General features: G+C 58.8%; 47 protein-coding genes and 2 pseudogenes (1 of these 49 running past the window's edge). 25 read left to right on the top strand and 24 right to left on the bottom strand.

Annotated elements, in window-relative coordinates; all coding sequences use genetic code 11:
- Window positions 1-22: 22 nt before the first annotated feature.
- Window positions 23-883 carry a MurR/RpiR family transcriptional regulator gene (locus tag AC0L3H_RS00760; protein WP_473584135.1) on the bottom strand — a complete coding sequence of 287 codons (861 nt, stop codon included), beginning with the start codon at window positions 881-883 and terminating at the stop codon, window positions 23-25.
- Window positions 884-1,094: 211 nt separating this feature from the next.
- Here AC0L3H_RS00760 and AC0L3H_RS00755 point away from each other — a divergent pair, with 211 nt between their 5' ends.
- From AC0L3H_RS00755 to AC0L3H_RS00725, 7 genes are all read left to right on the top strand, one after another.
- Window positions 1,095-1,277, top strand: coding sequence for a hypothetical protein (locus AC0L3H_RS00755; RefSeq protein ID WP_135901656.1), 183 nt, complete (start codon window positions 1,095-1,097; stop codon window positions 1,275-1,277).
- A gap of 119 nt (window positions 1,278-1,396) precedes the next feature.
- Window positions 1,397-2,398, top strand: coding sequence for a SctD/MshK family protein (locus AC0L3H_RS00750; RefSeq protein WP_473584134.1), 1,002 nt, complete (start codon window positions 1,397-1,399; stop codon window positions 2,396-2,398).
- Window positions 2,399-2,457: 59 nt separating this feature from the next.
- Window positions 2,458-2,835: a hypothetical protein gene (locus tag AC0L3H_RS00745; protein ID WP_473584133.1), complete on the top strand. Its 378-nt coding sequence runs from the start codon at window positions 2,458-2,460 to the stop codon at window positions 2,833-2,835.
- 17 nt (window positions 2,836-2,852) lie between these two features.
- Window positions 2,853-3,164 (top strand): tetratricopeptide repeat protein, encoded by a 312-nt coding sequence (locus tag AC0L3H_RS00740; protein WP_023799520.1) that lies wholly within the window; start codon window positions 2,853-2,855, stop codon window positions 3,162-3,164.
- Window positions 3,161-5,320: a type III secretion system export apparatus subunit SctV gene (gene sctV / locus AC0L3H_RS00735; RefSeq protein ID WP_473584132.1), complete on the top strand. Its 2,160-nt coding sequence runs from the start codon at window positions 3,161-3,163 to the stop codon at window positions 5,318-5,320. Before AC0L3H_RS00740 ends, sctV begins: the two co-directional genes overlap by 4 nt.
- A 57-nt stretch (window positions 5,321-5,377) precedes the next feature.
- On the top strand, window positions 5,378-6,727 hold the full coding sequence (locus AC0L3H_RS00730; RefSeq protein ID WP_473584131.1) for a type II and III secretion system protein family protein: 1,350 nt from the start codon (window positions 5,378-5,380) through the stop codon (window positions 6,725-6,727).
- A 13-nt stretch (window positions 6,728-6,740) separates the two neighbouring features.
- Window positions 6,741-7,190 (top strand): hypothetical protein, encoded by a 450-nt coding sequence (locus AC0L3H_RS00725; RefSeq protein WP_473491421.1) that lies wholly within the window; start codon window positions 6,741-6,743, stop codon window positions 7,188-7,190.
- A 224-nt stretch (window positions 7,191-7,414) separates the two neighbouring features.
- On the opposite strand, the gene AC0L3H_RS00720 is transcribed toward AC0L3H_RS00725, so the two are convergent.
- The gene (locus AC0L3H_RS00720; protein WP_091590139.1) at window positions 7,415-8,218 is read right to left on the bottom strand and encodes a tetratricopeptide repeat protein; all 804 of its coding nucleotides are present in this window, start codon (window positions 8,216-8,218) and stop codon (window positions 7,415-7,417) included.
- Window positions 8,219-8,302: 84 nt separating this feature from the next.
- On the opposite strand from AC0L3H_RS00720, the gene AC0L3H_RS00715 reads away from it, so the two are divergent.
- Window positions 8,303-9,343, top strand: coding sequence for an EscU/YscU/HrcU family type III secretion system export apparatus switch protein (locus tag AC0L3H_RS00715; RefSeq protein WP_091590137.1), 1,041 nt, complete (start codon window positions 8,303-8,305; stop codon window positions 9,341-9,343).
- A gap of 65 nt (window positions 9,344-9,408) precedes the next feature.
- On the opposite strand, the pseudogene AC0L3H_RS00710 reads toward AC0L3H_RS00715, so the two are convergent.
- Together AC0L3H_RS00710 and AC0L3H_RS00705 are read right to left on the bottom strand one after the other, a co-directional pair.
- Window positions 9,409-10,710 (bottom strand): annotated as a pseudogene (locus AC0L3H_RS00710) (SGNH/GDSL hydrolase family protein).
- A 427-nt stretch (window positions 10,711-11,137) separates the two neighbouring features.
- Window positions 11,138-12,859 carry a hypothetical protein gene (locus AC0L3H_RS00705; RefSeq protein ID WP_473584130.1) on the bottom strand — a complete coding sequence of 574 codons (1,722 nt, stop codon included), beginning with the start codon at window positions 12,857-12,859 and terminating at the stop codon, window positions 11,138-11,140.
- Window positions 12,860-13,305: 446 nt separating this feature from the next.
- Here AC0L3H_RS00705 and AC0L3H_RS00700 point away from each other — a divergent pair, with 446 nt between their 5' ends.
- Both AC0L3H_RS00700 and AC0L3H_RS00695 read left to right on the top strand, forming a co-directional pair.
- Entirely contained in the window at window positions 13,306-13,554 is a 249-nt protein-coding gene (locus AC0L3H_RS00700; protein ID WP_473491417.1) for a hypothetical protein, read from the top strand.
- The gene (locus AC0L3H_RS00695) at window positions 13,551-15,701 is read left to right on the top strand and encodes a GDSL-type esterase/lipase family protein (protein WP_473584129.1); all 2,151 of its coding nucleotides are present in this window, start codon (window positions 13,551-13,553) and stop codon (window positions 15,699-15,701) included. Before AC0L3H_RS00700 ends, AC0L3H_RS00695 begins: the two co-directional genes overlap by 4 nt.
- 92 nt (window positions 15,702-15,793) lie before the next feature.
- On the opposite strand, the gene AC0L3H_RS00690 is transcribed toward AC0L3H_RS00695, so the two are convergent.
- The 3 genes from AC0L3H_RS00690 to AC0L3H_RS00680 all read right to left on the bottom strand — a co-directional run bounded on the left by AC0L3H_RS00690 (window position 15,794) and on the right by AC0L3H_RS00680 (window position 18,345).
- The gene (locus AC0L3H_RS00690) at window positions 15,794-16,765 is read right to left on the bottom strand and encodes a Vgb family protein (RefSeq protein WP_473584128.1); all 972 of its coding nucleotides are present in this window, start codon (window positions 16,763-16,765) and stop codon (window positions 15,794-15,796) included.
- Window positions 16,766-17,021: 256 nt separating this feature from the next.
- The gene (locus AC0L3H_RS00685; RefSeq protein WP_473491411.1) at window positions 17,022-17,315 is read right to left on the bottom strand and encodes a hypothetical protein; all 294 of its coding nucleotides are present in this window, start codon (window positions 17,313-17,315) and stop codon (window positions 17,022-17,024) included.
- Between the two features lie 307 nt (window positions 17,316-17,622).
- Window positions 17,623-18,345, bottom strand: coding sequence for a Crp/Fnr family transcriptional regulator (locus tag AC0L3H_RS00680; protein WP_473584127.1), 723 nt, complete (start codon window positions 18,343-18,345; stop codon window positions 17,623-17,625).
- A gap of 385 nt (window positions 18,346-18,730) precedes the next feature.
- Here AC0L3H_RS00680 and AC0L3H_RS00675 point away from each other — a divergent pair, with 385 nt between their 5' ends.
- On the top strand, window positions 18,731-20,098 hold the full coding sequence (locus AC0L3H_RS00675; RefSeq protein ID WP_473584126.1) for an exopolysaccharide biosynthesis polyprenyl glycosylphosphotransferase: 1,368 nt from the start codon (window positions 18,731-18,733) through the stop codon (window positions 20,096-20,098).
- Between the two features lie 371 nt (window positions 20,099-20,469).
- On the opposite strand, the gene AC0L3H_RS00670 is transcribed toward AC0L3H_RS00675, so the two are convergent.
- The 5 genes from AC0L3H_RS00670 to AC0L3H_RS00650 all read right to left on the bottom strand — a co-directional run bounded on the left by AC0L3H_RS00670 (window position 20,470) and on the right by AC0L3H_RS00650 (window position 27,502).
- Window positions 20,470-21,621 carry a glycosyltransferase gene (locus AC0L3H_RS00670; protein WP_473584125.1) on the bottom strand — a complete coding sequence of 384 codons (1,152 nt, stop codon included), beginning with the start codon at window positions 21,619-21,621 and terminating at the stop codon, window positions 20,470-20,472.
- A gap of 256 nt (window positions 21,622-21,877) precedes the next feature.
- Entirely contained in the window at window positions 21,878-23,026 is a 1,149-nt protein-coding gene (locus AC0L3H_RS00665; protein ID WP_473584124.1) for an acyl-CoA dehydrogenase family protein, read from the bottom strand.
- Window positions 23,026-24,588, bottom strand: coding sequence for an amino acid adenylation domain-containing protein (locus AC0L3H_RS00660; RefSeq protein WP_473584123.1), 1,563 nt, complete (start codon window positions 24,586-24,588; stop codon window positions 23,026-23,028). Before AC0L3H_RS00660 ends, AC0L3H_RS00665 begins: the two co-directional genes overlap by 1 nt.
- Before the next feature lie 8 nt (window positions 24,589-24,596).
- Window positions 24,597-24,857, bottom strand: a complete 261-nt coding sequence (locus AC0L3H_RS00655) for an acyl carrier protein (RefSeq protein ID WP_077378588.1) — start codon at window positions 24,855-24,857, stop codon at window positions 24,597-24,599.
- Window positions 24,854-27,502, bottom strand: a complete 2,649-nt coding sequence (locus AC0L3H_RS00650; RefSeq protein ID WP_473584122.1) for an SGNH/GDSL hydrolase family protein — start codon at window positions 27,500-27,502, stop codon at window positions 24,854-24,856. Before AC0L3H_RS00650 ends, AC0L3H_RS00655 begins: the two co-directional genes overlap by 4 nt.
- A 673-nt stretch (window positions 27,503-28,175) precedes the next feature.
- Between AC0L3H_RS00650 and AC0L3H_RS00645 the strand changes: the two genes are divergently transcribed.
- From AC0L3H_RS00645 to AC0L3H_RS00615, 7 genes are all read left to right on the top strand, one after another.
- Window positions 28,176-29,342 carry a polysaccharide pyruvyl transferase family protein gene (locus AC0L3H_RS00645; RefSeq protein WP_287217173.1) on the top strand — a complete coding sequence of 389 codons (1,167 nt, stop codon included), beginning with the start codon at window positions 28,176-28,178 and terminating at the stop codon, window positions 29,340-29,342.
- A gap of 25 nt (window positions 29,343-29,367) precedes the next feature.
- Entirely contained in the window at window positions 29,368-30,345 is a 978-nt protein-coding gene (locus AC0L3H_RS00640; protein WP_473584121.1) for a nitroreductase family protein, read from the top strand.
- A gap of 523 nt (window positions 30,346-30,868) precedes the next feature.
- Window positions 30,869-32,116, top strand: a complete 1,248-nt coding sequence (locus AC0L3H_RS00635; protein ID WP_287217177.1) for a glycosyltransferase — start codon at window positions 30,869-30,871, stop codon at window positions 32,114-32,116.
- Window positions 32,117-32,129: 13 nt separating this feature from the next.
- A complete protein-coding gene (locus AC0L3H_RS00630; protein ID WP_473584120.1) occupies window positions 32,130-32,288 on the top strand; it encodes a hypothetical protein in 159 nt (52 codons plus the stop codon).
- A 58-nt stretch (window positions 32,289-32,346) separates the two neighbouring features.
- Window positions 32,347-33,564, top strand: coding sequence for a glycosyltransferase (locus AC0L3H_RS00625; protein ID WP_473584119.1), 1,218 nt, complete (start codon window positions 32,347-32,349; stop codon window positions 33,562-33,564).
- Window positions 33,565-34,266: 702 nt separating this feature from the next.
- Window positions 34,267-34,935, top strand: coding sequence for a class I SAM-dependent methyltransferase (locus tag AC0L3H_RS00620; RefSeq protein WP_287217183.1), 669 nt, complete (start codon window positions 34,267-34,269; stop codon window positions 34,933-34,935).
- A gap of 243 nt (window positions 34,936-35,178) precedes the next feature.
- Window positions 35,179-36,675 carry a lipopolysaccharide biosynthesis protein gene (locus tag AC0L3H_RS00615; RefSeq protein ID WP_287217184.1) on the top strand — a complete coding sequence of 499 codons (1,497 nt, stop codon included), beginning with the start codon at window positions 35,179-35,181 and terminating at the stop codon, window positions 36,673-36,675.
- A 216-nt stretch (window positions 36,676-36,891) separates the two neighbouring features.
- Here the strand turns inward: AC0L3H_RS00615 and AC0L3H_RS00610 are convergent, their stop codons facing one another.
- Window positions 36,892-37,743: a hypothetical protein gene (locus AC0L3H_RS00610; protein WP_473584118.1), complete on the bottom strand. Its 852-nt coding sequence runs from the start codon at window positions 37,741-37,743 to the stop codon at window positions 36,892-36,894.
- 169 nt (window positions 37,744-37,912) lie between these two features.
- On the opposite strand from AC0L3H_RS00610, the gene AC0L3H_RS00605 reads away from it, so the two are divergent.
- The 4 genes from AC0L3H_RS00605 to AC0L3H_RS00590 all read left to right on the top strand — a co-directional run bounded on the left by AC0L3H_RS00605 (window position 37,913) and on the right by AC0L3H_RS00590 (window position 43,868).
- Window positions 37,913-39,970, top strand: a complete 2,058-nt coding sequence (locus AC0L3H_RS00605) for a hypothetical protein (RefSeq protein ID WP_473584117.1) — start codon at window positions 37,913-37,915, stop codon at window positions 39,968-39,970.
- 239 nt (window positions 39,971-40,209) lie between these two features.
- Window positions 40,210-41,526, top strand: coding sequence for an O-antigen ligase family protein (locus AC0L3H_RS00600; RefSeq protein WP_473584116.1), 1,317 nt, complete (start codon window positions 40,210-40,212; stop codon window positions 41,524-41,526).
- Window positions 41,523-42,488: a glycosyltransferase family 2 protein gene (locus AC0L3H_RS00595; protein WP_287217191.1), complete on the top strand. Its 966-nt coding sequence runs from the start codon at window positions 41,523-41,525 to the stop codon at window positions 42,486-42,488. The genes AC0L3H_RS00600 and AC0L3H_RS00595 overlap by 4 nt, the downstream gene beginning before the upstream one ends.
- A 276-nt stretch (window positions 42,489-42,764) precedes the next feature.
- The gene (locus AC0L3H_RS00590) at window positions 42,765-43,868 is read left to right on the top strand and encodes a glycosyltransferase (protein ID WP_473584115.1); all 1,104 of its coding nucleotides are present in this window, start codon (window positions 42,765-42,767) and stop codon (window positions 43,866-43,868) included.
- 199 nt (window positions 43,869-44,067) lie between these two features.
- Here the strand turns inward: AC0L3H_RS00590 and AC0L3H_RS00585 are convergent, their stop codons facing one another.
- From AC0L3H_RS00585 to AC0L3H_RS00575, 3 genes and pseudogenes are all read right to left on the bottom strand, one after another.
- Window positions 44,068-45,936, bottom strand: a complete 1,869-nt coding sequence (locus AC0L3H_RS00585; RefSeq protein ID WP_473584114.1) for a Wzz/FepE/Etk N-terminal domain-containing protein — start codon at window positions 45,934-45,936, stop codon at window positions 44,068-44,070.
- Window positions 45,937-46,505: 569 nt separating this feature from the next.
- A complete protein-coding gene (locus AC0L3H_RS00580) occupies window positions 46,506-46,706 on the bottom strand; it encodes an exopolysaccharide production repressor protein (RefSeq protein ID WP_473584113.1) in 201 nt (66 codons plus the stop codon).
- A 456-nt stretch (window positions 46,707-47,162) separates the two neighbouring features.
- Window positions 47,163-47,298, bottom strand: a pseudogene (locus tag AC0L3H_RS00575) (molybdate ABC transporter permease subunit); the annotation flags it as partial.
- A gap of 127 nt (window positions 47,299-47,425) precedes the next feature.
- On the opposite strand from AC0L3H_RS00575, the gene AC0L3H_RS00570 reads away from it, so the two are divergent.
- Window positions 47,426-48,724 (top strand): polysaccharide biosynthesis/export family protein, encoded by a 1,299-nt coding sequence (locus tag AC0L3H_RS00570; RefSeq protein WP_473584112.1) that lies wholly within the window; start codon window positions 47,426-47,428, stop codon window positions 48,722-48,724.
- A gap of 75 nt (window positions 48,725-48,799) precedes the next feature.
- On the opposite strand, the gene AC0L3H_RS00565 is transcribed toward AC0L3H_RS00570, so the two are convergent.
- Complete coding sequence (locus AC0L3H_RS00565) at window positions 48,800-49,792, bottom strand: glycosyltransferase family 2 protein (RefSeq protein ID WP_473584111.1); 993 nt, start codon at window positions 49,790-49,792, stop codon at window positions 48,800-48,802.
- Window positions 49,793-50,328: 536 nt separating this feature from the next.
- On the opposite strand from AC0L3H_RS00565, the gene AC0L3H_RS00560 reads away from it, so the two are divergent.
- Window positions 50,329-51,003 (top strand): protein-L-isoaspartate(D-aspartate) O-methyltransferase, encoded by a 675-nt coding sequence (locus AC0L3H_RS00560; protein WP_473584110.1) that lies wholly within the window; start codon window positions 50,329-50,331, stop codon window positions 51,001-51,003.
- 66 nt (window positions 51,004-51,069) lie between these two features.
- On the opposite strand, the gene AC0L3H_RS00555 is transcribed toward AC0L3H_RS00560, so the two are convergent.
- Window positions 51,070-51,696, bottom strand: coding sequence for a CDP-alcohol phosphatidyltransferase family protein (locus AC0L3H_RS00555; RefSeq protein WP_473584109.1), 627 nt, complete (start codon window positions 51,694-51,696; stop codon window positions 51,070-51,072).
- A 269-nt stretch (window positions 51,697-51,965) separates the two neighbouring features.
- Here AC0L3H_RS00555 and AC0L3H_RS00550 point away from each other — a divergent pair, with 269 nt between their 5' ends.
- Window positions 51,966-52,439 carry a phosphatidylglycerophosphatase A family protein gene (locus AC0L3H_RS00550; protein ID WP_473584108.1) on the top strand — a complete coding sequence of 158 codons (474 nt, stop codon included), beginning with the start codon at window positions 51,966-51,968 and terminating at the stop codon, window positions 52,437-52,439.
- A gap of 72 nt (window positions 52,440-52,511) precedes the next feature.
- On the opposite strand, the gene AC0L3H_RS00545 is transcribed toward AC0L3H_RS00550, so the two are convergent.
- The 6 genes in view from AC0L3H_RS00545 to AC0L3H_RS00520 are tightly spaced (at most 15 nt apart) and all read right to left on the bottom strand, a layout consistent with a single transcriptional unit that may run on beyond the window.
- Complete coding sequence (locus tag AC0L3H_RS00545; protein WP_473584107.1) at window positions 52,512-53,204, bottom strand: class II aldolase/adducin family protein; 693 nt, start codon at window positions 53,202-53,204, stop codon at window positions 52,512-52,514.
- Between the two features lie 15 nt (window positions 53,205-53,219).
- Complete coding sequence (locus tag AC0L3H_RS00540) at window positions 53,220-54,662, bottom strand: FGGY family carbohydrate kinase (RefSeq protein WP_473584106.1); 1,443 nt, start codon at window positions 54,660-54,662, stop codon at window positions 53,220-53,222.
- 4 nt (window positions 54,663-54,666) lie between these two features.
- On the bottom strand, window positions 54,667-55,515 hold the full coding sequence (locus AC0L3H_RS00535; RefSeq protein ID WP_473584105.1) for a sugar phosphate isomerase/epimerase family protein: 849 nt from the start codon (window positions 55,513-55,515) through the stop codon (window positions 54,667-54,669).
- 5 nt (window positions 55,516-55,520) lie between these two features.
- A complete protein-coding gene (locus AC0L3H_RS00530) occupies window positions 55,521-56,516 on the bottom strand; it encodes an ABC transporter permease (RefSeq protein ID WP_473584104.1) in 996 nt (331 codons plus the stop codon).
- Window positions 56,513-57,514 (bottom strand): ABC transporter permease, encoded by a 1,002-nt coding sequence (locus tag AC0L3H_RS00525; protein WP_023799539.1) that lies wholly within the window; start codon window positions 57,512-57,514, stop codon window positions 56,513-56,515. The genes AC0L3H_RS00530 and AC0L3H_RS00525 overlap by 4 nt, the downstream gene beginning before the upstream one ends.
- Window positions 57,507-57,671: the end of a sugar ABC transporter ATP-binding protein gene (locus AC0L3H_RS00520; protein ID WP_473584103.1), read on the bottom strand. It continues 1,350 nt past the right edge of the window; 165 of the gene's 1,515 nt are visible here — the last part of the coding sequence; its start codon lies beyond the right edge, outside the window — the gene reads right to left on this strand; the stop codon is at window positions 57,507-57,509. Before AC0L3H_RS00520 ends, AC0L3H_RS00525 begins: the two co-directional genes overlap by 8 nt.

Here is a 57,671-nt window from a genome sequence, read left to right as displayed (position 1 = left end):
CGACAGTGGAAGCCCCGGAAGCTTACCGGGGCGGCTTCCAATAGATGCCGAAAGCAGCGAGTTGCTCTTCCGACTGTCTTACTCGTTCTGCAGCATTCACTTCAGACTGCGCAGCCGTAAGCGCCGCCAGAATCTCGACGGCGGCGAACGCCGGCGCCATGCTGCGAAAGAACGACTGCGAATTTGCCGTAACGATGATGGTCTCGCGCGCGATGCGGGCCAGCGGCGACACGCTGCTATCGGTGATTGCCACCACGCCGACACCCTGCCTGGCCGACTGGCGCGCAACCTCGATCGTCGTGCGTTCATAAGGCGACATCCCGACAGCAAGCAGCACATCGCCGCGCCCCGCCCCCTGCAGGGCATCCAGGCCATGTCCGCCGATCTCGCCGACAAGCGTCACCTTGCGGTCGCCGCCGGCCAGAAACGACATGATGTGAACGAAGTGGCTGGCGACCGGATAACCGGAGCGCGAGCCGAGACCAAACAGATCGCGTGACCGTGCAAGGAGGTCGGCGGCGCCGATGAATTGCGAGGCATTGCCGTACTCACCCAGACTTGAAACCTGCGCCGCGAGCGTGTCGGCGACGACCCCTGCAGTCGAATATCCGGGAACGCCACCCTGGTCGGCACCGTGTCGCGCCGGCTCACCGGCGCCTGTCTCACGCAGCGCGCGCGCATAAAGGCTGCGCATATCCTCGTAGCCTTCAAGGCCAAGCCATCGCGCCAACCGCATCATCGTGCTGTGCGAAACGCCGGCCTGGTGCGCCTGCTCGCGCATCGACATCAGTGCGACATCCTTAGGATGATCCAGCACGAAACGCGCCGCCACCCGCAGTTGCGGCGGCATATTCTCGAAGCGTTCGACCAACAGCTCCGCCAAAGGACCTTGTTCCATTCTGCCATACCCCATTTCCCCCGATGGCAGGTTACTCCTCCTATGGTGGCAATGCAACAGTTGGAACCGAACTGGTTCATATATTCCAAGTGGACTTTCAATTTCGATCATGCTGCCTTAAGCTGGTTTTGCAACCTGCCGGCGTCGACGTGATTCCGGAGTTTGAAACTTGAATGATCCCTCAAGGAGACAATTGATGGCTGCTACCCCTCCCATTACGTCCGGCTCTGCCGGGTCACCGGAACAGAACCTGGACAAGATGATCAAGCATCAGGAGCGCATGTTTGGCCTCGAGATCACAAAAGAGATCGCGAAGTCCCAACATGACATGCTGATGAGCACCGCCAAGACGCTCGGCCAGTCGGCTGAAAAGGCCTAAGGCGGGATTCTCGAACCATGCGCCGCCGCAAGCATCCGGCGGCGCACGTCCACGGCACGAACGTTTCGATGCCGTTGTCAGGCTGCGTCTGAATTGTCATCAGCGGGAGATGAAGTGGCATGACCGCTCATTCTAACGGCAAAGATTGGGCTAACGGCAAGGATTGGGCTAACGGCAAAGATTGGGCTATCGGCCGCACCCCGGCATCGCGACATTCCGTTGCGCTCAGCGTAACGCACGGATTTCACGCGGGCGCCCAACTCAGCCTGGTCGAGCCTCTGTATACGGTCGGCTCCAGCACGGAGTCCGAAATAGTCCTTAGGGACGCCGGCATCGCGCCGGTCCACGCAAGGTTGCGGCGCAAGGGCAGCCAGATTGAAATCGAAGCCGTCGGCGGCGATGTCACGCTCGCCACCGGCGAGATCATCCGTGAAGGCCAGGGCCGCCGCTGCAAGCTGCCGCTGTCGATAAGCCTCGGCGATGCCCATATCCGGCTGGTCAATCCGGAACGCCCGCCGAATCGCTGGTCTGTCTCCAATCGCCCCCTGCTGGTTGCAGGCAGCGTTCTCTTTGCTGTCTTCGCCGTTTCCGTCGCCGCCAATGGGTTCTCCTTCGCCGAGCCGGACATTGGCAAAAAGCCATCCGCTCAGGTCGATAAACCGATCACAGTGGCCTTCGCTGGCGAGGCCGGGCAGAGTGTCCTGGACGATTCATCGCCGATACCCAGCGCCGCCGACGCGGAACGCCAGCTCAAGCTGCGCCTCGAGCAATCCGGCATCAGCACATTGACCGTTCAGCAATCACCTGGACGGCTCGTGGTCTCGGGCATGATCGCCAATGACAAGAATGCTGCCTGGACCGAAACGCAATCCTGGTTCGACCAGGCGTTCGGCGTGCACATCACCCTCGCCTCCAATGTCATGGTCGGCAACGCCGAGCAGGCTCCGCGCCTGAGGCTGCAGGCGATCTGGTATGGCGAGCGGCCCTATGTCATCGCCACCGACGGCGCACGCTATCATGAAGGCGCATTCACCAATGACGGCTGGACCATCAAGCGCATTGGCGAGACGGAACTTCTCCTGACGAAGGGCGGCGCCACGGTCGCGCTGAAATATCCGTGAACCGCCGGCTTGAAGGGCCGCGATTCGATACGGCAAGGATGGACACAACCGGCCGCGAGGTGCGGCAGGCGCAAGGCGTGCGCGGTCAGGCAATCAACCGTCGGCGGATGAATGGCGTCGACAAGGCCGCAAGCCGGGCCCCGGGGACGACATCGGCCGCTGGCATGGAAAAGCCAGGAACCGCGGAATTCCAGTCCTCTCGGGGTACGGCGGGCGAATCGCTCGACGAGGCGCTCATCAACTTCGTCATGCCGAATATTCCCGAGCCTGCAATCCTGCGTCGCTCGGTACCCATTCTCCAGCATTTTGTAACGCATCTGGTTGCCGGCCTTGAGGGAGGCGAGCCACTCAAGACACTTGCCAGAACGCTGATGGAGGATGAAATCGAGCGTCATCGCGATCTGCTTGGCCGGATACAGGAAGGAATCGAAACCTGACTGATCCGGATGACACAGTGCATCTGCTGCATGTCCTGGGCTATCTCTATGGGTGTCACGGGCAGGCAAAGCGGGGCGCGGCATATCTGCTTATCGCGGCGCAGCTGTCGCCGGGAAATGCCGGCGTTCTGCGCACGCTGGCGCATCTGCTCATACTCGATGGCGAAGCGGACAAGGCGCTTGCCACAATTGCAAGGCTGGAGACGCTGGAGGGAATGGACCACCCGACGCTGGCCTTGCTGAAGAGCCGCGCGTTGCTTGTGGCCGGCCGCAAGGCCGAGGCGCACAATGCCTTGCGGAGCTTCCTGTCGCATCGAGCCGCCGAATGACGGTATCGGAGCGCCTTCTGCACTTCCTTGCCAAGCTGTCCCGCCGCAGCGATCTGGTCATTGCCATCCTGATGCTCGTTGCAGTGGTGATGATGCTCATTCCATTGCCGACCTTCCTCGTCGACATTCTCATCACCGCCAATATCGCCGTCAGCGTGCTTATCCTGCTGGCTTCGTTTTACGTTTCTCATCCGCTCCAGTTCTCGTCGCTGCCATCGGTCATCCTCATCGCCACCTTGTTCCGGCTGGCGATCACGATCACGACCACGCGACTGATCCTGCTCCAGGCCGACGCAGGCGAGATCGTTTCCGCCTTCGGTAGCTTCGTCGTCGGCGGCAGTATTGCCGTGGGCCTGGTGATCTTCCTGATCATTACCGTTGCGCAGTTCATCGTGGTTGCGCGGGGTGCCGAACGCGTTGCCGAAGTTGCCGCGCGCTTCACGCTCGATGCCCTGCCCGGCAAGCAGATGAGCATCGATGCGGAGTTGCGCAACGGAGACATCGATCAGGCGGAGGCACGCCGGCTGCGCCAGCAGCTTGAGCGTGAGAGCCAGCTGTTCGGCGCGATGGATGGCGCCATGAAATTCGTCAAAGGCGACGTCATCGCCGGCATTGTCATCATTCTGGTCAACCTGATCGGAGGTTTCGCGATCGGAACGCTGCAGCACGATATGTCGCTGGGCGACGCCGCCGTGACCTACTCACTGCTCACGGTGGGTGACGGGCTGATCGCGCAGATACCGGCACTGCTTGTCGCTGTGGCCGCCGGCACGATGGTGACGCGCGTCGGCAGCTCGGACGGCACGAGCGACCTTGGCAAGCAAATTACCAGCCAGCTGCTGCGCGACCCCCGTGCGCTCGCACTCGCCGCGGTGATCATGGTCGGCCTTGCCGTGGTGCCGGGCTTTCCGCCCCTTGTGTTCCTGATCCTTGGTGCCTGCTTCGGCGCGGGCGCCTACGCCATCAACCGCCGCACCGCGCGGGAAGCCGAATTTAGGGATATCGGCCAGACCGCGGTGGCCGAACAAGCTGGAAAACCGGCGTCGCTTCCATCAACGCCCGTCGCAGCACTGCCTTCTTCATCCCGCATCGTCGTGCGCTTCGGAACCGAACTCGGACGCTCGGTCCCGGAACCCGAATTCGCCACGCTCGCTGATGGCGTGCGCCGCGAGCTTTTCGGCGATCTCGGTGTCGACGTTCCGGCTATCGGCCTGCAGGTCGACGAGAAGCTTTCAGCGAGAAGCATGCGCATCGATCTGGAGGGCGCACCCATCCTGGATGCCGAAATCCCCGCCGGCCGCGTTCTTGTCGAAGCGGACCCAACGCATCTCGATCTGCTCGATGTGACTTACGAAAAGGGTTCTCCGATTGCCGGTCACCGCAAATTCATGTGGGTCGACGATCGCCACCTTTCGGCGTTGAAGGAAGCCGGCTTCGTCTTCTCCACGCCGGCGCAAACAGCGGCCAAATGGACTGGAAATGCACTTCGGCTCTATGCCGGCCATTTCGTCGGGATCCAGGAAACGCGCAGGCTGCTATCGGACATGGAGCCGGACTATGCGGATCTGGTCAGACAGGCGCAGGAGATCGTGCCGCTGCAGAAAATCGCCGAGGTGCTTCGGCGACTTGTCGGCGAAAACGTGCCGATCCGCAACCTGCGCCTGATCCTCGAAGCGCTGATCGAATGGGGTCAACGCGAACAGGACGCCGTTCTGCTTACGGAATATATCCGCACGTCCTTGAAACGCCAGATCAGCTTCCGCTTCGCTGGCCGCAATAACATCATCGCAGCCTATGTTCTGCAGCGCTCGGCCGAGGATATCCTGCGAAACGCGGTGCAAAGCACATCGACCGGCACGTTCCTGAACCTTTCGGATGACGATGCACAGGCATTGATCGCCGAAATCGAACGAGCCTTGTCGCAGAACGCCACCGATGTCTCACCGGTCGTCCTCGCGGCGATGGATGTACGCCGTCATATGCGGAGCCTGCTCACGCACAATTCCATCGAACTTCCGGTCCTGTCCTTCGGGGAACTCGCACAGGAATTCAACGTCCAGCCATTGGCCACGATATCCGGCCGCTCGGGCATGGCACGCAACGTCAGGTCGCTGCCATCGGCTGAGGCGAAAGCCGGACAAGAGGCAGCCTCATGATGCCAGCCGGGCGGATTGGGACAATTGGGGGAACACCATGCTCAAGAGGGGAACGGTATGACAATTCACGATACCGCAGCAGGCGTTCGATCCGCCACTTTCGTCGGGCGGATGCGCTGGCTCGCTATCGCGACGGTTGGCGTCTTGCTGGCGTTCTTGTTCACATATGCCGACGCGACGGCACAGGATGTGTCGCCATTGCCGAGCCGGCCAACGGTCGACCTGCCGGTCGGGCAAGGACGCCTGCTGCGTTTCAATGAACCCGTCGAATCCGTCCTGATCGCCGACACCACGATCGCCGACCTTCAGGTCGTGTCGCCGGGGATGGTCTATGTCTTCGGCCTGAAGCCCGGCCTGACCAACCTCATTGCAATCACGGCCGACGAGCGGGTCGAGGCAACGGCCCAGTTCCGCGTCACCCCCGATCTCGCGCCTGCGAACGAAGCGAAAGCCGCGATGCAGCCGAACTCGGCGACAAATCTCTCGATTTTCGGGACCCGCATTGTCGCGACCGGCGAGGCAGGAGGCGTCGAGGAGGCAACGGATGTCGACAATATCGCCCGCACGTTCTCGCCGCCGGAACAGCCGCCGCTGAACAACATGACCGTGCAGGGGTCGCAGCAGGTCAACATCCGGGTCCGTTTCGCCGAAGTCTCGCGCACTGAGCTGCAGTCGTACGGCGTCGACTGGTCTGTCGGGTACAGGAGCGGCGGTTTTGAATTCAACATGTTCCAGGACAATGGCGTGCCCTCCGGCACCGGCAATCTTCGTTTGAGCATGGACCAGGCACAGGGCATCAACTTCGACATTCTCATCGAAGCGCTGCAACGCAACGGCGTCGTCAAGATACTGGCCGAACCGAACCTGACAGCGATGACCGGTCAGACCGCGAGCTTTCTTGCCGGCGGCGAAATCCCGGTTCCGATTCCGCAAGGAACGGACGTCGTTACCGTTCAATACAAGTCGTTCGGCGTTTCCCTCGGGTTCACCCCTACGCTGATCGGCCGCGATCGCATTGCGCTCCATGTTCAGCCGGAAGTCAGTTCCTTGTCGGAAGCAGGCTCAGTCAGCGCCAATGGCTTTGCCATGCCGAGTTTCGTCGTGCGCAGGGCTGACACCACGGTCGAAGTGGCGAGCGGCCAGACCTTTGCGATCGCCGGTCTTTTCCAGCAACGGACCTCGCGTAATCTGGAAAAGTTTCCGGTTCTCGGCGATGTGCCAGTGCTTGGCCCGCTTTTTCAGTCACAGCGCTTCCAGCGCGAAGAGACGGAATTGGTGATCCTGATCACGCCCTATCTGGTCGAGCCGGTGCGCGACAGCCTCGCCACGCCGCTCGACCGTCCGGCAGCCAAGCGCCACAGGAAGCGCGCCAATGACGCATCGGCGATGGGTCTGATCATCAAGTAGCGGGGAACCGGACATGACATTTCGCATCGCTTTGTGCTCTGTTGTTCCAGTGCTGCTTGTGGTCGGCTGCGCCAACATCCGGCAACAGCCGCAGGACTATTCTCCCGGCTACAGCTATGTGTCGACCGACACCGGCGGTTCCGAGAAGGGCGTCGGCGGCTCCGTGCTTGCTCCCAATGCTTGTCTGAACGAACCGGCCGATGACGACCGTTCTGCGGCTGCGACCGATCTGACGATCGTCCGCGGCGTCGGCTCCCACCTGCCGCCCGGCTGCGCCAACGCCTACAATCTTCAACGCATGGCCGAAAGCCAGCGGGACCTCGTCGAGGGCCGGCGCATGGGGGCGGCGGCGGCGGCGCCGACGGCAAATGCCGCGCGGCGCTACCTCAATGGCGAAGAGGCGCCGGTCGGTGGAGCCAACAGCGGGCCGCCGACGCCGCAAACAACGCTGCCAGTCGAGTGAGCCGATGCGGCCTTGCAAAAGCGCGTCGCGTTTGCGCGACATGCATTAGTTTGTCCGGTTGTTTGCGCGTCGGGCTCGACCCTTTCCGGACCGATGCGCTAGAGCGGTTCATCGTTTCACGGAAACGCCGAACCGCTCTATCTCCTTGTTTTTGCGCATTTCCCCAGGGAAAGCGCTATGCGCTTTTCCCGGGAAAACCGTTTCACACTTTTCCTGGAATTGCGCTAGCCGAGGATAGAGCCGAGCGCTTTCGCCCTTGCCTGTGTGCTGCCCTTCGACCGGATGGTTCTGGCACGCGCAAGCAAGGTATTCACCTCCTTGGTCGCCAGGCCGATCGGCGGCGAGGCCCTGACCTGGTCGGCCTGGCCAAGAAGTCCGTAGACCACGACGACGTTGCGCTTGTGATGCAACTGCGCATTGGGTGCGGCGGAGATCTTCTGGACCAGCGGGAGTGCTGTGGCGGAGTTGCCTTCGAGCGCCGCGGCCAACGCCATGTTGCTCTCGACGTCGAGATCCCCCGGCGCAAGTTTCAACGCCTGAGCAAAAGTGGTCTGCGCCTCCGCGGTCTGGCCGGCGAATGTCTGCGCCACGCCCAGCCTGATATAGGCGCTGCTGGTATTGACCAGCGGCGCGGCCTGCGCGAGCGCGCGCATGCCGGCATCGATATCGCCCGTTTCCATCATCGCCGAGCCAAGCCCGAGCATTGCCCCTCCGTCATTGGGCGCTTTTGCCAGCGCGGCCTGATAGGCTCTAGCCGCCTCGGCGGGATAGCCCGCTCGCATATAGGCCTCGCCCGCCTTGACGAAGGCGCTCGGCTTGGCATCCGGCATCGCTGCCGCGCGCTGGTAGAGCGCGATTGCGGTGCCACTGTCTCCCTGCGCATGGATATCGTCCGCAAGCTTGATCAGACGCTCCGATTGCGACGACGGGCCCTGTGCCTTTGCCTGCTCGGTGTCGGTTTTGGTCGTCTGACAACCGGTCACCGCCAGCATGGCGACGACGGGCAAGAACACGACGTGCAGCCGCATATCCACCTCTCCGTATTCAAGCCCGCCGCACCTTACACACGGCCCTGGCCGACTGGAACCACAACAGTGCGATAAGATTGCAACATGGCCGAAGAAGCTGAGGAAAAGAAACTACCGGCGTCCGACAAGAAGCTTCGCGACGCTCGCCGCAAAGGCCAGGTTTCGCAGAGCCGCGACCTCGCCTCCGGCTTCACGCTTTTCGCAGCGCTAGGCTATCTTTATTTCGCCTGGCCGATGCTGTTCGGGCACCTTTCGGAACTCGTGCAGACCGTGACCACCCCCGGCGATTCGTTCGTTGAAGTCAGCCTGCAGGCTATCCGCCATTCGTTGTCATTGCTGATGCTTGCCACCTTGCCGCTGGTCGGAATCGTTGTCGTTCTCGCCGTGGTCTTCGGCATGCTGGGAACGTTCGGGCCGGTCTTTTCGTTTGAGCCGCTCAAGCCGCAATTCGATCACATAAACCCGGCGAAGGGTCTTCAGAAGATCCTGTCGCTGCGCAACGTCGTCGAGTTCACCAAAGGCCTGGCCAAGGTGGTGTTGCTGGCCGGCCTGTTCGCATTCCTTTTGATCGCGTGGCTGCAGCCGCTCTTCGATGCACCGGGATGCGCTCCGTCATGCCTGGAGCCAATTATCAAAGCGGTGCTGACACCGCTTGGAATTGCCGCCGCCTTGGCGTTTGTCGTCATCGGCGTGATCGATGTTCCTATTCAGCGCTGGCTGTTCCTGCGCGACATGCGCATGACGACAACCGAATACAAGCGCGAAAACAAGGACCTCGAAGGCGATCCGTTGATTCGACATGAACAGCAGCGACAGCGGCGTGAGGCCGTGATGCAACCGGCGAAGCTGGGCGTGAAAAACGCGGTCATCGTTTTCGTGTCCGGTGACCGCTCAGTGGCATTGCGTTACGTCAGGGGTGAAACGCCGGTGCCGACGGTCGTCGGCAAGGGCCAGGGCCGAGCGGCTGACGAGATGACGGCTCAAGCACGCCAGGCAGGTATTCCGGTGATCGAGGATGCGGCCGTCGCCGGCCCACTCTTCGAAAATACGAACACCGGAGCTTACATCGGCCAGGAGATGTTCCCACCGGTCGTACGCCATCTTGTCCGGCTCGGGCTCACTTGAGCCATGCGCGAACCGACCTTGCCGCAATGCCTGAGCAGCACGGCAAGGTCAGCAGCGACAGCCGACTACTTGGCTGAACCCAACAGGACGTCGAGATCGACCGCGTCTGCCATTGCCTTGTATCCCGCGTCGTTGGGATGGAGGTTATCGCCGCAGTCGTAGTCGTCGCGCAGATACCCCGGCTTGGCCGGGTCTTCCATCACCTTGTCGAAGTCGACCACGCCATCGAAGCCGCCGCCGGTGCGGATCCATTCGTTCACCGCGACGCGAATCTTTTCTTTCTCGGGCGTGTAGTAACCCTCGGTGGGAAGTCCTTTGAAGGTTTCGGCGAAGGGGGTCAACGTCGCGCCGACAATGCGTATGCCATGGGCGTGCGCGCGATCGATGAGCTGTTTGTATCCGGTGATGATGTCTTGCGCCGTCGGTTCCTTGTCGTCCGGCGTGATTGCATTTTCGCCGGGCTAGCCGATATCGTTGATGCCCATCATAAGGACGACGGTCGAGACTTTGGGATGGCTCAGTATATCAGAATCGAAACGTCCCAAGGCATTGACACCCATACCGTCGGTCAACACGCGATTGCCCGAAAAGGCTTCGTTGACCACCGCGACCTTGCGGTTGGCCTCCTGCAATCGCTTGGCGATATGGTCCGGCCAGCGATTATTGGCGTCAGGGGTCGAGCAATTCCCATCCGTGATGGAATCCCCGAAAAACACGATCGCCTCGGATTCCGGCACGGCGTCAACCCGTATGTCGCTCACAAACAGGCGCGATTTGAGTGTGCTGTCAGCCTTGAACGCAGCCTCGTTTGTGAAATTGCCCGGGCCGGAGATGTAGGCGGTTTGCACGCCATCCCAATGCACCGACGACAACGCCGTCTTCTTCGGCAGGAAAATGCTGACCGAGATTTCGGAAAGCGCTTCTGCCGAGAGAGCAATGGGGTCGCTGAGGATCGGAGCTCCCGGCGGAACGACCACAGAACTATTGCCGCCCCAGGTCAGAGGCTTCAAGGTCGCCTGATCGACGTTGCCGCCCTTGCCTGCGAAAGCATTCGACAGCACGACCCGCACGCTATTGCCGCCAACGCTGATGCGGGCGACCTGGCGGACGGTCTGGTTCTCCAATACCTCCGGCACTCCGAAGGGCGCAGGAAGATCATCCGACCAGCGCGGAGCAGGTGTGGCAGCCCAAGTGGTGATCCAGGCTGCCTTTTCGGCGCCTTGTGCCGAAAAACCTGCAATCGCGGAACCGGCTGCCGCAGCTGCACATATCAGGATGATCTGACGTCGACGCCGTTTCCTCCCTGCGGCGGTAGAAAGCTCCGATGAAACCTTATCCGTGAAAACCAAAGGCCTGTTGAGCCGCATTTTTATCTCCTCCTCGAGACATGCTGGTAATGCCGCCGCCGGGCTCATTATGACGGGCTGCCCAGGGAATGAAATTCGACTTCCGTGGCAATTTTGGACCAGCGTCAGGAGCAAATATGCGAGCGTGGAAACTAGTTCCTCTGGACAGTAATTTTGACAGTTTGGGCCGATCGGCAGCGACCGTCGATAATTCGCGTCAGTGGCAATCGCAAACCTCTAAGATTAGCCGAACCACCCCTCCACTTCGTCATCCCAGGGCGAAGCAAGGAGCGAAGCGACGCGGCGCAGACCCTGGGATGACGAAGGTGTGGTGGCTTGTGGCTAATTGCAAACCCTTGAAATTGGCAGGAGGAGATCGGTCGGCGGCAACCATCACAGCCTCCTTTCAGGCTCAGTCAAAGAAACGTCCGCAGCGCCCTCGCCGGATTCACTGGCGGACATCGATCCTGGGGCCCAATGTCTGGGTCATGACCCGCCGCACGACCCTGCCATCCGCGACATCGAGGCAGACGGTATCGACCAGGTATCGATACGCCACGATGTCGCGAGGCTCCAGCGCCTCAAAAGCGCGGTGCAGGAACGGCATGGAATAATGATGGTGTGGATAGAAGTTGTAACCGACCGCAACAGCCGAGTTCGCCAGGTTCGCGGCGCGATTGTGCTGGCCAAGAATAAACGGCGCCGGGCGGGCCGCATCGTAGTCAGGCGGCGTGATCGGCTGTTCGACTGGATAGGCGCACTCCTGGGTAAGCTTCATGATCTCGTAGTTGGACGAGGCAATTTCCGACGACTTTGGCTGCACCTTCCTGATCCCGATCTGGCCCCAGGCTGAGGTCGGAACGTGGCCGGATTCACGACGATATTCCTGATAGCCGAAGTGACGGGCATAGAGCAGATAGGAGGCGTCGCGGAAAAAGCTCGGTGCGACCCGCACCCAGTCACCTTCTTTCGTCAGCGCCTCGAAATGTGCTTGCCGGATTTGCCTTGAATCGTACCAGCCGAGCCGCGCGTTATAAAAGACCGCGTCGCCGAATATGGTGAGAACAATCCCGGTTACGATGGCAGTCGTGGAAAACGAACTTTCCTTCATTCTCGTCAGAGCCGCGACGATCAGACTGTTCAAGATGATCCAGTGCAGAAAAAGGGCGCCGCTCAGAAGGAAGATCCCGATATGCATGATATCGAAGAACGCGGTCAGCCCGATGAGCCACCGCCTGCGCAAAAAAGCGAGAAAGCATAGAAGCTGCGCAGCAAGGATAACGACATTCATCGGAACCTGGACCGCCCTGACCGCTTCATAAGCATGAGCGAGCAGCGATTCGGAAAAGCCCAGCGGGGCCGCGCCCAACCCGTACCCGGCCAGCATGATGGAACTGGTCGGGTTCTCGAGGATCCAGCTCAACGGCCCTCCGTCAAGCGTGACCTTGGCCATCCCGGACATGAAGTAGTTGCCAAAATGGGCGCCGATCCCAGCCAGCAGCAGTATGCCGGCAGCCTGGGCCGCGAACTCCCTGGTTCCGAGTTCGCCAACGCTGGGCAGGTTCCTGGTGAAGAGCTTCAGCCGGCTCAAACTCTGCAGCAGGCCAAGGGCCAACAGGCCACAGGCCAGGAAGAGACCGACCTCAATCAAGGGCGCATAGTCGTTGCGGCCCAGTTCCGCAGCATCGGAAACTGCCCGCGTGACGTTCTTGTGGAAGGCGAAATAGACCATCGGGAAAATGGCGAAGGATGGCCGCAGGATCGAAAAAAGCGCCGCCACAAGCGCGATCAGGCGAGAATAGACGAGTACATTGCCCAACGCGTCGGCGCGAGCTGCGTCGGCAATGCCGAGTTCGTCTCCAAGCCCGAAGCTGAAGAGGCCCAGCGTTATCGACAGTCCGACGACGATGATGCGCGCAGCCCGCGCCTCGGCGGGATAGCGCACGAATGCAAAAAGGCAGCAAAGCAGAGCCAACCCGATGGCGCTGACCGTGGCGAGGGCAGGATCGTGCCACGCCACGCGGGATGCCGCCTTCTCGTACAACAGGATCGGAACGACCCCGCACAGGACCGGGAAAAAAAGAAGGGCTGCAAGGACATAACGCTCAACGGGTGAACGGTCGATGCCGACTGACGGCCAACGCCGGGCGCTGCCCGCTCCGATGCTCATCCCATGCTTCTCCCGTCTTCCGGAATTTTCGCCTCACCTGTTCGGTTTTCGGTGCTCACCTTCCGGGGGACGGGATGAGCCCTCACGCGACCGCACACTGCAGTCGGGATATTGCTGCACTGCAACAGAACGCGTACTACAACCTAAACGCACAGGCAACGACGAAAGTTCAAGATGCCCTGGCGATAAATGTCGGCGTTAAATTGGCAGTTTCTGCTAATTTAGGCACACAACAGCAACGATGGTCTCCCGGCCAGGGTCACAGTGCCCGGTGACGCGCCAGGGTGCAGGTTAAAAAAGTGTTGCATCACCACCTAAAATAGTAGCAAATGCTGCGTTGCAATACTCGAGAGTGCGATGCAACACTAGGTTTGTCTCGCTGACCTGCATGAAGCCGATCGCATCGGCGTCAGGTGCAGGCTCAGTGGCTGAAGAGGCCATGGACAATGGTACTCGACACCCCCGCCAAACAGGTCGCCGACGATGGTATCGTCGTGATCGGCGCTGGGCTCGGTTCAGCCTTTTTCCAGCAGCAGTTCGCCAGACGGAGGAAAGCTCGCGTTCCCGTCCTCGAATGGGGGCGCCACAACGCGCATGATCGGCAACTCGAACGCGGCGCAAACAGCAATACCCGGGACGAGGACAGTTACGCCGGCAACCGCGAGAAGCTTTGCCAGGTGGAGAAAATACCATGACGGTGTTCTACGATAGCAGCCATCCGGACGCTTTCGTCGGCGGAGCCGGCAGCGACGCCGTAAGTTTCGGCGCTTCGTCGCGTGCAGTCATCGCCGATTTGGCTTCCGGCCATGCTTACAAGTTGCTGAAAATACTGCCTCTGGGCGATTCCATTACATATGGAGTGATCGCGAGCTCTTCCGATATCGAAAGCGGCGGATATCGGAAGTTCATGCTGGAACAGTTGGCGGCACTCAATGTGAAGATCGACTTCGTCGGTTCCTCGTCCAACGGACCCGCCGGCATGGGCGATCGGGATCACGAGGGTCACCGCGGCTGGACGCTCAATCAACTGAACGGCATCGACAACGATGTTGTGGCAGCTACGAAACCCGACGCCGTGCTGCTGATCGCCGGAACCAATGACAGCTCGACCGATAGCGTGCCAACGATGCTGCAGGATCTGCGCAGCCTTTTGCTCAGCCTGACCTCCAGCGATCCCGCCTTGACCGTCTTCGTCGGATCCGTGCCTCCCGTTCGCGTCGGCCAACAGTCGCAAGCGCGTGCAGACCGTGTCGATGCGTATAATGATGCAATGCCAGGCCTGATCTCCGAACTGGCCGCTCAAGGGCGTAAGATCGTCTTTGTCGACATGCGTGATCTGACACAAGATGACATCACGGCGCCGCCGCTTGACAGCGGGCTGCATCCGACTGCCGGGGGCTATGCAAAAATCGCCTCACATTGGATCGACGCACTGGAACAGCATCTCGGCCTGCACGGGACCGGCATCGGAAGCGACCGCGATACCTTCACCAGCATTGAAAGTCTTACAGGCTCTGCCTTTGCCGACCAACTCGGCGGAAGCGAGGGAGCCAATGTGCTGGATGGGCTGGCTGGCGATGATTTGCTGGAGGGCCGCGGCGGCTCCGACCAACTCATCGGCGGGGCCGGCGCCGACACGCTTGTCGGCGGCACGGGTAATGACGTCTACTATGTCGACAATGCCGGTGACAAAACCATCGAGGCGACCAATGGCGGCGTCGACGAGACGCATGCGTATACAAACTGGACCCTGGCCGAAAACGTCGAAAACCTCTTCCTGAGGTCGGCTGCCAATCTGGCGGCAAAAGGCAACGGGCTCGCCAACACCATGGTGGGCAACGGCGCAGCGAACACGCTCGAAGGCCTCGGCGGCGCCGATCGGCTGGATGGCCGGGGCGGGTCGGACCGGCTCGTCGGTGGTCTTGGCGCCGATATCCTCATCGGTGGAACGGGAAACGACAGCTTCGTCTTCGCCGCCGGCCATGGTCACGACACCGTCACCGACTTCGATCTTTCCGGCGATGATCTGCTGGAAATTTCAGGATACCAAAACTACAGCGAACTCCGGCAGGTCGGGAGCGACATGCTGGTCGTCTTCTCCGACAGTGACACTGTCCTCCTGAAAAACGTGACCAGCGCCTCCTTGAGCAGTTCGGATTTCGTCTGGAACGATTCACTCGACGAGCCGCCGCCGGGGTCGATCGTCGGCGACGACGGCGACAACACGCTTACCGGCGGCTCCGGTGCGGACGTCATTTATGGAATGGACGGCAGCGACGTCTTGAACGGAAAAGCGGGCGCCGACACGCATGTCGGCGGCGCCGGTAATGACGTCTACCATGTCGACAATGCCGGCGACAAAACCATCGAAGAGACCAATGGCGGCTTCGACGAGACGCATGCCTATACAAACTGGACCCTGGCCGACAACGTCGAAAACCTGTTCCTGAGGTCGGCTGCCAATCTGGCGGCAAAAGGCAACGGGCTCGCCAACACCATGGTGGGCAACGGCGCAGCCAACACGCTCGAAGGTCTTGGCGGCGCCGATCGGCTGGACGGCCGGGGCGGGTCGGACCGGCTCGTCGGTGGTCTTGGCACCGATATCCTCACCGGCGGAACGGGAAACGACGGCTTCGTCTTCGCCGCCGGCCATGGCCACGACACCATAACCGACTTCGACCTTTCCGGCGATGATCTCCTGGAGATTTCAGGATACCAAAACTACAGCGAACTCCGGCAGGTCGGGAGCGACACGCTGGTCGTCTTCTCCGACAGTGACATGCTTTCACTAAACGGTGTCCTCGTTGCAAGCGTCTCGAACAGCGATTTTCTCTTCGTGTAGAGCGGAATCTTCCTGCGCGATGTCAAAGACAGTCGCTGACATGCGGTCTCTTCGCGCAATTGCCCTTCGTCATTGCCTCGACCTCTTTTGCTTTATTTGCCCGTTTCGGTCTCGATCACGACAAGGCGGTCGGTACCGGATTCCGCGCCCCATACCTCGCCGGAGCGCCCGTTGAGCTGGCGCACGTTGGCGTTTTCGCGGTCGGACGGGAAGCTCGCGAAGCTCTGCGTTTCCGGGTCGAAGCGGACGATGGCGTTCGCGCTGAAATCGGTGAGCCAGACCTTGTCGCGTTCATCGACATAGACGGCATAGGCCTGGGGCGCGTCTGCGGGCAGCTTCCAGCTGCGCCAATCATTTGCTGCCGGATCGAAGACGCTAACCTGGCCGGCGTTCCATTCGCTGACCCAGATGCGGCCTTTGGAATCCGACCAGACGCGGCGGGCGCCCTGGTCCGCGGTCGGCGGGTCGATCGGGGAAGCCTCGCCGGTCGAAACATCGGTCCTGGCGATGTGGTTGCCGGCGAGCGAGGCGTAGTAGACCTCACCGGACGGCGTGGTCGTGATCCCGTAGGGGCCGCGATCGCGCGGGGCGTTCCAAACGTCGACCTTGCCGCTCGTCGGATCGAGCCTGCCGTAGATGCCCTCCTGCCCGGTGAACCAGAGCTTCCCATCCTTGTCGAAGGAACCGGTGTTGAGGTTGGCGTTGCCGCGCCCCTCGGGGAGCGGAAAGGCCTTCACCGCTTCCGTTTCGGGATCGACGCGCACGATGGCGTTGAGGCCGCCGTCGGTCACCCAGGCGGCGCCGTCGGGACCAACGATCACCCCGTGCGGCGCCGAGCCGTCGCCTAGGCTGATGTGCTTGACGGCGCCTGTATCAGGATCGAGCCGCCCAAGCGCGCCCTGTCCCTGGGCGGTGTGCCATACGGAGCCATCCGGCGCCGGAGCGACATCGTGCGGGCCGGCGCCCTCCGGAACGGGATAGTAGCGGACTTCCTCCGCAGCAGCACGCGTGGCCACCGAGCAGAGCAGCGCGGCGAGCAGAGCCGACGCAATCGTACGAAACATGGCGAACTCCTCACATCGCGCGTTTCAATTTGCACAGCGAGCGACCCAAATATCCTTTTCGCGCCACTGCGGCGGCCGAGCCGCAGATGGCGAGCTCGCGGTGTCGCTTGCCGATCAAAGTCAGGAGCTAGTGTAGCCCCTGCCCTCGCCCAGGCCTGCAAGCCCAGAATCGTCGATAGGCGGTAGTATCGTGGGAAAAACCTGCATTACGACGACGCAACCGCGGCCCGCAATCAGACTTGACGCGGGAAAGTCGTCAGCTTTGCCGCAAAAGTTCCCGCGCCAACTCTTGCCATTCCTCATCAATCGTCAAGGTCGACGGCGCGGCGCCGCAGCGACGATACCAATACTCCGCATTGGATTGATCGCCTTCCTTGCGATGCAGGTAGGCATGCACGCGCATACCCGCCGTATCGTCGCGCAGCTGTGCGCGCTCGTGCGCCTTATCCCAATCGCCCTTTGCATCCCACCACAGCGCCTGCAGGGCAGGACTCACGCCGGCGGGCGGCTGTGATTTCGCAATCGAATTTCTGAAGGCTTGCAGATCCATTCTTCCCCCGACGTGAGGTACATGGGCGGCCGATAATAGTCCCGGATTCCCCAACAGCAAAGTCGCATCGCACAGCAAAGAGGCGGTGCTCGTGTGCGTGCCATTGTCCAATCTCGGGCGCAGTCGACGCAGTCTGCACGGCAGTGAGCGGTGTCTCGTTGCCTGGGAAAGCGCACATGTCCGGTGCGGCGACCTACGACGCCGACGTAAAGGACTTACCGAGCGATCCGAGCACGAGCGGCACCACTTCCGGTTCATTATCTTCCCGGAGGATGGCGTGGAGATGCCCGAGCACACGGGAAAGGCATCATTGAATGATCAAACGCGAGTAGCCAAGAGCAACAGACTCTAATGCGGTGCGATTGAGAATCGTCAGCGAGCCGTGGTCGTATTGGGTCAGATACCGCCGTTCCCATTCCCTCAGGCAACGATTCACTTTCGCTCGAGACGCCGGGATCATTGCCGCGAGGTCGGTCTGCGAAATGTGGATTCTCTGAGCCCCATTCACGGTAGCCGTGCTGTGCGGGGTCTCAGTCAATCGCAGGAGCGTGCTCGCCAACCGAACGGATAGGGCATTCGACGCACTGTGGATCACTCGCTCTTGCGCGTCGTGCGTTGCTTGGCATAAGTACGGGATCACCTTCAGTGCGAGATCTGGGTGCTTGTCGAAGACACTAGCCATGAAAGCTGCTTCGATTTGGAGCAAGTCGCTGTCCACGACTGATGCAGCGTTCATGTTACTGTGTCGCGCGACGAACAATCTAGTCAAGTCAAAAGTGTCACCGGGACCGAGATCTGAAAAGATGAATTCTCGGCCGTCTGTGAGGGGAACACTAAGACGAACTTTTCCGCGAATTATGTAGTAAATATAACGCGGGATGTCTCCAAGGTGAGTTAAGACTTTATTCTTTGGAACCCTCCGTATGATGGCTGCTTTCGCCATTTCACTAAGAGTATCTTGTCCAAATTGCCGAAATAAGCGTATGTTGTTCAGCTGTTTGACTCGAACCTCAGCGCCATTCTCTGCCATGGCTCCCTCTCTCTGATAGGGTAAGCGCCCCCGGTCCCCTAAAGCATTGTCTAGACCACCTGTTTTGAACGAGTCCGACCTCCAGTCCGTTCGCACGCGAACGCGTTAAGGCAATATTAACACATTAGGATACGATAAAATAGCGACTCGTCTGTGCCCGGGGTAACAGCGACATGTCTCCGAGACATTTAAATCAAATCTAACCGACTGGAGGCCGTTGGGATAACCCCCTCCTTATGGGATGGCGTGTGCCATGACCCAAAGAGGAGAAGGGATGCAACAGGATTCGGGGGGTCGTCTTATGCGGCATGCACCAACCGAGGCGTCGCGTGCGCTCTGGAAGCGGAGCGTAGAGCCGCTACGGCTCCCCGTGGGAGCAGTTTGCGTGTTTCTCGCAACTGCTGATTTCCTCCTTGGACAGACAATACTTCTTGCGTCAATTGAGCTCTATCATAGGGCCTTCGAGGTGAGGCCGCCGGATATCTGGGATTCGATCTGCCTAAGTGTTACCGCCGGCATATTGCTGGTCACATTCATGACCGCTAGGGGCGCCTACACGGTTAGTGGCATCCTGGACGATCACTGCAGGATCAAAACACTCTTTAGCGGCTGGCTGTTTGTTTTCTTTTCAATTCTCTGGCTCGCTTTTCTCACGAAGACGACGTCGACGTTCTCGCGCGGCTCCTTGACGCTGGCGTTTGCGGTCGGATTCCCAATCCTGCTGCCTGGACACGCGGTTCTAGCGCGTGAGCTGAAACGGCTTCTGGCGGCTGAGAGACTCGTGTTGCGCACAGTTTATCTGTTTTACTCCGGCGTTCCTGGGAAGGAACAGGGGATAATCAACAAGCTTGGGCAACAGGGCATCGCGGTTTGTGGCGTTTCGAACATCGAGAACGATGATGGCACGATCGCAGCACGGTCGGTGCATGCCGCCGTCGCAGCTGCACAGACGGCGTTCCGTAATGGCTCGTATGGGGCAGTTTATCTCTTTTGCTCTTGGGACCAGCGGAAGTTGATCGAACGCATCCTGGAGGAAATGTCCCGCCTCCCGCTGCCGATTTATCTTTTCGCCGACGCCTACATAGATAGAATTCTGGCTGGAAGGCCGCTGCACACCGGCTGGCAGCGGGCCTTCGAAGTCCAGCGTGTGCCGTTGAGGCCTGCCGAACGCCTGCTCAAGCGGTTGTTCGACATTGCTGTTGCATCCCTGCTACTGCTGTTCCTTTGTCCGTTGATGGCCTTGGTCGCATGTGCCATAGCGCTCGAGAACGGTCGCCCTGTGGTGTTCCGGCAGATGCGACGAGGTTTTGGTGGCAAGCCGTTCAATATTTACAAATTCCGATCGATGACGGTGCAGGAGAACGGTACACAAATTCGCCAGGCTCAGCGCAATGATGCGCGGGTTACCCGACTTGGCCGAATATTGCGCCGCTCAAACATCGACGAGTTGCCGCAATTATTAAACGTGCTTCGCGGGGAGATGTCCCTGGTTGGGCCCCGACCTCACGCCGTCGCTCATGACGACGCCTATACTTTGACCATAGCGAGCTATGCTTATCGCCATCATGTAAAACCCGGTCTAACAGGGTGGGCTCAGATAAATGGCTTTCGAGGGGAAACGAAAGAACTCTGGAGGATGGAAAAACGCATTGAGCATGACCTCTGGTATATACAATCCTGGAGCATGCTTCTCGACATCAAGATAGTTTGGAAAACTGCTCTAGTGATGTTTTCGGATCGTAATGTCTATTGATGTGTAGCAGCTTCTCAGGAAGCTGAATGGATATATATAGTCCATACTTCGACCGATTGACCGGATAATTTTGATTCTGATGCTTCGGGCGATCCCGCCGCCAGCGAGTACATCAAGCTCACAATCGGGTTCGCGCCGGTTCAGTCGCCGGACAGTTGCGCATCTCGCAGGCTAAATTTAGCTCAAATGCGAAAATCAACGCGACGCGGGGAGTTGGTCGGAGCACCACAGGACGGAACCTCAGCAAAAAGCCGGGGGCAGTCGGATCTTGCCATTCAACGTTTCAGGACGGACCACGGGCTCATTGCGGCGAACGAAAAGCAGGCTTGCTGGGCGGCGCAGCCGCCTTCAACACGAGAAATTGTGCAGTCCTATGAGCTTCCGCTCGACGGCATTCGGCTCTTGATTTCCTCTAGAATGTTGGTTGCGCGCGCGATGCGGCTGTATCTGGCCAGAAAGTCTGCCTTCGCCTGCTGACCAATCTGATCCCGAAGCGCCTTGTTTTCGCGCAGGCGCTGAAGAGCTTTGACCCAGTCGGACGGGTTGTCTGGCGACACCAGAACGCTGTTGACGCTATCCCTCAAAACTTCTCGTATAACTGACAGGTCGGAGGACACTATGGGTTTGCCATGCGCCATATATTCGAAGAGCTTGAGCGGCGACATTCCCTCAGCGATATTTCGACCGCCGCCCTGGCCCTCTACATCTCTAAGATAGGGCGCGAGTACAACGTCCATTTCGGCCAAGTAGGCACATGTCGCAGCGTGAGGAACGTAGCCGTGAAACACTGTGTTGGGGCATTTGGCCAGCTTCGATGTCCAATACTCTACATCGCCTGGTGTTCCCCCGACGATGTGAAAAGTCGCCCAGCCGCATCGAGGCGCAATCGCGCTTATTATCTCCATGCCTTTTCCCTTATACAGGTGTCCGACATAACCAACCTTGAACGTGCCGCTGAGGCTGCATGGCTCGACATTCGGCGGAACAGGATCCGCGCCATTGGGCGCGATGAGAAATTTTCCCGCATGTTGAGGAAAGAGGCGGATGCTGTCGTCCCGCAGACGTTGCGACGTGACGACCAGCATACGGAATGCCTCTAGGCCTATCAGTTTGGCAATGCGCTGACGCTGACGTCTGCTCAAACTGCCAATCGGGTCGTGAAGCTCAAAAACGGTCGTGAACCCGAAAAGTCCGGCAGAAACAAGCGCTACAGTAGCCGAGCGTGTAAAGACGACATGCGGCCGCAGCCAGAGCGCAGCAAGAAGCGCCAACACAGCAAAAAAAAGCTCCCGGCCGGGCACAGGCCAAAAGGGTACAGGGAGAACGCGGAATGGGAACTCGGTACCGAATCCGTATTCGCGCGCGATCTTCTCATAATGATCCCGTGTATTCATGGAGGGGCGTGGAAGCGCTAGTACGACCTCCGCTCCGGCAACCCGAAATGCATGGCACATCCTTGCGACTTGTACAGCATTGGCGGCCGGCGCCGGGACGTGCGCAGAATGTATATAGAGAAGCCGCATCCACAAAGCCTATCTTTCACGCGTCGCGGCTGGTTTGGCTGTTCGCTACTGAGCCGCAAGTTCGGAGATCACGGGCTGGGCAGACGCACCCAAGTCGAACGACAAAAGCGCCCTCCAGCCCGGTGGCTCCATGGGTTGCGATAGTACCACTCTCCGGTTGCCTTACCAAAATCGAGCGTCGCCTTCGCGAACTGAGGGCAGGCCCAGCGACAGCACACGCCGCCTCTTCACGGACAGGTTCTGACCACAGCCGTCATCAAAGCCCCAGCCAGCCAGCAATAATGTTGCGCTGTATCTCAGAAGTTCCGGAATAGAGTTTGCTGCCGATGGCATCACGCACGGCACGTTCGACGTCGAATTCGCTCAAGAAACCATAGCCGCCGAAGACCTGGACGACATCGAGCGTGGTGCGAACTAGCGATTCGCTCACAAAGAGCTTCGAAACGGCGGCGTCGAGGGGTACGGACTGGGAGCGCTCAAGGCCCCATGCCGCCTTGTAGACGAGCAGTCGGGCCGCCTCCACCTGCATCTTCATGTCGGCAATCTTATGGGCGACCGCCTGGTGCTTGGAGATGGCCTGGCCGGACTGACGTCGGGTGCGCGTATAGGCCACTGCCTTTTCCAGAAGCCGCTCCATCGTGCCTACATGACTGGCGAATAGGCACGCCCGCTCCCAGTCCATGCTATGAGCGAACAGCTTGGAGCCGCCGCCAACTCCACCGAGAACAGCGTCCTTCGAAACAAATACGTCGTCGAAGACAAGCTCCCCGATCGGAGACGTCCGCAGCCCCATTTTTTCGAACTTTTGCGCGACCAGATAGCCGGGCAACGCGCGGTCCACGAGGAAGCTCGTGATGCCGCCGAAATACCCTTTGGCGCGGTCAGTGACAGCAAAGACGACGGCAACATCTGCCACCGGCCCGTTGCTCACGAAGGTCTTCGTGCCGTTGATTAGAAAGCCGTCGCCATGAGGCTCCGCCCGGGTTTGCATCGCAAATGCATCGGAGCCCGACTCCGGTTCGCTCATCGCATTGGCTGCGATCAAAGTGCCATCACAGAGCCCCGGAAGATATCGATTCTTCTGCTCTTCAGTGCCGAACTTCCAAATCGGCACCACGCAAGCCAGAAGGTGGGCGCAGATCGAGAAGACCAAGCCGGAATCCTCGCAGCCGTAGCCAAGCGCGTCGATTGCAATGGCCGTGGACAGGGAATCGAGACCGGATCCCCCGTAGGCCTGGGGGACTGGCAAGCCGGTCAGGCCCATCTGCGCGCAAGCCCCCCACAACTCGCGCTGGAATACTTGGTCTCGGTCGCGCTGCCTGACATCTTTATTGAGCTTGTCTTGCGCGAAGCGAAGGATCTGGCCACGCAGGATATGCTGCTCCTCGTTCAGCGCGAAATCCACTACTCCATCCTCATCAGATGCTGGTAGTCGATTTTATCTGTCGATGTCTTGGGAAGTAACTGCTGATGCGAGAACCAGTCCGGAGCCATGTAGGCCGGCAAGTTGTGGGCGCAGAACCGCTTGAGCTCGATGAGCGACAGCGCATGGCCGTCGCGCGAGGCATAGAACACCTTTATGGAGACGCCCGACTCCTCCGAGCGAGCGATCGCCGCCACCTCGGAGATCGCTGGATGGCGATAGAGCGCCGTCTCGATCTCGCCGAGTTCGATCCGATATCCCCGTCTCTTCACCATCCGGTCGCGTCGACCACGGAAGGTGTAGACTCCGCCATCGCCTTCGATCACTACATCGCCGGTACGGTACCAGCGACCGCTTGAATCGACATGAAAAGCGGCGCTTGTTCGCTCAGGCATGTTCCAATAGCCCAGCATCACGGGAGCACCGCTGATTGCGAGCTCGCCTTCCTGGCCTCGCGGCACGTTGCGTCCATTCGCATCGATCACGCGTGCCTTAACATGCGAGCAGGCGCGCCCGATCGGAAACGGCGCCGAGCGGTCTTCGCCGATCGTCTGCGGGATCTCGTAGTAGGTACAGACGTTGGTTTCGGTGGGGCCATAGAGATTCAGGTAGCGTGCGCGTGGGACCACAGCCTTTAGCCTGCGCAGATGCTTGACCGGAAAAACCTCGCCGGCAAATAGAATGAACCGAAGAGCGTGGTCGTCGCGAACATCAAGGCTGCCGTGCTCGACCAGAAGCGTGAGTACGGAGGGCGTGGAATACCAGACGGTCAACCGCCGCTCGGCGATAACCGACGCCATCCGGGTCGGATTCTTGCCGAGCTCCTCACCGATGAGGAATACGGTCGCACCGTGCTTCAGCGGTACGAAGATGTCGAGAATAGACAGGTCGAAGTGGAAAGGCGCATGGGAGGAGAAGCGGTCGTTCTCGTCAGGGGCGAGGATTTCGGAACACCAGTCCACGTAGCTCGAGCCATTACGATGCGTCAGCATCACGCCCTTCGGCTGGCCGGTCGAGCCTGAAGTGTAAAGCACGTAAGCGAGGTTGTCCGGCCCCGGCCGCGCCGATTCGTCCTCCACCGCCAAGCCGCCGGCCTCTACGCCAGCCAGGTACGCCGCGAGCGGCGAGGGACCGTCGGACCAGTCGAGCGGCAAGAGACAAGGTTCCGCAGCCAAGCGCGCCAACTCACAGCGCAAAGTTTCGGCTCGGGACCCCTCCACGAAAATCGCGCGCACGCCGCAGTCGTTAAATATGAACGCGTTACGCGCAGGCGGTGCCAGAGAGTCGACGGGCACATAGGCCGCGCCCACCTTTAAGATGCCGAACAGAACAGCGAGCGAGGCGATCGATTTTGGAAGGCAAATGCCGACGCGGTCCGCCGGCCGGACGCCGATCCGACGCAGATGGTCGCGGACTTGGTCCGACAGCGCGTCGAGCTCGCCGTAGGTGATCTGGCGCCCAGAGCTCGCCTCGACAGCGGCGCACGTCTGGGGATACCGCTTCGCGCTCTGTTCCAGATACTCGTGTAAGGCAGCGACCGTCATGGTGAGCTCTATGTGGACGCCTGCTTCGACTGGACGAAATTGGCAATTTGGGCGATGGAGTTCAGGTTCTCCGGCACGAGTTCGTCAGGGGCGATTTCGATACCGCAGGATTTTTCCAGGTAGGCGACGAGCTTAAGCGTCGCCAACGAGTCGAGAATGCCGTCAGTTATCAGCTCCGTTGAATCCGTCAGATTCTCCGGCCTTTCACCGGGCAGAAATTCCTTCAATATGAAATCCCTGGCCATCGTCCTGATCTGAATCGCGTTCATTGTTCCTCCTCTTGTGGAGCAACCGCAAGGTTCAGGGGAACTAAATCCTGGTGTTGCTGCAGCACTTCGTAAAGCTTGTCGGCGACGAGCCGATGGCCGGCGGCGTTTGGGTGATCGTCCCAAGGTGCTACAAGAAGCGTCCGCCAGTCATGCCCGTCATACACACCGGAAAGATCGAGAACGTTAAAGCCAGCCTCGGCAGCGAGGCGCTTCTCCAGCTCGGTACTGGTCCTCTCGTCTGGTCTGGGTAGATAGATCCAAAAGACCCCGACCCCTTCTCGCTTCGCAGCTTCCACGATTCGAGAATAGATCGCACGCAGAAGCCTGTCTCCGTAGGGTGTGAGCTTTCTTTGAAGTACCTCGTGGTCGGCACGGGGATCGATCCCGCTCTCGCGTACAATGTCGCGCACGAAATCGTAGCGATATGCGGAGCCATTCTGGATTGCTTTCCCGAGACGCTTTAGCGTTCGTGGAACAAGCGCGCTGTGCTCGAAGTAAAAGATGTACTTTGGTTTGAATGCGAGCACTCGATCCTCGATGATGGCCAGAATGTCCAGAGGAAGATAACCCCCAACGGCAAAGTTCAGCACCTCGTAGTGTCGATACCCGCTGTCGGCTGCCTGCGCATTCAGCCGCCGCTCCAACAGGCCCTCGAAAGTCTCGTCATCCGCGACGCCCTCGCCGAAGACATGCGAAGAGCCGACGACTGCGATCCGTGGGGTGCCGGGAGTAGGAATCTTTTCGTAGTCCTGATCTCGCATGCCCCAGCGGTTGATGTGGACCCGCGTTCCCTTAAAGTCTGCTTGGGAGAGTGGTCGCAGATAGGTCGTAGGAAGCGCACCCGTGAGCTCGCTCAGCGGCGTCTTGTCCAAATTGTCCCAACCGTCGTGTCGTCGTTGGCCATAGACAATCCAGAGTTCCGGGTTAAATGCACCGACATTGACGAGGTTCTCGTAGTAGCCGCGCTCCAGGTTCGCGTTGTCGCGGCTATTGAGGTTCGGCACTCTAATATCGGCCATTGCGGTACTGACCGTCTCCCCGAGGCGATCGTGAACCACGGGGAGCGAGATGCAAACCGCGATCAACCCGCATACACCGACCGACGCAACCGACCGTCGGAAACTGTACCGGCGATCGGCGCCGCCGCGTGCGAGCGCAAGGGCAGGAATGCCAATGATAGCTGCCACCGCGACCAGTACGAGGGCGGGCGTCGTTTTGCCAGGGCCTACCACGCCCACAGTGTCGAAGACCGAGAACCATTGCGGGATCGAGCTCGCGCTCCAAAACGACCAAAGGAGGCAGATGACGACGAATACGCCAATGGTCCGGCTCGCAGTCTGCAGCGCACCGTTCCAGCTTAGTGCCCCCCCACGCAGGCGCCGCGTGCGACCGTGCCGCATTTCATAGTGGGCGTTTATCGTCACAAGTACGGCCAGGATCATCCAGAAGAGGAAGTCGTTCCAGGTGAATACCCAGGTGCCACGTAGCCAGAACCACTGATAGTTGTGCAGCAGCCAAGTCGCGAGGAACGCGAGGAGGGTCGCGCTGACCAGCGCTACGCTCTCTCCCCAGCGTCGAAAACGAAAATACAATGGATAGTATACAATTTTCATTATGAAGTCCTTCCAGTATATATTTATTCGACGCCAGAAATCTGTGAAACTTGAGGAAAGAAAGTACAGATTGTGGGTTTCTGGAAGGTTAAATCCAAATAAATGCAAAATTCCGGTGATTATGTGAAAAGTTCCTGAAACCTTCAGGTAAAGTAAAAATGGCCATATGATGAATTGCAAAAGCTCAATCTGATTGTGTACGTCCGCAGCATCGATCACAAACCGCTGGTACACGATACGGTAGCATATCAAATGGACAGCGCCGCGGAACATCCACTGAATGCCCGTTTGATAGATGTAGTGCCGGTCAGCATTGTAGTAGCTGCTACGGAAAGTCCTAAAATCTACGACCGGAAAGAGCGGGAAGCACACGTTCGGCAACATGAAAAAATACGCGAGACGTTCCGAAACCGTCGCCATCCTCTGGTCACGCCGCATTTCGTACGCATAGACAATGAGACGGAACATGAAAATTGAAGCGAGCACGGGCCAGACGGCGCGCGTCCACGGGGTCGCAATCCAGTCCATTCGTGCGGCGGCGAGCCCGCAGCCGGCGCCAACCAGCGCCAGCACTCTCCATCCAAAAGCGATCGGCAGGTGGACAATTCCGATCAGTACGAGCCCAATGGCGACGATCCAGGCGGCATCGATGAGGCCCTCAAATCTCCAATGGTGCCAGTTGGGTCCAAGGTTCGCGAAAACTGCGGCGATAGCCGCGAACGAGAGCATCACGAAAAACGGCAGCCGGTAACGCTGTGGCAGGAAGTAGTGCACGCACCAGCCGGCGAGGGCAACGAGCAGGACGCGGACAAGCGCAGTGGTCTCGAGCCTGAGGAGATAGACCAGCGCGATGAAGAGGGCCAGCTCGCCGGCTATGGCAAACCAAGCCAGGATGCTTCTCGACTCAGTCCCCGTAGGATCCGCCGACCAGGGAAGAGACAATGTCTTGATCCAATGCACGCTGGCGCGCCTCAACCAGCTGCCGGCGGACATCGACAAGAAGTAGCTTTGGGGCACGCGAAAGATCCGCAAGCTGCTAGTCCCCCTCCTCCCATCTCCTGACGGGTAAGCGCCCGGTCCTTAGAGCGTTGCCTTGACTTCTTTGAACGAGTCCGGTTCCGCGCAATGCAGAAGTTCCAGTACATAAGTTTATCACGATAAAATCGCTCCGCTGTGCCCGGGGTAACAGCGACCCCGTCTCTAAGTCGCTTAAATCCAACAAGCTAAGTCTGACCGATTGAAAGCCGATTCCGAATGGGATCGATCTGCCCCGCAATCCGCGCCGCGAGCCGAACGCCGATGGCAGTCGACGCTCTATCTGCCTTGGCCATCTTAGTCCGGAACGCTCGGGCACGTGATCGACGAGTTCGCGGCACTTCCCGCCGAGGCAAAGGCGCAACTCACCATCCTGGGCGAATGGCCAATGCCGCGCCACTCTCGAGGAACGGGCGGCCCGGTTCGCCCTTTCCAGCAGGGTCACTTTCGCTGGCTCGGTTGAAAATGTCTTTCCATTCCTGTGGGAGCTGAATTCTATCTTTCCACCTCGGTCTCGGAAGGTAGGTTAAAGTCAAACGCTCTGAAAACAGCCTCTATTCCTTGAAGCTCGTTAAATACAATTCGGCCGAGGAGGCAATTGTTGCCTGCGTGCTGGTGTGATACTTTACTTGACGAGATAACATGTCGTTGATAGCAATGGACCTGCTAAATGTTGATTGGCACACTAACTTTGCACACCGGTTACAACGAGGGGGCGCAGCTTCAGAGCCTCGCCCTCCAACGCTGCATTTCGGACCTGCGTCCCGGCTCGCCGGCGGAGATCGTGGACCACCGCTATCCAAGACGACTGGAGACTGGCTATGGGCCGGCGACAAACGCACGCCAGCGAACGCTTGCCGCCTTCGCCGATGGACTGCTGCTCAGCCCCAAGAGGTTCTACTCGGAGGATAGATCACCAACGTTTCGCTACGTAAGCGACCGCTATGATGCGGTTGTGGTGGGTAGCGATGAGGTTTGGAAGGTCGACTACGTCTCCCGTCTCGGTGGGCTGATCAAGCGTCAGACCAACCCACTATGTCCCCCATTTCCCAATGTCTACTGGCCAGAAGTGGCGTGCTCGAAGATAGCATATGCGGCGAGCACTGGCAGCAGCACCAAATGGACCGAAATGCCGCGCCGCAATCGATACTTGATGGCCAAATGCCTGAACGAATTTGTCGCGATCGGCGTGCGGGACGAGCGGACACGTGAGTTGGTCCTCTGGGCAGATCCAAGCCTCGCGGATCGTGTGACATTGACCCCAGACCCGACAGTCACTCACGATCTAACGTCGAATGCCACTCATGAAAGCCTGCGCGTAAAGCTGGCTTCCTGGGGCGTGGATTTCAATCGGCCGCGGGCGTTGGTGATAGCCGGCCAGCACGAGCTCTATGCAGAGGCCACGACCTCTCTGCGGGCGCGCGGCGTCCAGATTGTATCGGTCTCGGATCGCAATCACCTCGCAGACATCGATCTCACCGAAAAGCCGATTGATCCCCTCGAGTGGGCAAATCTGGCATCACAATTCTCCTACTGCTTGTCAGAGCGTATGCATGGGGCACTATTTGCTCTTCGGAACCGGTGCCCGTTAATTTGCCTGGACAGCCGGCGACCCGCCATCGGCTTTCCCACTAAGAATGAAGCTTTGATGACGCTGATGGGCATTCCCTCTCAGTACGTATGTATTCACCGCAAGGGTGCCAGGGACCATTTGCTGGACATGTGCGAAAATCTCGGAAAACTTGTTCACGACTACATGAAGATAGACAACCGGTTCCGGGAACTAGCTGAGATTGGCCGTACGTTTTTGGACAGGGCCCTGCCTGCGGCCAAGTAAAATAACAAATCAAGATGTTAGAAAAATGCTCCGAAAGCTGCAAATTCTTCTGTATACTCAAGCGAAGGTAATCATCTCCTACGTATACGACGTTGGAAATTACCTACGTTACAACGGGGATTCGCTGCTGGTTCCAAAGAAAGAGCGGCTATATTACCGAATAATCGTGGACGCTCACTCGATTGAGAAGGGCCTTTCTCTAAAGGACAGGAGGCCCGGGTTTGGCCAGGAAAAAATCAAGCGACTTATGAATGAGGTGTCCTCCTACGACACCTCGCTAGGGGCGTTTCCTCTTGAAATGGCAGTCGGCGCACTTCGCGCCTATGTTGACCTTCATCCACCAGGGGAACCTGAGCAGCCCTTTGTTGAGAAAGTTCGTCGATTCGTCGAACGTTTCAATGGGCTTGATGGAGTCGCCTTGACCGGCGGGGTTCAAAGCGCCGTTCTGCCAATTGGGGGGCCAGCCCTCACACTCCTGGAAGGACTTCAGTGTCGTCGCTCGGTTAGATACTTTGACGAACAATTAATAGATCGCACCACATTGCTGGAGTTGGTACGCTTGGCGCAGGGTGCGCCATCCCAATGCAACAGGCAGGCGACAAGAGTATACCTCTACCAGGGCCGTCATCAAATCGATCAGATACTCGCCCTGCAGGGCGGGGCGCGAGGCTTTTCACAGTCCATATCAAACCTGGCCATTGTCACGTCAGACACACGGGCCTGGCGAGGAAGCAATCAACGAAACCAGATTTATGTCGATGGTGCGCTGTTCCTAATGCATTTCCTGTTGGCCGCGGAGGCACTTCGGCTCGTGGCTTGCCCGCTCAATCTTGCGGTCGATAGTCGAGTTGAACGGCAAATTCGTGACGTAGGTCGAATTCGAGCAGGCGAGAGATTGATTGCATGCGTCGCCCTTGGCCCTATGGCAGCTACTGCCATCAGATTTGCCAGGTCGCCGCGCAGGCCGATTGATGAGGTGGTCTCGTTTGTAACCGAGGAGTAAGTCTCCGCTGGCACTTGCGGAGCGATCGAACCAAGCTGGCTTCTCGGGGAAGGGATAATGTCTTGATCGATCGCCCGCTCGCGCGCCTCAACCAGTTGCCGCCGCACATCGACAACAAGTAACGTGAAGCACGCGAAAAATCCGCAAGCTGCGGGTCCGGCCCCTCCCATAGGCTCCTTAAGCGTTGCCTCCACTACTGAGGCAGAAGTATTGGTACAAGGTATACCACAAAATAATCACTCCGCTGTGCCCGGGGTAACAGCGGCAGTTCTCTGAGACGTTTAAATCCAACAAGTTAGATTTGATCGACAGGAAGCCGTTGGAATAACCCTCCTTACGGACTGCATGTGTCATGGCCCAGGACACTTAGGTTTCGGGGTTCATCTCCATACGGCATGCACCCACCGAGGCGTGGCATGTTACTCCAATGCAGTAGCACCGATATCGGGACATATGGACCAAAAGCGCGGCTGGGCGTGGGGACGCACCCAACGGATAACTTCAGCGCGATCGGTGCGGCGATATGAAAGCACAGGACGCGGAAGGCAAGATTGACTTGGGGCGTCGACTGCGTATCGCTCATGTCATCACCCGTCTCATCAATGGCGGTGCTGATGAGAATACTGTCCATTCCTGCAATTGGGCCGCGCAAGGGGGGCATGATGTTGTCCTGCTACATGGCGAGACGGTCCAGCCGGAAATCATAGCTAAAGTGGACCCGCGGGTGGAACTCATTGGCGTCCCGGGCCTGACACGGTCCATTTCGCCTGTCTCCGACATGAGGGCATTGTTGGCGCTCACCCGGAGGTTCCGCGCCTTGAATGCCGACATCGTGCATACGCACACCAGCAAGGCAGGCATTCTCGGGCGTTTCGCAGCATGGGGGGCGGGAGTTCCAGCGATCGTTCATGGCGTGCATATCGTGCCTTTTGTCAATGTCGGCGTCGCCGAGCGGTTTGCCTATCTCGCCTTGGAAAGGCTGGCAGCGCCAGTCACCAGTGCGTTCATCAGCGTGAGCGAGGGCATTCGTGACTTGTGCTTGAGCGCAGGAGTGGGACATCCAGACAAACATCATGTCGTCCGTTCCGGATTCGATCTCGATCGTTTTCGCAACGCCGGTCCGCCCGACGATTGGCGCGATTTGTTGCGCTTGACGCCGGGCGCGCCGCGCCCGCCTGTGCTCTTGATGATCGCGGCATTCGAGCCACGCAAGCGACACGCGGAATTTCTGGACGTTTTCAAGAAAGTCGCCGTCGGCTTACCCGACGCGGTGCTTGTGCTCGCGGGCGACGGGCCCCTTCACTCGATTGTCGAATCGCGCGCCAAGTGGCTTGGGCTCGAGCGCCAAGTGGTCTTTACCGGTTATCGGGACGACCCCGAGCGGCTGATCGCTCTCGCGGATCTCTGCCTGCTCTGTTCCATGCGGGAGGGATTGCCCCGCGTGGTCATGCAATATCTCGCCGGCGGAAAACCCTGCGTCGCTTGCGATCTGCCAGGTCTTCGCGAAGTGCTCCGCCCTGGTATCAACGGTGTGATTACACCCGCGGACGATTTGGCAGCCATGGCCGACGCCATTGCCGCCCTCCTGGAGGATCGTGAAAGACTGGCTTGCCTTGCCCAAGGTGCCACGGCGACGGACCTTTCGAACTGGGACGTCAAGCTGATGGGCAAGCGCATTGGTGCCATTTACCGCGAGGCTCTTGATCAGCATCGGGCAAGCAAGGGAGTGTCAACAACACCTCCTGTCCGAAATGTGGCGCTTCCGCGATGATCGGGTGCGGCCTATGCGTTTGACGGTGATCGGGCAGCTTGCCGGATTGGTTAGCGGTGCATCCTTTGCCGATTTCGGGAATGAGGTGGAGTGCGTCGGCCTGGACGACAAGGGGATTGATGCGCTGAGAGGCAGTGAGATGCCAAAGAGCATCTTCTTTTTTTGCGCATGAGACGGGTTGTAAATTTGGTGGCCGCCTTGGCTCCAGGAACGCTATCCGGCGGATTGACATGATTGCAGCAGAAGTTGCCTCCGCTTATCCGATGAAGACTCCGCGAGCCGAAGCTCTTCCCAGCATACGTATTCTGCTCGTGCTCCCAACCTATTTTCCTGAGTCATATGGCGGCGGCGAACAACAGGCGCGGCGATTTGCTCGGGTGCTGGTTGAAAGCGGCGTTTCCGCAACTATTCTGGCACCCAGACTGTCGCACCTGACCCCGAAACGGTCCGCCATCGACGGGGTGCCTATCCATCGCCTTCGTTTGCGCGCGGCTCCGTATTTGGGTGGGCGGCATATGCTGTCGTTCCTGTCGTGGTGTGTCCAGGTTGTGATCTGGATGCTGCGCCGTCGCGACGAATTCGATGTCGTACATATCATCCATGCCCGACTTCACGCTGTTCCGGCGGCATTGGCAGGAGCCCTCCTGCGCAAACCGGTTCTCGCAAAATTGGGCCGGGGCGGACGGTGTTTCGATCTCGACGCTGTGCGCGAAAAGAAAATCATCGGTCGCTGGGCGTCCGCCTTGATTAAACGTCACATCACGGCCTTCATCGCCAATAGCCGCCAAATCGCTGGCGATCTGAAGAGACATGGCATCGGCGCGGATCGCATTCATATGATTCCGAATGGGATCGATCTGCCCCGCAAGCCGCGCCGCGAGCCGAGCGCCGATGGCAGCCGACGCTTTATCTGCCTTGGCCGTCTCGATCCGGAAAAATGCATCGAGCAAATGATCGATGCGTTCGCGGCACTTCCCGCCGAAGCAAAGGCGCAACTCACCATCCTGGGCGATGGCCAGTGCCGCGCCACCCTCGAGGAGCAGGCGGCCCGGTTGGGCCTTTCCAGCAGGGTCACTTTCGCCGGCGCGGTCGAAGATGTCTTTCCCTTTCTGTGGGAGGCTGATTTCTATCTTTCCACTTCGGTTACGGAAGGCATGTCAAACGCACTGCTCGAGGCCATGAGTTGCGGCGTGGTCCCGATCATCACCGATGTCAGCGGTGCGTCCGACGTTGTCGAGCATGAGCGCAGCGGCTTCTTGGCTCGCTCGCATGCGGAGTATTGCGGACTTCTTCTTCGCACGCTCGGCCTATCGGAAGCCGAGCGCGATGAGATGGCGCGGCGTGCAGTACAAACAGTCAATGCAAGATTCAGCATGGAAAGCGTCGCAACACGGCAGATGAGGTTGTATGCCACTCTTGTGGACGCTGCCACCCAGATCGTAAGGTGATAGGTTATTCAGGAGCAACCCCGAAGCCGGCCTACGCAATGACGACTATTGATGCCGGAGAGAGGCGCTAAACGAGATGCATCCGCTGAAACTGGTTTTTGCGCTTCCGGCAATCGCCGGCCAAGCGGCAAACATCGTGCCGCTCGTGAACGCATGCAGCGCTTTTGAAGCAGCCGGTTGCCCGATAGCCACATTTTTAAGCAGCGTGGAGCTATGCGCGGCCCCTTTCCGCGATTCAGTTATGAAGCAGGCAAGGCGGTTTGCTAGCCTTATCCGGGGGCTCTCACCCGAAAAGAGACGGGCAATAGCGGGCGATAAAATGCCATTACCATCCCGCCGCTCGGCCTGTGGCTGGCGTAGCAGTGCCGGCGGACCAGCTATTGCTAGCATCGTTGCGGTAACCGCCTTGTCGCTCGCTTTGAGCGCCTACAACGCAGCAAAGAGGCCAAGTAAGCAGCCATGACGGTCGACTCGCACGAAAGATTGAGATTCGTAACTAGGGAAAGGTGTCCTGGATGCGGCAGTACAAACATAGCCATACTATACGACTCCCCCTTTTCCCAAACGGATGTTCGTAGGTTCGTGCACGAATGCTTTCGTGGGCGGATCTCCGACAAAAACCTTAATGGTGCGCGATACACGATTGCGCAATGCCGCGCTTGTATCCTGTATTTTCAGAGAGAAATTCTGGATAGCAAAGGCATGGAATTTCTCTATGACGACGTTAGTGACGAATCTGTTTCTCTGGCCAAGAGGGAACGCGCGGGCCGAAGCTATTTCAATAACCTGCTGCGGTCTGCTGGGATGATCGAGGAATTGTTGTACATTCCTCCAGTGGCACGCCACATAAAGGTCTTGGATTTTGGGATGGGGTGGGGCCACTGGGCCATCGCAGCGCGCGCCCTTGGCTATGATGTTGTCGGGGCCGAGTTGTCAGCGCGGCGCAAATCATTCGCGGCCGCGCATGGCATTCAGACCATTGATCCGAGTGAAGTGGAAAATGAGAGGTTCGACTTCATACATATGAATCAGGTGCTGGAGCATGTGTCTGAGCCACGCGAATCCGTAAGACAGCTGGCTCGAATCTTGAAGCCTTCTGGCATTATAAAGATATCCGTTCCCTTTGGCGAATTGGTTGCGCCGCAGATAACATCGGGCTGGAAGATAGAAAAAAATGAACTGTACCCGCTCGGACATATCAATGCATTTACAGATCGATCTCTGGATACGCTCTGCGAGAGCGTAGGTCTCAAACGCGTTGCTCCTTCAGAATATGTAACACCTAAGGCGCGTCTACGTGCACTCTATCGGAAGCTGCGCTGGCCTCGAAGAGCAAATGGCTATTTCCGCAAAAATGAGGGGCGTCGCTGAAGAGATTGCGGCTGGATGTAACAAGGCGGTTCCAGTCAACCAGTGCGACCGTGACGGCGCGGTACTTATGCTGGGGTGCCTATCCGCTGGCATAATGACTTAGGTTGATGAAGCGAAACGGTGATTGGACGCCTGAGGAATCCACCCGCGAAGCGTGGGCGAGAAAATAGCTCATGAGGTTGGAGCACGCTTGCATGCACTGAAGCGTGGCAGTCCAATTGGACAGACCCGGAGCAGGTCAACTTGGACGAGGTAACTGGACATAAAAACCTGACGCGAAGGGCAGCCAACGGCCTCTCGTGGTCGGGTGCCACATTGCTGGCCCGAACCTTTTTGAATGTCCTGGTCACGGCCGTTCTCGCGCGCCTGCTTTCCCCCCAAGAGTACGGCGTTGCCGGCGCTGCGCTGATCATCGCAGCCGTGGGCAATAACATTGCCAATCTCGGCATGTCGCAAGTCCTCGTCCAGCGACGGGACGTCGACGAGCGCCATATCGGAACCGTAGTTTCCTTGTCCGTGATAATCGCTGCCATTCTCGGCATGCTTCAATGGGTGTTTGCACCACAGATTGCCGATTTTCTTCATGTGCCGGAATTGGTCCTCATTTCGCGCCTCCTTGCGGTGATGATGGTCGCGAACGCGTTCAATCTGACCGCCGAGGCAATTTTGTCGCGGCACCTGAAATTCAAAATATCCTCCATAGCGAGTCTGGTCGCTTGGATTGCTTCCCATGTCGGCCTAGCCATTCCGCTTGCCTATTTTGGACTCAGTTACTGGGCCTTGGTGGTCGCGTATATGGCCGAGGCATTGATCCTGGCCAGCATCTATTTCTTCATCGCCAGGGATTATCTCGTGAGGCCAAGTTTCGACATGCAGTCCTATCGCGATATCCGCAGACAGAGCCTAGGCTATTCGCTGGCTGGTATATCAGCCGTCACCGCAAAATATATCGATAATGTTATTGTCGCGCGGTTGATCGGCATTGCAGAGCTGGGCATTTACTCGCGAGCGTATTATCTGATTGCCATGCCAGCAAATCTGTTCGGCAATCTGAACAAGAGCGTGATTTTCCCGCTCCTGTCGAAGGTTCATCACGACAAGGCCAGGCTATGCAGCGCTCAGCTCAAGGGGTATGCTTTGACGGCAGCGCTTGCTCTACCCACTAGCGCGTTTCTATGCTGTTTCGCCAAAGAGATTGTTCTGACAATCCTCGGCCAAAAATGGACGGATGCCGTCGTTCCCGTTATCATATTCTCTGCAGTAATTTATTTCCGCGTTGGTTACAGAGTGTGCGGAGCCGTGACGCTTGCGACGGGCCAAAGTTACCGAACGGCCTCCATGCAGATCATTTATATGGCCCTTGTCGCTTCATTCGCGTTCTTCTCGGCGCCCTACGGCGTGAACGCAGTGGCCTTTTCAGTGTCCGGCGCCATTGCGACGAGTTTCTTCCTTTATGCGGCGATGACGTGTCGGATAACGGGATTATCAGCTCTGGATTTCGCGCTCGTCCATGTGCCGCCTGTCGCATTCGCCGCCGTGGTGTTCGCCACCGGCTCGGCGGTCAAAATGCTGCTTGCCGGATCGCCCGACTATCTTGTGCTCGCGACCGGGCTTCTCGTTATAGGTACATTGTCCGTTGTCGCTGTCTATCTGAGAGCGTCGCTACTCTTCGGAAAACATGGTGCGGAAGTCTTGCAAACCCTAACATCCAAGAAAACGAAATGGATTAGATTTGTATAGCCCACGGTACCTGCACACTCGGCGCCTCTCCGACTGCCCATCCGACGACTTAGGGTCCGCAATCAAATCATATAAATACGGGGATTGGAGACATAGTCGGCGGCCTTGAGGCGGTGGAGCGGGCGCTACGCACTGGGGTATAGGTACCGTGAAACTTGTCTATACCTACCCGTGCCTGTTCGGGGCCAGGCGGTAAACGCCGCTAACCGCACAAAGTCAGAAATTGTCACCTCCATAATCGAACAATTCTGCAGTTGCGCGGGTGCCTTCCCAAATCCGCTGTCGTGCTGAATGATCGAGGCGGGCAACCGCTCGGGTGTTGACGTCTAGTACGATGTGATCGGGTGCTTCATCCAAGCTTATCCGCAGCTTTTCGCCAGTTGCGGCGTTTGTGTTCGTCGTCCGCTCCGTCCCAAATGATTTGACCTTAAACCGGATCCTTCCGTCCTCCGCTGCTGTTATGCCGAGCGCGTCGTAAAGGCTTTTAACAAAGGTATCCGGTGATTGGATCAAGTCCTCGAATCGAAGCGATAGCGCATCACGCTTCCTCGAGGCTTTGAACATCAGGCTAGTCACATCATTGTACCATTTGATCGCGTGCGCCTCGCTGAGACCGCTGCGTATCAGCCCTTCGCACATCGGTAATGGATGCCGCGTAAGCACAAGGTTCCGCGCTTCCATAAAGCCGCGCGCAATCGCGTCGTCGAATGCAATGTAGTAATCCATCACCTTCAAAACGACGTAGCGTGCTTGGGACTTTTCGTTGCGCTCCCCGGGGCGGACGGTCTCGGCAGTCGCTGCGCGCATATGACGCCAAAAGACGGGAACAGATGCCCAGTTGACGGCCCCGCCAATATGGCACGCAGCCTTGCGCAGCTTGTAGAAGCGTCCGAACACTCCCTCATGCCATTCGCGGTATGGCATCAACACATCCGGCGAGCTGCCGATGATGTTCCAGACAATGTTTGACCCACCTCGGCCAAAGCAATTCAATAGAAGCGCATTGGGCGGAAGAGCTTTGCCCGGCCTGGTGGGAGGCGAAGCACCGATCCTGTCAGCGGTCTGCATCTGCTTTCTCCGTTATCGCATCAGGCGCGACCCACTTCCCTGGCTGTCGTTGAAAGGCTAAACTGAAACCTATGATATGCTGCGGAGCTTGTGAGGAGAAGCGCGATAGTAAGTAACGGGTGTCCATGCGGAGTCTCATCCCGAAACCAGCAATTATCGCCACACGACAATGACCAATCGCCTTTCTCGCCGGGACCTGGCACGGGCCGCATGCGCCGCCCTTGTGCTGGCGGCCGCCGGTCGCCCAGGACGGGATGCTCGCGCCGCCGGTCCGGCGCAAGGCTCGCAGCCGAAAACTCACTCCTGGCATCCTGGTCTGTTCCCGGAAATGGTTGTGAAATCCTGGTTTCAGGAGGATCTGGCCGAAGGCGAAGTCTCCTCGTGGCAATCGGGCGGCGTGAAGCCGGTGGCTGCGATGCAGGCCGAGCCCTCCCTGCGCCCGACAAAGCTTCCGAATAACGGCGGAGTCCATTTCAAACAGGGTACGAAACAGGCGTTGACCTGGTCCGCCGATAGCGATGCGCCTTACCTTCACCGCTGGTGGCTCGTGATCGCCCGGTGCAATTCGGCGATCAATGCCGACGCGGAAAACGTTTCCGTTGTTTGCGTCAATGGCGCGGAGGGTGGCCCGGTGCATCGCCAACCCCAGGTCTGTTTCAAGCCCTCGGCCGGCACATTCGTTTCGCGGCTCCATGACGGCAAGCTCAAGAGCGAGGAAGGGCAGTGCTCGACCGATTTTGACGAATGGAATGTCATGGTCGGGTACCGCCGCGGGTTCGTGATGCAGGCTGTGGTGAATGGGATCAAGACGGCCGGCCAGACGGTTTATGCATTGACACCCAACCGGATGAAATCGCAGAGCTTCATGGGCGATGTGAACAATCCGATGAGGGCTGATGTCGCGATCGATTGCGTCATCATCGGGCAAAGCGAACTAACTGACTCCCAGATCGACAGGCTAATGGGATGGGGCATGTGGCGCATCGGCCGGCAATCCGCTCTGCCCGACGTTCATCCCTATCGCCAGAGCCCTCCTTCAGCTATGGATGCGAACGACAAACCGGCACGTTATGCGTTCGATTCAGCCTCGTGGGCGTCCTGGGCAGCCGTCGGCGATGAGCGGCGATATGGTCATCGTGGTGAGGCGGCGGCGCCGATCCGCGGTTACACAACGGTTTTTTTTGACGACTTCGAATCCACCTCGGTTGTCGATTATTCCAAAGGCGCGCAAAGCAGCATCTGGTATGCGCCGACCCATCTGACGACCGTTGGTGTTGACGCCGCTACGCCGCCGATCTCGGCGTCGCCCTCCTCCTATGTGCACGATGCCACCAGCCACACGCTGGCACTCCGGCTCTTGCATAAACGGCGTTGGAGAACAGGTGCGTTCGCTTCCGTGAACAACAATGGCCAGGGGCGGTGTTGGGGAAAGGGGATCTTTGAGATCCGCGCCAGACTGCCGAAGATACTCGCGCCCCGCCCGGGATTTTTTCCTGCTTTCTGGGCGTATGGGAAGGAGCATCTATTCTGGCGGACGCGCAATCGTCTTGAGACGGACTTTTGGGAATATGACGGTCTCAATGGGGCCTATATCAACATCAGCCAGCACGTGCACAAACCCAGACTCGGTTATGCAGATCCACAAATCACGCCACGTAGCGTGCACCGGAAAATCGCCGGCTATCCAGTCGATCCATCAAGTGGTTTTCCCAGCACGATCGACGTATATGATGGCGAATTTCATACTTGGTATGCGCAGATCGAAGATGATTATACTTATTTCGTGATCGACGGCTATGAAGTGGCGCGCGTTCCGACGACACCGGAACTCGCAGCAAAAAAATATATCATTGTGGATTTCGCCTACGATGAAAAAAAGGGTCGCGCTCAACCGAACCCGTCGCAGACGTATGACATGGTGATTGACTATATAAGGGTCCGGCAGACGGAAACGGATCTGGCCAGGGTCCCGACGGCCTTCAGCGCATTGCCGGCCTTCTCGGGCCAGACCTCACCGGGCCAGGCGCTGACCGTCGTACCGAACGTTATTGCGTCGCAAATAGAGTATCTATGGTATCGTGACGGCGTTCCGATCGTGGGCGAAACCGGCACAAGCTATGAGCTCAGCTCGCGGGATGTCGGGCATAAGATTCGCTGCCAAGTTCGCGCGGTCTCTGTGCTCGACCAGCCAGAAGCATGGACCCCGGAGAGCGAGACCGTCGACTAGAACGCATCGATGCGCGACGCCAGGATGGGTCATCACTCTCGTCGGACCGCTGACGAGCTCTGCCATCAGTAAGCCTCCCCACAGCCGAGGAGGGTGAGTTTCCCAACAGGCGGAAACCTCTTCGATATGCGATGCCACAGCGGGCGGAACGATGAGGTCGTCGGCTGGAGCAGGGTGAAGTGTTTCTCCGCGGGCTGGCATTGATACATCCAATAAGTTCTGTTTTCGGGGAAGAGAACATGCTAAAGAAGATCGCGCCCAGCGAGAGAGCTGTGATGCGTTATCTTCTCACATTCGCGGTACTGAGCCTCTTCCTGCCACTCAGGCTCGAGACGGGTCTTGTATTGCTGCGTCCGTTCGAGCTGATCGCATTGCTGATGCTCTTTTTTGGCCTGACAACGGGGCGTTGGCGAAGGTTGGCTTTTTCAGCCGGTTTTCTACTGATCCTGCCCTTCTTGGGCTGGCACATGGTCTCGGCCTTCAGCGTGGACGCAGAGAATGGCCTGCGCGAGCTGTTGCAGACGTCCGCTGTGGGCGCCTTTGCGTTCGCCTTGGCACAGGAGGCCAGCCGGGTCGACACGCACAAGGCCGTCAACATCTTGCTTTTCGGCATGGTGCTGATCCTCGCCTATACGATCACCTGGCATGTCGCCCATGGCTACTTGGTCGGTTGGAAGCATCTGTTCGATCCGAGGCTCGCGTTCACCTTCCTTCCAATTGCGCTCGCAGGGCTCCTCCTCTTCGTCAACCGGGGCAAGCGGCGCACTCTTTGGTTTGTATGGGCGGGGATACTCCCCCTGCTCGTGCTATCTGGGGAACGCAAGGCGTTTTTGATCTATCTCTTTCTGACCGCCGCGCTTCTGATGCGCGGACGGCTCGCTGCGATGGTGCCAGCGATCGCCGCTTGCTTCGTGGCACTGTTCGTGCTGTCAACCACGATCAATAACGCCTATGTCGAGAAGCAAATGCAGACCATTCTCAATCCGCTGAGCATGGGGCAATACGAATATCTGACCGCGACGGGGAAATATGCCCCCGGAGACACCCCGAGCAATGTCCAGCGCGCGTTTGCTTTCACTCTGTCCAGACAACTCATCTCCGAACATCCACTGATGGGCGTAGGTACGAACCAATTCAGGAATATTGTCGAGACGGATTTCAGCGGACTTCCTGACGAGTTGCGGCTTGGGATACATGGCGAGTTTCAACGTATCCTCACAGAGAATGGCATCATTGGGCTCAGCCTCTATGTTCTCATATGGATTGCTGCATGGTTTCGCTTAAGCCGTACTCTAAGCTGGGCGCTTTCTCACAGATTGATCGGAGCGGTCCAGGCACGGCTTCTGCCCCTCGTGCTCCTTGTTCCTTGCGCCTTTTACGTTGGAACAGAAGCCTCCGGCACACGAGCTTTCATTACGCTGAGTCTTGTCTCGCTCCTGCCTGAATTGACGCGGCACGGGCTTTGCCTATCATTGCAGAGGATGCGGAGGAGCCACCCCAGGGGCATGAGACATCCTCGATTTCTCGCGAGCCCCTTGCCAGGAAACACGAGATGAGTGTTTCGGTTATCATGACATGCCACAATGAAGAACGCTTCATCGTGCAGGCAGTGGAAAGTGTGATTAATCAGACCGCGTCGAGCCACATCAAAGAGATCATCATTGTCAATGATGGCTCGAAGGACGGCTCGTCGGAAGTGATTGCATCGCTGGGTCGCAGGGAGCCGCGTGTACATGTCCTGACGACGGCGGGTATCGGGCTTTCATCGGCGAGGAATCTTGCTATCAGACATGCTGCCGGCGATCTTATTGCAATTCTCGACGGCGATGATTTCTGGGCCGAGGACAAGCTTGAGCGTCAATTAGCCGTCTTGGACAATGGCTGCAAGGCAGGTCTTGTCTATGGCGATATTGTCGATTTTTCCGCTCCGGATCTGTCCGATGCTCTACACGTCGCCGTGCGCCGCTATCGCGCGGACCAGTGCGATACGCTGCCGACATATTTTCTGCTTGATGGGCCGATTGTTCCTTCCAGTATGGTTATGCGGCGGGAGATGGTCGAAGATATCGGGTTATTCAACGAGGCATTCAGGGCTGGAGAGGATACAGAGTTTTGTTTGCGCGCAGCCGAGCGTTGGACATTTCAACATGTGGCCGAAGCACTCGTCTATAAACGGCGCCATGGCTCGAACATAACCCGCAGGCTCGACGCGCTTCTGCCGGTAGCCGAACGCCTCACGCGAGAATGGGCCATGCGACGGCCGGAACTTACGCACCTCGGGCGTCGGCGCAACGCGCGTTTGTACGCAAAGGCAGGCAATGATTGCGTGGCTCAAGGCGAAAAGAAACGCGGAGCGCGCTTGCTCATTCGCGCGATGCGGCACGATCCATTGTCATGGCGGGTGTACGTTTACTTTTTTCTTTGTGCCCTGCCGAGGGGCATAGATCCGCAGGTGCGCCGTGCAGCCAAACTATTGTTCTACCGCGCCTTGCGCAAAGACTTTGCTGACGGCTCTTAATGATGCTGGCGGAACGGCGAGAGTTCGAGCATCTCAGGCGGCAGCCCTGCAATCCTTCCGTAGCGATTATTCTGTACCGCGACGGCAGGACCATAACGGAGGCGAAATCAGAGCTCTCCGCGGTCGCCAAGTCACTCTTAACGCGGGTAAGAACTTGAGAGGTCTCCAGACCCCACCACTGAGCCCTCACCACAAGCGCAGGAGAATTCCACACAAGATCGGGCGGTTAGTTGCGACAGTTCGAGGTGCAAGAGAATCGGAGTGCTTTACTCTCACATGCGAATTCTTTACTTCATCAACGGATTCGATCCCGGTGGCGCCGAGCATGGGCTACTCACCTTGCTGCAAGCGGGATTTTTCAGCGGCCACGAGCTGAAGATTCTCGCCTTTTGCCGTGGTCGCGGGGCTCTTGCCGATGAAATCGGCGCAAAGATCGGAGAGCACAATCTTATCCTGACGTCGCAGAGTGAGGAGCCTTCCTTGCGCACCTTCGTGGGCACGTTCTTTGTAATGTTGCGCCTCATCCGGGAGTGGCGGCCGGATATGGTTGCGTTGTCGCTCAAGCAGGCCAATCTCCTGGGACGGCTTGTTGCGATGTTTGCTCCTCGGCTGCACTGCGTTTCATTCGAACACACTACCCGCTACCGCTCCCGGCGCGCCGCAGGCATTTATGGCCCTGTGCTCAAGGCCCTGTCCTGGCGCGTCGACGAAATCTGGGCTGATTGCGAAAGCACGTTGGAGGAGACGCAAGGATACTTCCTGCCGCGCAGGCGCCGCTCGCATATCGTGCCTTTGTTTTGCGCCGACGATGCTTCCAGCCACAAGTGCGATTACGCGCTTCACACACCCTTGCGCCTTGCTGCTGCCGGACGGCTTATCGCGCTAAAGAACTTTGACCGGCTGATCGAGGCCGTCCGAATGCTCCAAGACCGCGGCGTTTCTGCAAGCCTCGATCTGTACGGCGACGGGCCGGAACGGCAGGCGCTTTCGCGGAAGGCGGATGAGCTCGGCATTGCAGATCGCGTGCATTTCCATGGCTATGTCGCGCGCTGGTCCGAGCTAGCCTGTGATCGTGACGTGTTCATCAACCTGTCCGATACGGAAGGGTTCTGCATCGTCGTCGCCGAGGCGATGCTTGCCGGCCTTCCGATTATTGCGACCGACGTCGGCGGTATCCGGGATTACGGCAAGCATGGAGAGAATATGCTTAAGCTTACTGTTTCCTCAGCGGAGATGGCGGTGACGCAAGCATTGGTGCTGGCGGGCGATGAAACGCTCTGCAGGAGGATTGGAATGCAGGCGCGAGAGGATACGCTGCGGGCCTATTCGCAGGGTGCTTTGCGTGTCCGCGCTACGGCGGTGTTGGGAGGCGGAATGTAAGGACCGGCAAAGGACTGGCGATCAGGATAGCCGGGCCAATCGCGTGCAGCCCGCCGGCTGGAGGAAGCGACGATGTATCGCCGGTCCTTGCCGACGAACACCATCTCCTGCGTCTCGCGCGGGTAGGCCCGGACGGAGTTTGTTCGTCAAAGCCCCCCTTGGGCTATCTGCTCAAGACAAAACAAAGCCTGCTCCACAGCTAGGTCTGGTAATACTGATGATAACGTTCACTGTAAAATTCGGCACTGCCGAACTTTTGGTACCGCTTGATTGCTTTGATATCGACCTTGTTGAGCAGAACGCCCATGCATTTATCCGCCAGGATCGGGTTGTTGTTGAGGATTTCGCGCACGAATGTACGAGCGGTCACACCCCATTCAACAACCAGAACAAGGCCGTCGAGGTGATGGACAAAGGACCTCACGTCCGCGACTGGAGCCAACGGGGGCAAATCAACGACGACGTAATTGAACATAGGGCCCACCTTGAGCAGAAAGTCGCCCATTTTCTCGATAGGCTGCACGGTGTTTGGGAGCTTTTGTTGGCTCTGGTTCACGCCGGGCAGGAACCTCAATGGCAATGACTGATGGGCCAGCAAATCTCTCGGATTGAATTCTCCAGCCAACAAGTTGGCCAAGCCTCGTTCCCAGCCGTTGGCTAACATAGGGGACAAGCCAGGATTGTGGATATCGGCGTCGATTAACAACGTCTTACAACGCTGCATAGCAAGAACCATCGCTAAATTAGCAGCGACCAGCGACTTCCCTTCTCCCGGGAGGCAAGAAACGATGCCGAGCGCCTTGGTGCTCTTCCTTCGTAACTCGACGTCAACAGCGACTTTCACCGTTCGCATCGCTTCAGCGAATTCCGAGCGCGGATGTTGCTCTACCCAGTTGAAAGCGCTGTTCCCCACCTCGATGAATGACGGCTCTCCGGCAGCACGATCGTGCTTGTTTCGGCGAATTGGCTTCCCGTCCAGCAAAGGGATCATTCCGAGCGTCTGAAGTCCGAGCTCATCGCGCACTTGAGCCGTCGTGCGGAAAAAGCGCTCACGGTACTCCCGAATTCCGCCCACACCGGCGCCAACCATGCCGGCGAGCACGACGCAGAACGCCAACGTGAGACTGCTGTTCGGAGAACTCGGACTGCTGGGGTATGGTGCCTCCGAGATAGTCCGCGCCTCCGTCAACGCCATCGAAAGGTTCTGCAGGCTCGCTTGGTACTGCTGCAGGACCTGTTCATATTGCGACTTGAGAGAGGACGCCTCAAGTTCGAGCTGGCGCAAGGTAACCAGCGTTTCCTTGGTCAGCATATTATCTGTTCGGAACCTGTGGATTGCGAGCTCGGCATCAACCGATCGCTTCCGCACCGTCTCGAGCTCTTCCGCCAGTGCGCTGCGAGCTCGGATAATCGATTCGTCTTTGGCTCCGACTTGGTCAGAGATATAGATTTCTGCATACTTACTGGCTATTTTTTGCGCCATTTCGGCGCTAGGCGACCGAAATTGGACTTGCAGAATGTAAGAATCCCCGACACGACCTACCGTTATATTCTTAGCCAGAATGCCAAATGCCTGCCATCGAGGATCGGATCCTCGCGCGGCACTCGATTTCACCGGCGCTCCGCTTGCTTCGGAACTGCCGATGAATGGCCGCCGAGCGAGCGATCCTGTGAGACTGTTGAGCAATGAATATGGCGCTGACAAGAAAGCGCGATCGGTAGCAAGACCGAGGCTGTCAACGACCTTTAGCCCGATGCGGTCGGAACGCAACAATTCGACCTGACTCAGCATCATCGGGTCAAGCTGTGCGGAGCTTCCGCTCTCTGTTAACTTCGTCACGACGGATGGTTGGTTCTTGTCGATCAGGATTCTGGCGGTCGACTCGTACAAGGGCACCTCGGCCCAAAGATACGCCAGCCCCAGCACAAGTCCTGCGAGCGCGCATGTAAGGACGAACCTCAACTGCCGTTGCGCTGCCGCCACGAGTGTTTCGAGATCAATCGTTCCCCACTGAGGATCGCCGAATGTGAAGGCAGAATCCGGGTGCTTTTCAACTTCGCGGAGCATAAGCCTTCAAACCCGTGGCATGAGACTGGCAGCGCATTAGTGACAAACACCATACCACATCATCTGGCTAAATGTCTGCAGATTCAGTTTCGACGCCCGCGGAGCACAGGGCACACCGCTCGGGGCGGCCCGCTATTCGCCAAAGGCGCAACTCCTAACTCGATGCAACAAACGAAACCTCACGCGGCCCATGCTCCGACTGCCGCAATTCCGCTGCATGTCGTAAGCTCCAAGGAAGAAATTGAGTCGTATTGCCAAATGGCAAACATCTGAGCAAGGGATTCCGGGCTCCGGTTGAGCCTGTCCTGCAGGAAAACAGGAATGCCTCGTCGATCACAGGCGCGCGATAACAATCACCGCAAGGGTTCTGCGCGCATTTGGCGCCTCGCGGAAAGCCTCTCCAATGCCAGAATAAGACAGGCTGCAGTCACATTTTGTTTCGTGGTGTGGGGTGTCATCTTGCTGATCGTCCTGCTCTAGCAGCCAGAGCCTATAAGGGCGGAGAGTGGCCCCGCCTCACTTACTAAGTGGCTCGGCAGTTGCTCCCTTCGGACTCATCGCGCGATGTGTTACTTCGGAGTCACCGATTCCTTGGAGACCGAGCGCCACACTAGCAGCATGACAGCAACAAAGTACCCAATCTGTATCAAGATCCCACAAATTAACGTTTGGACAAACGTGCCCCAGAGGGAGGCGGTGAGCAAATATATACTGATGGCGAATGCCACCAGTACTATGATAAGGCCTCGCAAAAAAAGCAAAAAGGACATCGCCGTCCAACTCGCAGCCGCTGGCGTGACGCGCTCCTTGGCTATCCAGGCCTCAGCGCATTGACCATCATAACATATCGGAACGGGTCAGAGCGACCGATATATTAGCATGTGCGAATAGAGACAGCCCAACCTGTGCCAGGACGCTTGCTCTTCCAGGCGACCAACTCCCGTTCGGCGGCCAAGAGAGGCTTGCCACACGGACTGGCCATGCCATGCGATCTGGAATTTAGGCAGAGGCTGAGTCGAGCTGTCTGCGTCAAGTTGAGCAAAATGGGACGGCTTCGACGTTGGTGTGTCCGCCGCACAGCTTCCGTGTTTAGCGGAGCGGCGGACATGGCGGCCGCGCCTCAGGCGGCCAATGCCGCTCAGGCCACCAGAACGCGACTGGCATAAGGCAGCGCGCGACGTCGCTGGCCGGCGGTGTTGCTTCCGATCGGCGACACGATGGTGACGTCAGCCATAGCGTTTGCGGGTCCACGACTGCGCCAGATCGACGACCAGGAGCATCGCGAATGATGGCAAAACCATGATCGCCGCGATCGCGGTGGCCCGCCGGATAGTTGTATTCTTCCAGCCGGATGACGATCAGAGTGTTCCGATCTCGGAATATCGTCTGCCTTGTTGCCGTTGTTCAGAGCGTAAATTCGCCTCAAAGGAATGGCGTTGTGAAAAAGGTCTGCGTCGACGTCATGCTCAAGCATTGGGGGTGATCGCGAATGTTGAATAGATCGGTGCGCTGGATGCGGGCAGGCAGTTGCGCTGCGCTCGCATGCATGTTTTTGTTGTTCGCATACGCGAATCTGTCGAATGGCCTTGCCCTAGCAGAGGAGCACAATGTCGGCGAGTACCGTCTGCAGACCGGCGACGTGATCGGCTTCGCTGTCATAGGCTATCCCGAGATGCAAAAGCGAGCTGTGATCGACCAAAGCGGTGTAATCGTCTTGCCGGCCATAGGCCCCCTAAAGGTTCTCGGGAAGACAATAGAGGATGTTCGCAAGGAGGTAATCGAGGTTTTAAAACCAAAATCCCTTCCCCAACGTTCCGCCGACGGCACTGAGACTTGGACTGGTTTTTACCCAGATCAGATTATTGTTGATATTGAGGAATACCGACCCGTCTATATTGACGGGGACATTGCCTCTCCCGGGATTCAGCCCTTCAGACCAGGAATGACTGTCCGACAAGCTGTGGCGGCTGGCGGCGGTTACCAGCTCGGTCGCGGTGAGCTTCAAAACCCTGAAATGACAGCAGCGGACCTTGGCAGCCGCCTCCACATTCTGCACATCAGGTACCAGGAAAGCGAAATCAAGGCTGCTCGCATAGCGGCGCAGCTGAGCGGCGCCAGAGCGATTGAGGTTCCGGACGCAGAACGTGACCCGAGCCTCGAACCTCGTCGCGACGAAGCTTTGCAGCAGGAGGGGAAGCATCTTGAAGCTGTCTATGCGGATCAGGAAAAGGAGCGCGCTTCGATTAAGTTGGCCACAACCAAGGCGGCGGAACGAATGGGCTACCTGAAGGAGCAGCAGAAGGCGGATCAAGCGGGCGCAGCCGCAGATGCGGCGGAACTTGATCGCCTCAAGAAGCTCTTCGAAAAAGGGCTGGTCCAGATCACTAGCGTCAACGCTGCTCAACGCGCGGTGCTCTTGTCAGCGACCCGCGCTTTGCAAACCAGCGCTGAGATCGCTCGACTTGAACGCGACCAAGGGGATTTGCAGCGCAGTCTTGATAAGTTTATCGACCAGGGTCGAATCGACCTGTTGGCTGACTTGCAGACTGAACGCGCGGCGATGAACCAAATGCGCGCTGAGATGGATTCATTGACCAAACAAATCGCCTACGTGATGCAGATGCGCAGCGACCTTGTGGGCGAAGGGGACCGAATTACGATCGGTGTAACCCGCTCCACTGACGGACGGGCAGCGACGACCGAGGCGACTGAAGATACTCTGCTTGCTCCGGGTGACACCATCACAATTACGCTGAAGGTCCCACCAGGAGCGGCGGTCGCGAATTAAACGATTAAAGCCTGGCATAAAGCATCTAGCTTCAACAGCTCGGGCTCGGTACGCCCGAACAGGCACGCGCTCACCTCACCTCTCCAGATAAATCTTTTCGTAAAGAGGCCGAGACTCGGCGTTTCGCATCCGGTTCACTCGAACCTTGATCCAGCGAGGAACCAGCCCCCGGCAACAGACGTCGACAGTGTGAGGCAGACGTGAAATGGCCGTGCGCGGCTCCAGGACAAAGAGCTTCTTCGACAGGTACCAGGCTGCGGAAGGCCGCCCCTGAATCAAAGCTCTCACGGCAAACCCATTTATCGTGTCAAGCAGATGGGCATTGAGATCGCTCACAAATTGCGGATATTTCTCGCGAAACTCGGCTAGGACAATTTCATACGAACGAAACATCTGCATGACATCGCTCGACATGTTGCCGATCGTCCTCCGGTAACCCACAAGATGTTGTGGCACGACACGAAACTCGTAATTCTCCGCTATTCTGAGGCACATTAGAAGATCTTCGCAGCCTTGTGCGTTCCTCGCCCTCAGGGAAGGATCAAACTGTCCTGCCCGCTCGAATGCGGAGCGACGTACAAGCATCGAACTTCCGTTACCGACAAAGTTGTTTCTGCACATGCGTTGCAGCACGCGACCCTCGGCATCGGGCTGTTTGAAGGAAAATATCCGACCGTCCTCGTCGATCTCCGCAAACCAGCAATATGCCAGGCCAGCTGACGAGCCTCCTTCCTGCAGGACGCGCAGTTGCAGTGCGATTTTGGATGGAGCCCAAAGATCATCCGCGTCCACGAACGCTAGAAACTCCGCATCGGTGGCAGCGGCGCCGCTGTTGCGTGCGTGCGCAACACCCGCGTTCGGCTGCCTGAAAAGGCGTATACGCCGATCTTGCTCCGCATAGGCGGCCACGATTGGCGCGGACCGGTCCGTCGACCCATCATCCACTACGATAATGTCCAGCGCCTGGTGGCTCTGCTGGCAGATGCTGGTCAGCGTCGGGAGAATGGTTCTCTCGGCATTGAACATGGGCACCACGACGCCTATCACAGTGGCATTGTGCTGGCTCATTTGCCTTCGTCTTCTCTCACGACGTGGTAAAATGGCACATCAGGGCCGGTAGTTCCATCAGATTTCACTACTTTAGCTGATGAGGATTCAACCACGACGGCCGAACGGCAAGGCAGAGGCCCCGGCGAGTTCCACTCAGCACTCCTGGAAGCGATAAAGTAGCGGCTTCCGGACTTTAGCTGGATATTTAGGAACCGCCCGTCGCGGCATTCCGCTGCCGAAGCCATGCAGCAGTCGCATCGGTGAAACAGGCGTCCACCACTACAACGACAACGCCCCGGTCGAGATCGCCGGCTGCCCACGCATGCACGCGATTCAGCCGTTCATCGTTCAAATCACCGCGATCCAGGACATACCGTTATGGCTACATGGCACCGGATCTCCAGGGCCGCCGACAATATCTATCAAGATGCAACGCCAAATTACCTCCGGTCGTTGTGTGCCACCCGCAACTGGAAACGATGCCGGGCGTTGCAGTGACGAACAGGATATAAGCCTATCTGGGAGCAAGCCTGGTTGAAGAAAGCCCGACGGTCATGAAGCCAATGAACGAAGAGCATCTCGCAGTGCTACGCAGGCACATGGTCGAGATGATTGCAATCCATACCGACCTTGCGAGCGAAGAGCTCGGCAAGGCGGCGCTCGACGAACGGGTGATGGCAGCGATGCAGCGGGTGCCGCGCCATCTTTTCGTGCCAAGCTCGGTCGCGCCTTATGCCTACCAGGACATGCCACTGCCGATCGGCTTCGACAAAACCGTCTCGCAGCCGTTCATCGTCGCGCTGATGACCGATCTCCTTGCTCTCCAACCGCGCGAGGCGGTGCTCGAGATCGGCACCGGCCTGGGCTACCAGACCGCAATCCTGGCGGAACTCGCCGGGCAGGTTTGGAGCGTCGAAATCATCGAGGAATTCGCAAGCCATGCCGAGGCTCTGCTGCAGGACCTCGGTCTGTCCAATGTCAGCATTCGTGTCGGGGACGGGTCTCGCGGCTGGCCAGAGCACGCCCCATTCGACAAGATCCTGGTCAGCGTCGCGGCGGGGCGGGCGCCGCCGGCTTTGCTCGAGCAGCTCAAGCCGGGGGGCCGCCTGGTTATGCCTGTAGGCCCTGAACAAGGGCAGTTGCTGACGGTCATCGACAAGGATTCGGCAGGACAACTGAAGACCCGCAAAATCATCCCGGTTCGGTTCAGCCGGCTCGAAACGGTCTAACGAGGGGTGCGGACAACAGGCACGCAGGGAGCGCCGGGCGCCTCATCCTTATGGGATTTCGCCGTCTCACGGCTGCTTCGCGTCGGCTCGTTTGAGCATCGCAAATGCGCGATTGATCCGTTGCAGCGCTGTCGCGTTGGCCACGAGTGCGTACAGCGTGAACCCGCCCGTCAGAATCCAGGGCGAAGCGGCGCCCATGGCGGTCGCCAAGCCGTCGGCGACCAACAGCACGCAAATGAACACCAGGCGTTCCATCCGTTCGAAGAAATCCGGCCACGCGTGGTTTTCTATGGGGATTTCGATCGCCGTCCGCGCCTTGGCGTAGCTGGTGAGGAGTCCGCCGGCGAACGCGATCATGGCGATCGCCCACAGGTCGGCGACCCAGCCTATTGCCGCAAACACGGCAAGTTCCTGATAACGGTCGGCCATGGCGTCGAAATAGCCACCCGCCTTGGTGCTCATATGTCTGCGGCGAGCAACCGCCCCGTCGAGCGCGTCGAAGGTGAACGCAAACGCCAGGCAAAGGCCAAAGGCGAGGCTCGACTGGTGGTACAGATAGGCGGCGCACGACAGGGCGACGAGCACCAGCCCGCCTGACGTAACCTGGTTCGGGGTCATGCCGATCCCGATCAGCGGGGAGGCGGCGTGCTCCCATAGCGGGTCGATACGGCGTTTCATGAGACCGGCGATCATGATGACTTGGCTCCTCTGATGATGTCGCTCCGCGACGTTTAACCGGCAAATTGAGGGTTCGTTCCAGCCGGTCGGCGCCGATCGAGGTGGTCAGCGCAATGCCCGTTGTGTCCGCTGTCGCAAATGATCGACTGGCGGTCTATAGCGCGTCGCGGCCTGACCGGGTCACGCCCGAGGGCATGCTTTTGCGCGACCTGCGTTAGCGGAAGTAACCGGAAGACTGATACAACGCATATTCGCAATTCACCCTGTCGGCCGTGCTAAACGCCATGCGTAAATTTCTGCCCAGGCTTGCTTACCTGCTCGCGACCTCTGCCGGCGCGGGATTATCTCCGGTATGGCCAGGCACCGCCGGCGCGGGCGTCGGAGTGACTGTTGCCGCGGTCCTGATACCTGCAACGCCTTGGCTGATCGTGCTCGCCTATATAGGCTTATTCGCCGTGGGAGTATGGGCGTCGTCGCATGTCGTCGCCCATACCAGGACGGAGGATCCGCAGATCGTCGTCATTGACGAGACCTTCGGCACCGCCGCAACGCTTTCCATGCTGCCGCTCGACCCGGTCTGGTGGGCAGCAGGCTTCCTTGCTTTCCGGTTTTTCGACGTCGTCAAGCCTTGGCCCATCGGCGTCGTGCATGACAAGGTAAGGGGTGGACTCGGCATCATGCTGGACGACGCGGCTGCGGCCGTGTTCGCCGGCGCGTCGCTGCTTTTGCTGAACGATTTGATTCACCGTTTGCCGTAGGAGGACATCTCAGTCTTCACCTGCCACCCAGCGCGAAAACAGACCTCTTCACTAAAATCTGCCGGAGCAGCGCTAGACCGCAGCGTCGCGCGGCCGCGCCAAATCGTTCGTTCCCTCCGGATCCGGCGCCTGGCCATAGCTCATCTTCTTCATCTGCTCGATCACCCGCGCCATCTCCTCGTCGGAAAGGACCGGCGGCTCGCCAAGGCTAAGCGCCTGGACATACATGCGCGACAGGGTTTCGACCTCGTTCGCCAGCCACAACGCCGCCTCCATGGTCTTGCCGAGCGAAATCTGGCCGTGCTGGCCGAGCAGGCAGGCGAGGCGATCCTTGAGTGCAACCAAGGCATTGTCGGACAAAGCCTGCGTGCCAAAGGTTGCGTATTCCGCGCAGCGGATGGTGGTGCCGCCAACCACTCCCGTCATATAGTGGAAGCTCGGGATCGTCTTGTGATGGCAGGCCAGCGTCGTGGCGTAGAGCGAGTGGCAATGCAGCACGACGTCGATCTCCTGCCGCTCCCTCAAAATGTCGCGGTGGAAGCGCCACTCCGAGGAGGGCCGTCGGCCGACATAGGTGCCGTCAAAGCCCATCTCGACGATGTCTTCGGGCGTCATCGTTTCGTAGGGCAGCGACGAGGGCGTGATTAGGAAACCGGCGCTAGAGCGCACCGACAAATTGCCGGCATTTCCCTGGTTGATGCCGCTTGAGTTCATCCGGCGGCAAGCATCCACCATCTCGCGGCGCAGAGCGCTGTCATCAGTCATCGATCGTTCCTTTTGCTAGGTCTTGGCCCGTTGCAGGTTGTTTCGCTTCGCCAGGTCGCGCCACCGCTGTGCATAGGCTGCGAGCGTCTCACGATCGCCGGCAAAGGCAGTCGGTAGGCTGAGCGCGATCGGAGCCGGCGTGTCACGCGTTTCATGTTCGCCAAGTAGCGCCGCACCCGACGCGGTGCCATAGGAGTCGAGGTTGTAGACCGTTTCGGCGTTTGGCCGTAGTGCGGCAACCAGTGTGGCGTAGAGCGGGTCTCGCAGGAAGGTGCCATCCAATGCAACCAGCCCGTTTTCGTTCAGCGCATCGATACATTCTACCGTCAGCAGCGCGGCGTAGAGCACCGCGAGCGCCTTGCGCTCTGCAGGGGGTTCTGCAGGCGGCCCTTCAAACCGGCCGCGCCCGGCACTGCCTGGAAACAGGCCGTCATCGTCGCCGAACGACGGCAATGCGAAGGTGCCGCGCTCAATCAGCAAACTGACCAGCGCAGCGTCGGCTGCAGTTCCTTCTTGCCCCTGCCCTGCCACATGACTGAACTCTCGTCCGCCCATGGTCAAAACGCCGCCGACCGGGCGTCCTGTCACATCGCTGTTCAGCACCATTCCGCCATTTTCATCGAGTTGATCGAGAGGTGTCGCCGCGCACATTCCGACAATCCAGGTTCCGGTAGAGATCACGCAGGCGTCGCGCATGCCTGCCGCCTGGTAGCGGTAGAGGTTCAGGCTGCTGTCGTGGCCGCCGGTCAGGACAGAGAGCTCTTCCGGTATGCCGTGCCGGCGCGCCAGATCCTGCCGGATTGGCCCCAGCCTCTCCCAGGCCGGATGGAATGGTGGCATGAGGCGCTGCCATCCCTGCCCCGCCACAATGGGCGACCACTGCTTACGCACATTGTTCCACAGATGGGATTGCGCCGAGAGAATCGTCGTTTCGGCCGATGGCACGCCCGACAGCCGCCAGGCCCAATATTGAGGCAAGCCCAGATACCAACGAGCCTGACCGACGCGCTCCGGATCAACCTGCTGCATCCAGTACAGCTGGCGCGCCTGGTGGGCAGCCTTCAGCATGATCGCGCTGCCGCGATCGAAGAAATCGCCCGAAAGCGGCGCGTAGCCTTCGCGAATTGCAGGCGGCAGATCCTGCTCGTAGTCAATCATCGGCAGGGCACAAGTCTCGTCGGGATCTGCGGTCACCAAGACCCCCGCGGAGCCATGTCCGGTGCCGACCAGCTTTTCCAGCGGATGGTGTCGGCACAAAGTGGCGAGCGAGCCGAACAGCCAGTCGGTAATGCCGTTGAGATCGTGCTGCCGCCAAGGTGGACCGGGCCGCACTTCGTTGTGGACAGAGAGGCTCTCCACGAGCACCCCGTCGAGCGTCATTGCGGAGAGCTTTATGTTGGTCTTGCCGACATCGAAGACGGCGATCCTTGCGCCGTCCGCCTTCTGCCCGTCACCCATCGTCTCAGATCAGACCGTATTGGCGAGCCTTGTTGCGCAGGAACGGCAAGCCATTGCCCATCACTTCGGCCTCGTCCTTGGCAACCGGCCGCCAGACCGAGAGGCCGTAGGAGACTTCCGGCGGCATGTTGATGAAGCTTTCCATGGCCAGTCCGCCCTTGAAGCCGATCGCCGCCAGCGTCGCGTAAATCTCGTCCCAGGGGCAGTTGCCGGTGCCTGGTGTGCCGCGATCACTCTCAGACAAGTGGATGTACTTCAGGTGGTCGCGGGCAGCCAGAATGCCGTTGGCGGCCCCCTTCTCCTCGATGTTCATGTGGTAGGTGTCGAGATGAACAAAAATGTTGTCGGCCCCGACTTTCTCGACCATCCAGACGGCCTGCGCGCCGGTGTTGATCAAATGGTTCTCGTAGCGGTTCACCGCCTCGATTCCGAGCTCGATGCCGCGCGTCTTGGCGTGCTTGGCGGCGACGGTCAGCACATGCGCGATATTGTCGTATTCCTTTTCGGTCGGTGGCAGGCCGGTGCGTTCGCCGATACCGCCAAAAATCACGCCAGAAAGCGCCAGCGCGCCCATTTCCGCAGTCTTGTCGATCGCCACTTCGAGATGTTCGATGGCAGCATCCGGACGCACCGAGGCCCAGGCGCGCTCCGGCAGGCCAAGCGAGCAAACGGCAGGAAGATTGTGCTTTTCGAGCAAGGCGCGTGTGTGCGCGGCATCGACCGCCGGCGCGTTCAGAAGCGCGATCTCGATAAAGTCCATCCCGTATTTGACGGAAGCCGCGATCGCCTTCTCCGCGCCGGCCCGGTCCCAGTTCATCGTCCACATCGAGGTGTGGACCCCAAAACCATGCATCTAACTCACCCTCTGTTTGTGTTCAGGAATTTGAGGCGCCCGGCAAGCCAGCGCAGGATCATCACCGTAATCATCAGGATGCCCCAGACTGCCGTCGCAAGGTGCTGGCTTGCGCCCATCAGATTGAGTCCCGAGGACAGAAGCTGGAGCACGACGAGCGCAACGAAGACCGGGATCACCCGACCGAAGCCACCGAACGGATTGACCCCGCCAAGGAAGCAGGCAAGCACGGTGATCAGCAGGTAAGACTCGCCGTGGCCGACACGCACCGAATTGAAGCGCGCCAGCATGATGATGCCGGCGACCGCGCACATCGCGCCGGACAATGTGTAGACGAGAACCTGCACCTTGCGCGTATTGATACCGGAATAGCGCGTGGCCTCGATATTGGAGCCGATCATGTAGGTGTTGAAGCCTAGCTTCATGCGCGTCAGCAAGACGTGCCAGATCAGCACGCAAGCGATGAAGATGAGCAACGGCACCGGGATGCCAATAATCGAACCGTAGCCGATCGGCGCCAGGAAGCCGGGAATGCCGGACACGTCGCCGCCGCGCGTCAGGAATTCGCCGAGACCGCGCAGGAAGATCATCATCGACAGCGAGACCAGGATCGGGTGAGCCTTGGTGTAGGCGATGACGAGCCCCATGATCAGCCCGCTCAGTGCGCCGACCGCGATAGCAAGGACCGAGCCAAGCACAAAGGCGCCGACGCCCGCTTCGACGCCTCCCTGGCTTTGCAGTACCCAAGCCAGCGTCAGGCCGGCCATGTTGGCGGTGAAGGTGATGGCCAGGTTCAGGCCGCCGGTCAGGATCGGCAGCAGCATGGCGAGTGTGAGGAGGCCGAGTTCCGGCAGCTGGAAGGCGACGGATCCAAAGGTAGCGCGGGAAAGAAAGTTCGGCGCGGCAAAGCCGAACACGACCACGACAGCTACGAACGCGGCAAACGGACCTGCAAGTTCGGGGCCGAGCGCGTTGCGGACGCGTTCAATCAAAACCGTCATGAAGGCACCCGTCGGCTTTTCAGGAACGGCAGCAGGCGTTCGATGCTGGTATTCGAAAGCGTGATTGCGGCAAGAATGATGGCGCCGACGATCATCTTGAACGCGAAAGGCGACACGCCCATCAAATTTAGTCCGTTCTGGGTGATCGAGACCAACAGAACGCCCAGAATGCAGCCGAGCACGCTGCCTTTGCCGCCGCCGAGCCGCGCACCGCCAAGGACCACCGCTGCCAGGACGTCGAGTTCGCGCCCATAAAGGGCATTCGGCACAACCTCCTGCGCGTAATGCGCCTGGACGAGGCCGGCGATACCCGCCATCAGGCCAAGCCAGCCGAAGGCGATAAATTGCATGGCACCGATATTGATGCCGAAGCGGCGCGCGCCCTCCGGGTTGTCGCCAAATGCGTAGAGTTGGCGGCCAGTGGTGGTGCGCGTGATCAACGCCCAGGTAGCGAACACGCATATGGCCATAATGAGCACAGGCAGGGTGATCTCCGCCCAGGTCCCGTCAGCCATCTCTCGCTCGAACAGCACGACGCGGGTGGTGAGCCAGTCCGGCAGGTTGTAGATCGACACGCCGCCCGTGAAAAACATCAGCAAGCCGAAGAAAATGTTGAAAGTCGAAATCGTGGCGACGATCGAGATGATCCTGAACCCGTGGATCAGGAAGGCGTTGATGCAGCCCAACGCGACGCCCAATGCGCCAGCGATGATGAAGCCGACAATCCAATTCCCGCCGCCGATCCAGCCGAGGACGGTCGCGGTCAGATATTGCACAACGGAGGCAGCAACCGCGAAGGAGATGTCAATGCCGCCGGCGATCAGCACGACCAGCAGGCCGACGGCGAAGATGATGTTGACCGAGCTGGTGTTCAGAAGGTCAAACGCGTTGCCGAGGGTGAAGAACCGGTCCGTCGCGAACGAAAGGAAGACGCAGATGACTGCGATAACGGCAAGCAAAGCCAGTTCCGTTGCGTGGGAGCGGACAAACCTACGCATAGACCGCCTCCTCCATCGCCTGGAGGGTCGTAGCGCCCGGCGTAAATTCGCCGACAATGCCCCCCTGAGCCATGTGCAGCACACGGTCCGCGTTGAAATAGACTTCAGGCACCTCGTCCGAGATCAGGATAATGGCCAGGCCGCTGTCCGCCAGCTT

It is taken from the genome of Mesorhizobium sp. WSM4816, assembly GCF_055811535.1.
The sequence above is the reverse complement of the archived record's forward strand: the minus strand, read 5'-3'. Positions and strand labels throughout refer to the sequence as shown.

Coding starts and splice junctions, on each gene's coding strand:
- AC0L3H_RS00685 (WP_473491411.1), bottom strand. CDS start 17,315: ATGGATCTGCAAGCCTTCAGAAATTCGATTGCGAAATCACAGCCGCCC.
- AC0L3H_RS00550 (WP_473584108.1), top strand. CDS start 51,966: ATGCGTAAATTTCTGCCCAGGCTTGCTTACCTGCTCGCGACCTCTGCC.
- AC0L3H_RS00640 (WP_473584121.1), top strand. CDS start 29,368: ATGCTCCGAAAGCTGCAAATTCTTCTGTATACTCAAGCGAAGGTAATC.
- AC0L3H_RS00750 (WP_473584134.1), top strand. CDS start 1,397: ATGACCGCTCATTCTAACGGCAAAGATTGGGCTAACGGCAAGGATTGG.
- AC0L3H_RS00720 (WP_091590139.1), bottom strand. CDS start 8,218: ATGCGGCTGCACGTCGTGTTCTTGCCCGTCGTCGCCATGCTGGCGGTG.
- AC0L3H_RS00670 (WP_473584125.1), bottom strand. CDS start 21,621: ATGCGGCTTCTCTATATACATTCTGCGCACGTCCCGGCGCCGGCCGCC.
- AC0L3H_RS00635 (WP_287217177.1), top strand. CDS start 30,869: ATGAAAGCACAGGACGCGGAAGGCAAGATTGACTTGGGGCGTCGACTG.
- AC0L3H_RS00565 (WP_473584111.1), bottom strand. CDS start 49,792: ATGAGCCAGCACAATGCCACTGTGATAGGCGTCGTGGTGCCCATGTTC.
- AC0L3H_RS00625 (WP_473584119.1), top strand. CDS start 32,347: ATGATTGCAGCAGAAGTTGCCTCCGCTTATCCGATGAAGACTCCGCGA.
- sctV (WP_473584132.1), top strand. CDS start 3,161: ATGACGGTATCGGAGCGCCTTCTGCACTTCCTTGCCAAGCTGTCCCGC.
- AC0L3H_RS00585 (WP_473584114.1), bottom strand. CDS start 45,936: ATGCTCCGCGAAGTTGAAAAGCACCCGGATTCTGCCTTCACATTCGGC.
- AC0L3H_RS00530 (WP_473584104.1), bottom strand. CDS start 56,516: ATGACGGTTTTGATTGAACGCGTCCGCAACGCGCTCGGCCCCGAACTT.
- AC0L3H_RS00700 (WP_473491417.1), top strand. CDS start 13,306: ATGGTACTCGACACCCCCGCCAAACAGGTCGCCGACGATGGTATCGTC.
- AC0L3H_RS00655 (WP_077378588.1), bottom strand. CDS start 24,857: ATGAACGCGATTCAGATCAGGACGATGGCCAGGGATTTCATATTGAAG.
- AC0L3H_RS00580 (WP_473584113.1), bottom strand. CDS start 46,706: ATGTCCTTTTTGCTTTTTTTGCGAGGCCTTATCATAGTACTGGTGGCA.
- AC0L3H_RS00600 (WP_473584116.1), top strand. CDS start 40,210: ATGCTAAAGAAGATCGCGCCCAGCGAGAGAGCTGTGATGCGTTATCTT.
- AC0L3H_RS00725 (WP_473491421.1), top strand. CDS start 6,741: ATGACATTTCGCATCGCTTTGTGCTCTGTTGTTCCAGTGCTGCTTGTG.
- AC0L3H_RS00620 (WP_287217183.1), top strand. CDS start 34,267: ATGGAATTTCTCTATGACGACGTTAGTGACGAATCTGTTTCTCTGGCC.
- AC0L3H_RS00610 (WP_473584118.1), bottom strand. CDS start 37,743: ATGCAGACCGCTGACAGGATCGGTGCTTCGCCTCCCACCAGGCCGGGC.
- AC0L3H_RS00525 (WP_023799539.1), bottom strand. CDS start 57,514: ATGCGTAGGTTTGTCCGCTCCCACGCAACGGAACTGGCTTTGCTTGCC.
- AC0L3H_RS00545 (WP_473584107.1), bottom strand. CDS start 53,204: ATGACTGATGACAGCGCTCTGCGCCGCGAGATGGTGGATGCTTGCCGC.
- AC0L3H_RS00755 (WP_135901656.1), top strand. CDS start 1,095: ATGGCTGCTACCCCTCCCATTACGTCCGGCTCTGCCGGGTCACCGGAA.
- AC0L3H_RS00540 (WP_473584106.1), bottom strand. CDS start 54,662: ATGGGTGACGGGCAGAAGGCGGACGGCGCAAGGATCGCCGTCTTCGAT.
- AC0L3H_RS00715 (WP_091590137.1), top strand. CDS start 8,303: ATGGCCGAAGAAGCTGAGGAAAAGAAACTACCGGCGTCCGACAAGAAG.
- AC0L3H_RS00560 (WP_473584110.1), top strand. CDS start 50,329: ATGAAGCCAATGAACGAAGAGCATCTCGCAGTGCTACGCAGGCACATG.
- AC0L3H_RS00570 (WP_473584112.1), top strand. CDS start 47,426: ATGTTGAATAGATCGGTGCGCTGGATGCGGGCAGGCAGTTGCGCTGCG.
- AC0L3H_RS00555 (WP_473584109.1), bottom strand. CDS start 51,696: ATGATCGCCGGTCTCATGAAACGCCGTATCGACCCGCTATGGGAGCAC.
- AC0L3H_RS00695 (WP_473584129.1), top strand. CDS start 13,551: ATGACGGTGTTCTACGATAGCAGCCATCCGGACGCTTTCGTCGGCGGA.
- AC0L3H_RS00595 (WP_287217191.1), top strand. CDS start 41,523: ATGAGTGTTTCGGTTATCATGACATGCCACAATGAAGAACGCTTCATC.
- AC0L3H_RS00645 (WP_287217173.1), top strand. CDS start 28,176: ATGTTGATTGGCACACTAACTTTGCACACCGGTTACAACGAGGGGGCG.
- AC0L3H_RS00705 (WP_473584130.1), bottom strand. CDS start 12,859: ATGAGCATCGGAGCGGGCAGCGCCCGGCGTTGGCCGTCAGTCGGCATC.
- AC0L3H_RS00605 (WP_473584117.1), top strand. CDS start 37,913: ATGACCAATCGCCTTTCTCGCCGGGACCTGGCACGGGCCGCATGCGCC.
- AC0L3H_RS00590 (WP_473584115.1), top strand. CDS start 42,765: ATGCGAATTCTTTACTTCATCAACGGATTCGATCCCGGTGGCGCCGAG.
- AC0L3H_RS00680 (WP_473584127.1), bottom strand. CDS start 18,345: ATGGCAGAGAATGGCGCTGAGGTTCGAGTCAAACAGCTGAACAACATA.
- AC0L3H_RS00535 (WP_473584105.1), bottom strand. CDS start 55,515: ATGCATGGTTTTGGGGTCCACACCTCGATGTGGACGATGAACTGGGAC.
- AC0L3H_RS00660 (WP_473584123.1), bottom strand. CDS start 24,588: ATGACGGTCGCTGCCTTACACGAGTATCTGGAACAGAGCGCGAAGCGG.
- AC0L3H_RS00730 (WP_473584131.1), top strand. CDS start 5,378: ATGACAATTCACGATACCGCAGCAGGCGTTCGATCCGCCACTTTCGTC.
- AC0L3H_RS00690 (WP_473584128.1), bottom strand. CDS start 16,765: ATGTTTCGTACGATTGCGTCGGCTCTGCTCGCCGCGCTGCTCTGCTCG.
- AC0L3H_RS00630 (WP_473584120.1), top strand. CDS start 32,130: ATGCGTTTGACGGTGATCGGGCAGCTTGCCGGATTGGTTAGCGGTGCA.